This is a genomic window from Flagellimonas marinaquae (assembly GCF_003992675.1).
GTDB lineage: Bacteria > Bacteroidota > Bacteroidia > Flavobacteriales > Flavobacteriaceae > Flagellimonas > Flagellimonas marinaquae.
In genome coordinates, this window is record NZ_RZMZ01000002.1 from 117844 (window position 1) to 175514 (window position 57671).

The following is a 57671-nucleotide window of genomic DNA, read 5'->3' on the forward strand; positions in this document are numbered from 1 at the left end:
CGCCCCGATTCCTTCAAACTTACCGGACATTCCAATATCGAAACGTTCCTTTTCCTCTGGGGCAAAATAAAAGGTGTGTGGGTCAAATTCTTCAACAATAGTATTTAGGTATTGAACGAACCAGTCTTTACGTTCCAGGTCGTCCACGAAATCAAAGAATTCGTCCAGGGTATTTTTGGTGACCTCTCTGGCTTCTTTTTCAGTAGTCACTTTATCAATGGAGTTCGGTATGTCACTGAAGGCCATTACCGCATCCATATCCAAGTCCCCTTCAGCGCTGGCATCGGCAACCCTATTGTCAATTTTGTCATCAAAAACGTTGAGGGTATTGTATTTCAATTGTTTTCTCCAACGTTCTTTGAGTTCTTTTTTGGTCTTGGCAAACTCTTGCTTGTCATAATCGATTTCGATGGTTTCGTCGATACTGTAATCAAAAGGTTTGGCAAGGACTTCCTTGTAAATTTCCTTGGCTTCTTCCATACGGACCATCAGGCGTTGGTATACGGCATTGAAAAATTCGATATCCGTGTTCCTGATCTCGTCATCGATCATGAAACGGTATTTTTCAAATTCCCTGATATCGCTTTCCAGGAAGTAGCGTTTGGTTGGGTCGATGACTTCGATAAAGTCATCAAAAACATTGGAACTAAAGCTATCATTTACCTCTTTGGGCTCGTAATGGCCCCTTTCCAATACGTAGGAAATCAGTTCCAACAAAAATTTATCCTTGTCATCGTTATCAAAAGACTTGTTGGTAAAGCTGCAGGAGGCGACTGCGACAAGAATAACCAAAAGTGCCAAAATAAAGTTCTTTTTCATAATGTGATTTTTCTGGAACGAAACAATCTGACCTCATACTGTCAAATCTTCATTGCGTCTTCCTTCGTTTCTAGTTGTATGAATTCCCTAATATACAGAAAAAACCGTGCCAGTCCTTTCAGCTGGATTTAATTTTTTGTTAAACGCCAGGGCCTTCATATCCTTATGAAAAACGTATTTTTATAGCTTAAATTATCCATGATGGAAAAACCGCTTATTTTGGTCACCAATGATGATGGAATCACAGCTCCTGGCCTAAGGGCGCTCATACGCACCATGATGGAGATCGGGGAAGTCGTGGTGGTGGCCCCTGACAGCCCTCAAAGCGGCATGGGGCATGCCATTACCGTGGACAGCACGCTATTTTCCAAAAAAGTGGTCGTGGACCACAAAGAGGGGGCTCCCAGCGAATACAGTTGCAGCGGAACCCCCGCGGATTGCGTAAAATTGGCACTTCGGGTAATTTTGGACCGAAAGCCCGATATTTGCGTAAGCGGTATCAACCATGGTTCCAATTCGTCCATTAACGTTATTTATTCGGGTACCATGAGCGCTGCCATTGAAGCAGGAATCGAAGGGATTCCTGCCATCGGTTTTTCGCTCTGCGATTACTCGTGGGATGCCAATTTTGAACCAGCTTTGGGCGACATTAAAAAAATAGTTTTGGAGGCACTAACCCATGGCATTCCCAAAGGGACCGTGCTAAATGTGAACATTCCCAAAACCGAAAATGAGCCCAAAGGCATCAAAATATGCCGACAGGCACGCGGTAATTGGAAAGAGGAGTTCGACAAACGGACCAGTCCTTCCGGAAAGGATTACTACTGGCTCACGGGCGAGTTTGAATTGTTGGACAAAGGGGAAGATACTGACGAATGGGCCTTGGCCAATGGCTTTATTTCGGTGGTGCCCACACAATTTGACCTGACCGCGCACCACGCCATACCACAAATAAACAACTGGAACTTAAATGAACAATAGAAAAGAAATTGTCATAGGATTTATTGTAGGCATCATTGCCAATACCTTTGGAACCTTGCTATACATACTGATGTTCTCCGATTTGGGGATAGTCGCCACCTTTAATGCTGCTGTGGCACAAGGTCATATTGGCAGTTTGCTGGCCTTGGGTGCTATTTTAAATTTAGTGGCCTTTTTTGGCTTTTTACGCATCAAACGAGACCAACGTGCCAAAGGCGTTATGCTAGCTACTTTGGTCACAGCACTGATAATTCTGGCTTACAAAGTGATGGCTTAAATCTAGAAACAGACAGTTGAGCAAGTTCGAAGTTGTTGTGGCGTAACCCTTTTGACTTTTGAACTTGATGATTGAATTTTGAACTTGGACACTTACCCATGAAATATTACATCATCGCTGGTGAAGCATCGGGCGACCTGCACGGGTCCAATTTGATCAAGGCCCTCAAAAAAGAGGATAGCTCAGCACAGATTCGTTGTTGGGGCGGCGACCTGATGCAGCAAGCTGGGGCCGATTTGGCCAAACATTATAAGGATATGGCCTTTATGGGGTTCTTGGAGGTAATACTTAACATCCCAACGATTTTTAAGAACATTGCCTATTGCAAGGAAGACATCCAAAAGTTCCATCCAGATGTCGTCATTTTTATCGACTTCTCCGGTTTTAATCTAAGGATTGCCAAATGGGCCAAAGAAAACGGATTTAAAACCAACTACTACATTTCACCACAAATCTGGGCATCCCGTGAGGGGCGGATTTCCAAAATTAAACGGGATATCGACCAGATGTACGTTATCCTTCCCTTTGAAAAGGATTTTTATGAAAAAAAACATGGCTACCCTGTTCAGTTTGTTGGTCATCCCCTCATTGATGCCATCGAGAACACTCCCCTGCAAGACAATGACACCTTCAGAAAGGAGAACGGTCTAGACCCCAAAAAACCTATTATTGCCTTATTGCCAGGGAGCAGAAAACAGGAGGTTCAAAAAATGTTGGAGGTCATGCTCTCCGTAAAAAAAGACTTTTCGGAATATCAATTTGTGATTGCTGGCGCGCCAAGTCTTTCAGATGATTTTTACACACCTTTTTTGAAAGGTGACAAAGTGGAGTACGTTTCCAACAAAACCTACACCCTGCTCAAACACTCCCATGCTGCCATGGTCACGAGCGGCACGGCAACCTTGGAAACCGCCCTTTTTGGAGTGCCGCAGGTGGTCTGCTATAAGGGGAACTGGATTTCGTACCAGATTGCGAAGCGTATCATTACCTTGGATTACATTTCGCTGGTCAACCTGATCATGAAGCGCGAGGTGGTGAAAGAACTCATTCAAAATGACTTGACCACCAAACAACTCAAAGAAGAGCTTACCAAAATCGTGAGCGGTCCAGAGCGTGAACGAATGCTATCTGACTACGTCGAACTCAAGGAAAAATTGGGTGGAAAAGGAGCGAGTGAACTAGCTGCTCAATTAATTGTGAAAAATGTGTAGTTTTATCTTCCAAGAAAGTAAATCTATTCTTGGATGTTACGAAAAACCATAATCTTACTATTGTTTTTTGCCCTTATGGCCTGTGGCCCCGGTAAAAAACGACGCACCTACAGCAAGACCCGAACCGTATCGGTAGAGGGGTCCACACGAGACACTTCCCCTGAGCGTACACGCAAAAAAGAGGGGCGAAAAAATGCGAAGGCAGATGCCATTATTTCTACGGCGATGTCCTATTCCGGAACCCGGTACAAGTATGGGGGAACCACCAAAAGGGGCATGGATTGCTCTGGCTTGGTCTATGTTTCCCTTAAGGAAAACGAAATCATGTTCCCACGTACCTCCTATCAGATGGCCCTAGAGGGTCAAAAAATTGGGGTGGGTGATGTTGAAAAAGGCGATTTGCTCTTTTTTAAGACCAGTAAAACCGGAAAACGTATCAACCATGTTGGACTGGTCGTTGATGTCGACGGAAGGGACATTAAATTTATTCACGCCACAACCTCACGAGGCGTGCTGGTATCCTCATTACGGGAAGGATACTGGAACAGCGCTTTTGTAAAGGCCATGCGCATCTTGTAAAGTGCGTCAGCTTAATTTTGTGTCCATTAAACTCACGGTATGGGTGATTTTGGGCATTATTATCGGCTATTATGCGGAACTGGCTCCACTTTTGCTCTTGATTGTCATGGTCGTGTTGCTGCCCATATTATTCTGGGCCAGCAAAAAACAGTCAAGGTCAGGCTTCCCGTATGTTGAGTCACTTACCGCAACCATCACCATAATCTTGGGCGCCTTTGTGGTTGGTATGTCCACCTACAAGGGTATGCCCGATTATTATGGACAGTTAGATGTTCAGCAACCAATGGTTTGGCATCTTAAAGTGGGAGAAACTTTAAAACCCAATGCCTATTCCCATCGCTATGTAGCCAAAGTTATTTCTGCGGATAAGAGAAGAGCTTCAGGGAAATTACTACTGAGTCTGACTCCTGATTCCTTGTCAAAGCCATTGGAAGTTGATCATGAATTAGTGGTTTACGCCCCACTTGAAGGTATTCGGTCAACATTGAATCCTTACCAGTTTGATTATCAAAGTTACCTACAAAAGCAGGGCATCCATCATCAAATTAGGAACAACTATCCGTCCATCCTTAAAACGGAAAAAAAATCGACCACCTTGTTTGGGCACGCCTCCCGTTTTAGGGAACACGTTATCTCCAAACTAAAAGAAAGGGACTTTGGAAAAGACGAAATGGCGGTAATCCAAGCATTGTTATTGGGCAAACGCGACGACATTTCCCAAGACACCTACAACAACTATAAAAATGCCGGAGCAGTCCATATCTTGGCCGTGAGCGGGCTTCACGTAGGAATTATTCTTTTCCTTTTGGAGTTGCTGTTGATCCCGCTGGAACGTTTACCTAAAGGTAAAACCTTAAAGTTGGTGTTGGTGGTGCTATTGCTTTGGGCTTATGCCTTTGTGGCGGGACTTTCCCCTTCCATTGTCCGAGCAGTGACCATGTTTTCGTTTGTGGCCTATGCCCTCTACCTCAACCGTCCCACGAGTTCCTTCAACATTATTGCGCTCTCCATGCTCTTCATTTTGTTGATAAAGCCCTTGTTCTTGTTCCAAGTGGGGTTTCAAATGAGTTATGCTGCGGTATTCGCCATTGTTTGGATTTACCCAAAATTGCAACGATTCTGGTTTCCGGAAAACTTTCTTGTGCGCAAAACATGGCAATTGCTATCGGTGAGTGTTGCGGCACAGTTGGGTGTTTTGCCCATTAGTTTGTTCTACTTTCATCAGTTTCCAGCCTTATTTTTTATCTCCAACCTGCTCATTATTCCTTTTTTGGGATTGATTTTGGGTGTCGGCATTTTGGTCATTGCCCTGGCACTGTTGGAGCCCTTACCTCCATTTTTGGTGGATGGCTTTAATGGGGTTATCCACATCATGAATGCTATTGTAGGATGGGTAGCGCAGCAAGAAGGTTTTATTATTAAGGACATCCCCTTTGATTCAGTGCAGCTACTTTTGGGCTATGCTATCATTTTTGCATTAGTTACATTTCTGTCCCAACCCGTCAAAAAAACAGCTTTGCTTTTGTTCGCAGGAATTGTCCTGTTTCAAAGCTGGAGTATTTGGAGCCAGTTCCAAATGCAGCAAAAAGAGACCCTTATCCTTGCGCACCGTTCCAGCAACTCGGTTATACTGCATCAGTTGGGAGATTCGCTTTCCATCCTCACTTCAAACCCAACAAACATGGGAAACCTTGCCAACGATTACGCTGTGGCGGAACGCATCCGAACCGTGGACACCGCCATACTAAAAAACAGCTATATTTTGGGCGAAAAAAGGCTAGTAGTTGTAGATAGTATGGCTTTGTTTCCTTTGGAAAAGCAGCCCGATTATTTGTTGTTGACAGAATCACCAAGGTTCCATTTGGAGCGATTACTGGATTCGATACAACCTAAAACCGTTCTTGCCGATGGCAGTAACTACCCTAGTTTGGTGGCGAAGTGGAAAGCCACTTGTAGCGAAAAAGAAATCCCCTTTCACTACACAGGTGAAAAGGGATTTTATGTTTTTAAGTTTTAAAGAGTTTAATGGACGTTGCCCATCAACTTTTTGATCAATGGCGAGGCCAAAATCACCAAAAGTCCCGCTCCTAAAGAGTATTGTGCAATAAGCATAAATCCGTCGGTGTAAATGTTAAGGGTGCTAAATCCGCTGATATCGGCATCCGTGCTTTCAATGGCCAATTGCTTGCCGATAAAACCAACTACTTGGAAGGCAAATGCAGAGGATAGGAACCAAACCCCCATCATGAAAGCGACGATTCGTTTGGGAGATAAGTCAGTGATTTTTGACAATCCTACGGGAGACATGAACAATTCCCCCACTGATAATAAGAAATACATCAACAATAGGTAGGTGAACGGAACAAAACCATTTTCGTTCGCACTTGCACCACTTATCGCCAAGGCATAAAAACTGATACCGGCAAATAAAAGACCCATTCCAAATTTATAGGGAGTTCGTGGGTTGAGTTTCTTTTTGGATAACCACTGCCACATCAAAGAAATAGGGATAGCCAAAATGATGATCCACATGGAGTTCAACGAATTGGTCTGGGAGGCCGACATAATGCCTTCCAAATCCACATTTCGCGCCGCAAAGAGAGTAATCACACTACCCGATAGTTCATGAAAACCCCAAAAAATGGTCATAAAAAAGGTAATCAACACGGCAACAAAGAGTTTTTTGCGTTCTTCCAAAGTTGCCTTGTACATGATGTAACCTAAATACACCAAAATAGAAAATCCAATCAATTTGAAAATTACATTTACAATATTTTGGTCGTCAAAAAAAGTTCCTTCGGCTCCCAAAGCTTTGTATGCGGACAATAAATAGGCAATTACAGGCACGGATGCAAAGGCCAATACGGGAACAAGTACGCCTTGTTTTAGTCCAAATACCTTTTTATCAATGTTACCATTTTCCGGTGGAAGCCCTTTGTCTCCAAACACATTATTTTTGATACCGCTCCAAAAGACAATCAGACCGGTGAGCATTCCAATTCCCGCCAGTCCAAATCCGTAGTGCCAGCCATATTTGGCCGCCAAATATCCGCAAAGCAAGGGTGCTACCCATCCACCGATATTGATTCCCATATAAAAAATGGTAAAACCGGAATCTTTTTTGGGGTCACCATCTTTGTACAAGGAACCTACGAAAGTGGATATGTTGGGTTTGAAGAATCCATTTCCTGCAATAATCAGGGAGAGTGCGAGAAAAAAGGTAATGTTGTTTTCAATGGCAAGTACAAAGTGCCCCAAAGACATCAATATTCCACCCAAAAATATGGAACGGCGCATACCCAAAATACTATCGGAAATACGCCCACCGATGACCGTGGAAGCATACACCAAAGAACCGTAGGAAGAGTACACCGCTGCCGTGGCATAGTCGCGTTCCATCAATGCCGCAAATATGACCTCTACCATGTAGAGCGTGAGCAACGCCCGCATTCCATAAAAACTGAAACGTTCCCATAGCTCGGCAAAAAAGAGGTAGAACAGCCCCTTGGGGTGCCCAAACAATTGTTGTTCTTCTACTGGTTTGGATACTTCTGACATATCGAATTGGTATTGGTTAGATTTTTAAAGTTTTTCCTTAACGAAGTTGGTCATTTTGGTGTAGAGGTGCAGTCGTGTGTTACCTCCATAAATTCCGTGGTTTTTATCGGGATAAATGGCCCAATCAAATTGTTTGTTGGCCTGTACCAAAGCCTCGATCATGCGCATGGTGTTCTGCACATGCACGTTATCGTCCCCTGAACCATGAACCAATAAATAATCCCCTTTCAATAGTTCTGGATAATTGAATGGTGAGTTATCGTCGTAGCCCGTTGGGTTCTCTTGTGGCGTTTGCATGTAGCGTTCCGTATAAATGGTATCGTAAAAACGCCAAGAGGTTACCGGTGCCACGGCAATGGCCATTTCAAAGGTGTCGTTGCCCTTGAGCAAACAGTTGGTGGACATAAATCCGCCGTAGCTCCATCCCCATATTCCCGTTCTATTCTCATCAATATAGGGCAAGCTGCTTAATTGTTGGGCTGCCGCAATCTGGTCTTCCACCTCATATTTGCCCAACTCTTTTTGGGTCAATTTTTTAAAGTCTCGCCCTTTTAGACCGGTTCCACGACCATCCACACAGGCCACGATGTAACCTTCGGAAGCCAAGAGCTGGTGCCAGTAGTCGTTGCTGCCCATCCACGAATTGGATACCTGCTGTGAACCCGGACCACTGTATTGGAACATGAAAAGTGGATACTTTTTGTTCGGGTCAAAGTTAGCCGGTTTGATCATATACATATTCAGGTCGTACCCATTCACATTGATGGTGGAAAACTCCTTGGGTGAAATCTCGTATCCTTCCAATTTGTTCAACAAAGCTGAATTGTCCTTGATTTCCTTGACAAGTTTCCCGTCGGATGCATCGTGCAAGGTAAATCGATAAGGAGTCATGGCACTGGAATAGGTGTTGATGTAATAGGTAAAATCACTGCTGAAGGCTGCGGAATTGGTCCCAGCTTCGGTGGATAATGCTTTCTTTCGCTTTCCTTTGGTGGAAATGCTGTAAACCCCTCTGTTGATGGAACCATTTTCCACGGATTGATAGAAGATACGGTCATTCTTTTCGTCATATCCATAATAGCTCGTGACTTCCCAAGGCCCTTCCGTAATCCGGTTCTTCAATTTACCATCCTTCCCATAAAGGTATAGGTGATTGTATCCATCTGCCTCGCTGGTCCAAATAAAGCTATCATCATTCAAAAAAGTAAGATCATCATCGATATCCACGTAGGCTTTATCATTCTCTTCCAGCAAAACCGATGCGGAATTATCTTTTGCGTTCACGGCATACAGCTTTAATGTATTTTGATGCCTGTTCAACGTTTGAACGCTCAAATGATCTGGATTGTGCATCCATTTGATTCTCGGAATGTAGTAGGAATCATTCAAATCCACGTTAGAAATAGATTCAGATGCGACATCGTACATATGCAATGTGACGATGGAATTCTTCTCTCCCGCTTTGGGATACTTAAACTCATATTGATAAGGATACAGATCGGTTCCATAAAAATCCATTGAAAAATGGGGAACTTCGGTCTCATCAAACCGAAGAAAAGCAATTTTGGTGCCGTTGCTGTTCCATTCAAAAGCACGGACAAAGCCAAATTCTTCCTCGTATACCCAATCCGTTACCCCATTGATGATGGTTCCTTTGTTCTCATCTGTGGTCACTTGCTTGGTGGTGCGATCGGCCAAATCCATCACATATAGATTATTGTCCAACACATAGGCCACTTTGCTTCCGTTTGGGGAAAGTGTGGGTTCTTGTATTTTGGTTTCGGCTATTTTTACCAGTTCCTTGGAGGCGATATCATATATATAATAGATGCCCAATCGGGAACGCCTAAAAATAGGCTCTACCTCGGTTGCCAAGAGTACCTTTGACTCATCATCACTAAAAGTATAGGAAGAAAAATAGGGAATGGCTTCGGATGAGGCAACGATGGTCTCCACCTTTTCCAAGGTTTTGTAATCGTATTTGTCCAAACTGCTAGATCGTGGGGAACGTTCTGTATTCAATATGGTATACTGTGTACCGTTGTTCATGGATCGCAGGACATCCATATATTCTGTTCTAAATTCTCCTCCCCAAATCTCTTCGAGGGTTATTTTTTTCTTTTGTGCAGTGGAAAAAGTCAAACATCCTAAAAGAAACAGGAATAGAAAACTCGGTTTGTTCATGAAGTGAAAAATTGATTAAATCTTCTAAATGGTCAAAAAAGCATATTTGTCATCTTGGGCGCAGTCGAAAGGTTCAACAAAAATGTCGCGACTGTGCTCGACATCATATTTTTAATTCAAAATGTACGTTTTGTAATTAGGTTTTCCAATTCACACATTTGATTAAAAACTTCCAAGTTTACTAATATTTATCCAAAAAATAAACTTTGATGTTGTCTTTGCAACAATTTTAACCATTCTCCATTTTTTGGAATTTAAAAAAGACACATCACGTGCAAATGGTCAATATCCGTATATTTGGAGGCTTTAAGCCAGCTTTATGAAGACTCCCGTTGAAGGATTTTCCAAATTGTCCAAAACCCAAAAAATTGATTGGATAGCGACAAATTGCACCAAGGACCCCAAACAGACGAAAGCCCTATTGCAGCAGTACTGGAACTCGGACCCACGAGTACAGCAACTGCACGATGAGTTTATCGAAAATACCATTTCCAATTACTATCTGCCCTTTGCGGTCGCTCCCAATTTTCTGATTAATGATCAACTCTACACCATCCCCATGGCCATTGAGGAAAGTTCCGTGGTGGCCGCAGCAAGTAAGGCGGCCAAATTTTGGTTGGAGCGAGGCGGATTCAAAACGGAAGTCTTGGGGACAGAAAAAGTGGGACAGGTTCATTTTATCTATCGAGGTGACCAGGAGAAGCTCACCAATTTTTTCAACACCCTAAAACCGCTTTTGATCAAGAGTGTGGCCTCCATCACCCAAAACATGGAAAAACGGGGCGGTGGCATCAACGATATAGTGCTTAGAAATCTTACAGATAAAATTGAAGGTTACTATCAGCTCCATTGTACCTTTGAGACCTTGGATGCCATGGGCGCCAATTTTATCAACTCCTGCTTGGAACAGTTCGCCAAGACCCTGAAAGAAGAAGCTCAAGCCCACGATGCTTTTAATGATGGGGAGAAAAATATAGAGGTGGTGATGAGCATTCTCTCCAATTATGTACCCGATTGTTTGGTCCGGGCGGAGGTCAGTTGTCCGGTGACTGATTTGGCAAGTGCCGATATGCCAGCAGATGATTTCGCACAAAAGTTTGTACAGGCCGTTAGCATTGCCAAGGCGGAACCGTACCGAGCCGTAACGCACAACAAGGGCATTATGAACGGGATTGATGCCGTGGTGCTCGCTACCGGAAATGATTTTAGGGCTGTGGAAGCAGGCGTGCATGCCTATGCCGCAAAAGAGGGGCAGTATTCCAGTTTAACGCATGCCACCATAGAGGACGGTATTTTCAGGTTTTGGATAGAGGTCCCTTTGGCACTGGGTACCGTAGGCGGACTCACCACGTTACATCCCTTGGTTAAATTGGCATTGGAAATCTTGCAACATCCCACGGCAAAGCAGTTGATGCAGATCATGGCCGTAGCGGGATTGGCACAAAATTTTGCTGCCGTACGCAGTTTGGTCACTACGGGCATCCAAAAAGGGCATATGAAAATGCATTTGCTCAATATGCTCAACCAATTGGGTGCCACTGAAAGTGAAAAACAGGAATTGGTCACCTATTTTAAGGACAAGACCGTAACCAATGCATCGGTAAAAGAGGCATTGAATCGACTGAAATTAAATTGATGAAGAAAGAATTCTACAGCAACGGTAAACTATTGCTTTCCGGCGAATACGCTATTTTGGATGGTGCCTTGGGTCTGGCCATTCCCACCAGCTATGGGCAATCGTTGGAAGTGACCCCAACCTCATCGGGCCTGTTGGTGTGGACCAGTTTGGATGAAAATGGCAATAGCTGGTTTACCGTTACTTTTGATCTTTCCAATTTAAAAATCCTTTCCACTTCGGATGAAGCCATGTCCAAAACGTTGGCGAACCTTCTTTTGGAGGCCAACGCACAAAACCCATTATTGCTGACGGATAGCGACGGATTCGAGATTACGACCCAACTGACGTTCCCAAGATCTTGGGGATTGGGCACCTCCTCCACCTTGATCAACAATCTGGCCCAATGGGGCCGAGTGGATGCCTATCAATTGTTATGGAACGCTTTTGGCGGAAGTGGGTACGATATTGCCTGCGCACAGCACAATTCGCCCATTACCTACCAGCTTGTGAAGGGAAACCCAAAAGTTGAAACCATTGCTTTTGACCCCATTTTTAAAGATTCCCTCTACTTTGTGCACCTCAACCAAAAACAAAGCAGCAAGGAGGCCATTGCCAATTACAAAAATCGTCAGTTTGATAGGCCCCAACTCATCAAGGAAATTTCATCCATCACAAATAGAATGATGGAATCATCCACCCTAGCGGGCTTTGAGTCGCTTATGGCAGAGCACGAAAATCTGCTTGGCGAAGTACTGCAACAACAACCGGTAAAGCAACGCCTTTTTCCCGACTATTTTGGTGTAATCAAAAGCTTGGGAGCTTGGGGAGGCGATTTTGTTTTGGCCACTGGAGATGAAAAAACCATTTCCTATTTTAAGGACAAAGGGTACCCTACCATTATCCCCTATTCCAGGATGATTTTTTGATACCCTAAAAATGCATCCGTTGACTGGGAAGGGCCATCCGTCAGATCAAAAGGGGCATCCGTCAATTGGTACCCCGATAAAACTTTACTTTTTTGCAATTTGAATCCCGAAGACAAAAATGATAGCTTATGTCACTCTGGGATTACACACATTTCTTTCAGAAAAACAAAGTGGGCTTTTTTACCAAAAGTTTCATTTTGCTGTTCCTATTCCTATTTGCGTATACCCTCTTTTTGATCTTTTATAGTTGGTCCAACTTTGAGGATTCCTTTCTCCTATTTGTGGTACCACTCCCATTTTATGTGGTAGCCACTTGCCTACTGTTAAAATATCGCCATCTCCTGAACGCGAAAAACCAGCGTACCGCTCCCAGCAGTAAACAGGATAAATATGAAAAAACGGGATTGTCCGAAGCTTTTTCTCAAGAGCTAAAGGAAAAATTGGAGGATTTGATGGATACCCAAAAACTCTATCTGAACCACGAGCTCCGTCTTGATGATATCGCCAATATGCTCAATATCTCCAGACACCATGCCTCCCAAGTAATCAATGAAAATTTTAACATGAGCTTTTACGACTACATCAACACCTACCGGATTGAAGAGGCCAAAAACAAGCTCTGCAACAATTTTAAAAAATCCTCCGAATCCATTTCCGATATCGCGTACCAATGCGGATTTAACAATCGGGTATCGTTTTACAAGGCATTTAAAAAACGGACGAAGATTACACCCAAGGAGTTCATCCAAAACGCGGCCTAGCAAGGTTTATCCTCGAATTTGTAAACGTAAACCTTATTCGGGAAATAAGTAAAGGTTAATAAGCGCTAACAATCTCCCCCTCAACTTTCTTTTGTTTTACGCCTGCAATCACAGGGCGGAGGCTCTAGATCTTATCTTCTTTCCGATTTTTTAGTTTTCATTGTTTCGGAAGATTTTTTGAATTAGCCTACAAAAAAGATTCATCCTCCCCCTGCTCGATTGCAAAAACTAACTCTAAATCAATTTTATGATAATGAAAAATTATTGGATGATGTTGGTGTTGTTATGCTGTTCCATTACAGCAGCACTGGCTCAAGAAAAGAATGTTAGCGGTACGGTTACAGACCAAAATGGATTGCCCCTTCCGGGTGTTTCCATTACCATTGTGGGGACTAATACTGGAACCCAAACGGATTTTGATGGAAACTATTCCATCATGGCTGCTATGGGTCAAACACTCCGTTTTAGCTATATCGGCCAAAAAACAGTAGAACAGGCTGTTGGAGCATCGTCTACAATTAATGTACAGATGGAAGAAGATGCGCAGGCGCTGGAAGAGGTTATTGTAACCGGTCAAGGTTCTGGTATTGCCAGAAGAAAATTGTCCACAACGGTTGATGTTTTGGATGCCGAGGAAATCGACAAATTGCCTGCCAACCAGATTGATCAATTATTACAATCGACCACTCCTAGTGCGCAGATTCGCTTGAGTTCTGGTCAGCCTGGTACGGCGGCAATCATTAGGACCCGTGGTCCAATTTCCGCCGCTTCATCAGCCACACCAGTTGTAATTATAGATGGTGTACGGGTAGACAACCTAAACTCCAACCCGCAATTGGGTATTGGAACCGGTGGCGCCAACGTTTCTGCCCTTGCGGACATTCCCGTTGAATCCATCGAAAAAATCGAATATATTAAGGGTGGTGCCGCAACTACGTTGTACGGTGCTGACGCTGCGAACGGTGTCATCCAAATTATCACAAAAAAGGGTAAGGAAGGTAGGAGTTCTGCCTACTTTGAAACCAATGTTGGTGTTATAAAGGGCACTAGGGATTTTTTAAAGTATGAAAGAACTGCAGAGGCTCTGTTCGAGCCTGGGCTTTCACAGGAGTTTAAAGTGGGATTGAATGGCGGCAATGAAAAATTCACCTACAACTTTGCCGGTAACCTATACACTGACGATAGTTTCAATGATATCAACGAGCAGATTAGACGGTCCTTTTCATTTGGACTAACCGCAAAAGTAACCGACAGATTACAGTACCAAGGATCGTTATCCTTCGTAAATTTCCAATCCAACTTGGATTACAACGCCAACACTAGCTTATCTCGTTTCTCCAACTTGGAAGGATCGGCAAGAGGAGACACTGCAGAATTCACGGATGCTGAGTGGGAGGATGAGTTGGCTTACTACCAAAATGTTGGTGATTTGGTCGATATTACCAGTACCACCAATCGTGTTACCGCTTCCAACAAATTTATCTATGACATTAACGATAACCTACAGGTGAACGCCACCATAGGTATCGATAATAGGAATACAGTTCAGGAAGAACTGTTGAATAATGAGTTACAAATTGCATTTGGACTAATTGCCCCAGGAATTACTGACCAAGGTAGTCTAAGTAGAGTATTGCGTTCCGCTTTCACTTTGACCACTGATATCAACCTAACGCACAAAGCAGACCTAGACAACTTCTCTTTTGTAAGTATCCTTGGTGGACAGTTCTTTAGAACTTCTGACAGACAGAACAGATTGGACGGTTCCGGAGGTGTTGACGGAACCCGTTCCTTGAACAACTTCTCAGAGCAAGCGTTCTCCGATTTCGTACTGGAAAACGCCAACTACGGTCTTTATTTCTTGGAAAACATCGGTATCTACGATGTGGCTTTCTTGGAATTTGGTGGTAGATTGGATAGGAACACGGCTTCTGGTTCCAATACAGACCCTTTATTGTTGCCTAAAATTGGTCTCACCTATAATCTTAGTGACCATGATTTCTACAGGGATGCAGGAATAAGCAATATCCTTTCAACTGTGAAGTTGCGTGCCAACTACGGTGAGGCGACCAACTTTGCCCAGCCGTTTGAACAGGACAGGACCTTTGCACAGAACCCATTCTTGGGCGGACCATCCTTTACGTTTGACAACCCTGGTAACGACGAGTTGGTATCCGAGCGTGTAAAGACTACCGAATTCGGTTTGGAACTTGGCTTCTTTAGCAATAGGTTGTTCCTGAGCGGTACCCGATATATGGGTATCACTGAAGATGCACTGTTTACACCTCAGTCAGCACCCTCCACAGGTCAGTTGAACCAGATCCAGAACATTGGTGAGGTGGAGAACAAAGGTTACGAATTTGAGTTGAGGGCAACTCCGATTCAAACAAATAAGCACACCTTGAGCGTTAACCTATCCTACAACACCAACGAAAACTTGGTAACGGATTCCGGTGGTGCGCCTCCATTCGTTGTGGGTGGTTTCGCTGTGCTGGGCTCCGTTGTTGAAGAAGGACAGAGCTTGGGTTACCTAAGGGGCACTGTAGCAATTCTCCAAGAGGACGGCACCTATTCCTTTGAGCCCAATACCGCTTTGGGTGACACCTTCGCCCCGAACTTCGGTTCCGTGGGACTTAACTACACTTGGGGAGACTTCAACTTCTTTGCAACTGCCGATTATCAGTTTGGAGGTCAAATCACCGATTTGAGCTTCTTGTTGAGACATAACAGGGGGACTGATGACACTGGTATTCCTGAAGAATTAATAGGAACTACTTCTCCTTTCAATTACACCAACTTTTTTGTGTTCGATAACGACTTCCTGAAAGTAAGGAACATCGGTGCTTCTTACAACTTTGGGGATATCGCCAAGCCATTGTTCAGCAATATTCGTTTGGGTTTAACCGCGACCAACCCGTTCAACTGGACGGCAGGTAACTTTGACCCTGAGACCACAGGGGCAGGTATCGGTACTCAGAACGGTTTTGCCAGTGGTGGTTTTGCCTACGGTACGGAATCCGCACCAAGAACTTATGTAGCCTCGCTAAGGTTTGAATTTTAATAAAAAAAAGATAACGATGAAAAAACTGATCATATTCTCCCTATCCATACTGGCCATTAGCTGTACAGGTGACTTTGGCGAAGTAGTGGACTTTAAAGAGATTGAAAACCCCAACCTATCGGAAGCTTCCGTGGTAGGGCAGCCCAACTCGGCCTCTATCTGGCTTTCAGGACTTGAAAGACAGTTGGCAATTGTATTCAACGAAACCTTAGTACTTTCGGAGCTAGGCTCGGACAACTATGTAAACACGCAGACCTTCTTCAACCAATTCATGGACGAATTGGAAATTAAGATTACCGATCCCGATATGAGGGATACCCAGCGTCAAATTCAGCGCTTGCGGGAATTAGCAGTTTTTGGATTGGACAAAGTTGGCCCTGGTGATCCTAACTACGATGCTGCTACCGAGGCAGAGTTCAACTATTTCGAAGGTCTATCCTATTTGTTTTCTGCGATGTATTTTTCCGCATTGCCAGCAGAGCCTACAGGTGTTCCAATAACCGCAAATCAGCATTATCAAAATGCAATTGCTTCTTTTGATACGGCAATTGCGCTCAATCCTCAACCAGAATATCATTTGGCCAAGGCAAGGGCACACTACTACTTGGGGAACAAGAACCAAGCTGTTGCTGCCGCAACAAATGCGCTTACCTTAAGTGCTAATTTTGACCGATTCGTATTGTTCGATGCGGCAAATGGGCCTTCAAATACATTCGAGAGTGCTCTTTACCAAAGAGCAACCTTCGATGATTTACAGCCACTTCCAACCTTGGACTTTTTAGATCCAAAGTATTCGTTTTTGAATACTTCACAAGATGCCCCAGTGCATTATTTGAAAGCAGAGGAAGCTCATCTAATTCTAGCAGAGGCTAATCTTGCCGACAATAACATCGAAGCCGCAAAGGATAATTTGATCAAATTACTGGATTTGATTGGAACAAGAGAGGTAAGAACCATCGATGATTCCATTGAGCAAAGAACTGAAGTTGTTGAGGGTTCACGACCTGATAGTACCATTGTTGTAGTCAATGGAAGAGAAGGACTCGTATTGAATAGACAATCTGGACCTATAGACATCCCATCAGTTTCCGGAACATCTTTGACCGCTAATGACGTGGCTGCCATGCAGGACGACGATGCTGGATTGGTGCTATTGTACCGCACAAGACAAGAGGTGTTCATCGCCGAGGGTCTCCGATTTGTGGACATGGGTGTTAAATTGGTCATCGATGAGAACGAGATTTTGTTGAATGAGAACATCAACGAAGGTGACTCAGGAACTATTGCTGTAATCCCTCCGTTTATCGCCTCGGTTACAGGTGATTTGGATGCTATAGTATATGTACCAGGTTCGGAGGTTGCAACAACAGTCATAGACCTTAATGAGATTCTGGTAGCAAACAAAAGCTCTAATTTTGTAGTTCCTTTCGAGTAGCATTTAATTTTAATAACGATTTTTAATCATAAAAAGCCCTTGGATAAATCCAAGGGCTTTTTTATTTGTCATTGGATAAAAGATGTTTTTATAAAATTACTTGTTAAATCTTATTCAAAAAAACTGCTGCCATTATTCACTTCATTGCAACACGCAATTGACTACCAGTTAATCTCAAAATCATTCTCTTCAAAGTCAATTAATCATCCCCTTTTCCTATTCATATATGAAATTAATTCTAGGTAATTCTGCTCAGTTAAATCCGTGATACTAATTTTTAACGCCTATGCTCAGCATCAATTTAAATGTACACTTAGAATGTAAAGAAATACAAGGCAAATTTGCATTCATCATTTACTGTTAACATTTATCGGCACGTGTAAAGGTTTTTAAACCTTAACACTTTCTTAAGATTCTTTTAGTTGTTTTGGGCTCATTCCGTATAAATGGGGGATTGGTCTTCGGTGTTCCGAACAACAAACTTAGCAGAGGGTGCCAAGGCCAAATCAACCTCTTACCTCAAGGCTACGGGCTGAAAAACTAACTCTAAATTAATGTTTATGACAATGAGAAATTATTGGATGATGTTAGTGTTCTTATGCTGTTCCATTACAGCGGCACTGGCTCAAGTAAGTAATGTTAAAGGTACGGTAACTGACTCCGAAGGGGTGCCTTTACCCGGTGTTTCAATCTTGGTTGTTGGTACCACCAATGGTACGCAAACCGATTTTGATGGAAACTATTCCATCATGGCTGCTACGGGCCAAACACTCCGTTTTAGCTATATCGGTCAAAAAACAATTCAAAAGACCGTCGGCACATCGTCTACCATAGATGTTCAAATGACCGAGGACACCCAAGCCTTGGAAGAAATCATTCTAACGGGTGTGGCCCAAGGAACTTCCCAAAGAAAACTTGCTTTTAAGGTAGAAACCGTAAATCCCTCTGGCGTTCAGACAGTTCCTACTCCCGACGCAGCTTCTGCGCTTATCGGAAAAGTGGCTGGTGCTCAAATTGTTCAAGGAGGTGGTAACCCACTACGGCAATCCGCTGTTATACTAAGGGGCGCAAGTGCCATCGAAGGCAGTACAAATCCACTTATCATTGTGGATGGGATTATTACCGAAGGAGGACTCAATCAAATCAGTACCCAAGACATCGCCTCAATTGAGGTTGTTAAAGGTGCGGCTGCCTCATCCCTTTATGGGTCGTTGGCTGGAAACGGGGTTATTCAAATCATTACCAAAAGGGGTAAAACGGACAAACCACAGGTCAAAATACGTTTCGAAAATGGATTTTCGGAAACTCAAAATGACTACCCTTTAGCCAGAAGACATGATCGACTTTTGGATGAGAATGGCAATTTTGACGTTTCTAGCGGGTCTATTGTCGCCGACCCTGACGGATTGTTCGATAATCCTTGGCCAGGACAGTTAATAAATAACGTGGAAGAGTTCATCACCTCTCAGCCATATAGCCAAATGGGGATTAGCGTTTCCCAAAATATGGATAAAGCCAACTATTTTATTTCCGCAGAGCAGACAGAAGTGCAAGGAATCTTAGAGGGTCTAAATCCATTTAGAAGACAAAACGCAAGGCTGAACTTAGATCTAAACCTTACCAACAAATTTAAGTTGGAATTGACCAACTATATTGTTCGTCAGACAGGAAACGAAGTAACCCAACAAGGGCAAGGTGACAACGTATTCTTTAATTTATTGACTTCAGATCCCACTATTCGATTGGATCAAAAAGATGCTAATGGAAACTTTATTCCCTTTTATGATGGAAACGGTTTTATCAATGAATACCAAAACCCACTTTACGTGGTATCCAATCAAAGGTTCGACAATGTTAACACTCGTATGATATCATCAGCCACAGGAAAATACAGTATATCGGACAAGTTCCTTTTTGAAGCCCATGTATCCACCGATCGAGGTAGAACCAAAGTTTTAAACTTTTTTCCAAAAGGCTACGTTTCCGGTTCCCAATTTAATCCTAATACCGATAACGGTTTCATTTTTGATTTAGATAGCGACTTTGCCAGAAATAATGCCTATGCACAGCTCAATTACAACACAGCAATAGGGGATTTTAACTTTAAAAGCTCACTTCGATATCTCTTCGAAGATGTCAAAAACTCTTTCAAAAGAGCTCAAAGCTCCAACTTTCTAACTGAAGGTGTAGTTAATCTACAACAGGGCACGGAAAATATACAGGTTGGCTCAGGAGCTTTTAGGGAAAAAACACAAAACATTTTCCTCACTGCTGATTTGGATTGGAAAGAAAAAGTAATCCTTGGAGGATTTGTTCGTCAAGATAGAAGTTCCTTGTTTGGTGAGGACAATAGGGATCAAATTTTCTGGAGAGGCTCCTTTGCCTATCGATTGGGAGAGGATTTAAAAGTTGACTGGTTGGACGAACTTAAGTTCAGAGGTTCCTATGGTACGGCCGGTCTACGACCTGATTTTGGTGATATCTTTGAAACCTTCAATGTAAGCCAAACTGGTATCACACCGCTTCAGATTGGAAACCCCGATCTTCAGTCTCCTACGATTAGTGAACTTGAAGTTGGTATTGATGTAGGAATTAACAACAATTATCTCTTAAGCGTTACCTACGCGGATTCCAAAACAGAAGATGCCCTGCTCACAGTACCTTTATCTGGGGCTGTACCAGGAGCTGTACAGGTGCAAAACGTAGCAGAAACGGCATACAAAGCATGGGAGGCCTCCTTTAGCGGTACACCAATCAAAACTAAAAACACAACTTGGGATTTTGGTGTTACGTTCGCTACCGTTGAAAACACTGTTGAAAGTTTAGGTAATGTAGCTCCATTTAACAGGGTTATCCAAGGATTTGCAGCAACAGGAAGTGATGTGCAACTGGATGCCGACCCAGCGGTAAACGTTTTCCGCGTGGAGCCAGGACAACCCTATGGTGCTATGTATGGTAATCAATTAGTAAGGTCTTTAGATGAATTGACCGTACAAGATGGAGTAGTTATAAACGAAGGTTTGAACCTTCCGTTGTCTGCATTTTCTGTCAATGAATTTGGGCACGTTATAGTGACAGCCAATGAAAACCAATCAGGTCTTGTCAATGCTGGCGGGGAACAGGCAATCCGTAAATGGGATGCTGAAACCAATCAATTGGCGGTTGGTCTCATTGGTGATACGAACCCTGATTTTATCATGGGTTTTCGTAATACTTTCACTTATAAAAACTTGAGGTTATATACGTTGATAGATACCCAAATTGGTGGTGACGTGTATAACTACACCAGACAATATCTGTATTTTAACGATAGACATGCCGATTTGGACGCCTTTGGGGCTGCTGGACAACAATCCTCTTATGCCAACGCCAGTTCAACCATTTATAATGGCGGTGGACCAATCAATTACTTCGTAGAGGATGCGAGCTTCACCAAACTTAGAGAGGTTTCTTTGACCTATACTTTGGACAAAAAGGTATTGGGTCCTAAAATACCCATCGAAGATGTCCAGTTCACGCTTTCTGGAAGAAACTTGTATACCTGGACCAATTATACTGGATACGATCCAGAAGTGGCACTAAGTGGCAGCCCTATTTTTAGATTGGATGAGTTTTCCTTTCCAAACTTTAGGACGTATGCCATGTCAGTTCAAATAACTTTTTAAAAAACTATCATGAAAAAATTAGCATATATTGTGATGGCTTTGACGATTCTGTCATGCTCACAAGAAGAGTTTAACATCCCCAATAGTAATCAAGCCGATGCCCAAAGGGTATTGGCCAATGGAAATGACTTTCAAAATTTTAATATTTCCAATCATTCGGCTCTTTTTACAAGTCAAATAGGGTTTTCCGGAATATATTTTAGAGGCTTGTCCGATCAGTTTACCACTACCAATGCCTTTGCCGGATTTTGGGATTACTGTGATCAACCCCGAAGACAAATTATCAATTCAACTGCCAACGACAACCTCTCCGATCAAGCAGGAGGGCCGTGGAATAATTTCAACTCCGTAATCAACAATGCCAATATTGTAATCAATAATATTGAGAATGAAGGAGGAGAAGTAATTGTTTCCGAGGCAGATTTCACCCAGCAGGAGCTTGCTGGGGCTTATTTTGATAAAGGAGTCGCTCAAGGCTATCTTTCTTTGATCTACGACAAAGCCTACATCGTAAATCCAGAAACTGACCCTAATACATTGGAGTTTTCTAATTATCAAGAGATGTTTGAAACTGCTGTGGTGAACATTTCCAAAGCTGTTCAATTAGCCCAAGCGGTTTCAGGTTTCGAATACTCGGTATATCCAGGGGGGCAGGTTTTGGATTTTAACTATTTTGAGCAATTGGCCAACGGTTATTTGGCGCGCCTATCCATTGGTCTTCCAAGAACAGCTAGTGAAGCACAATCCTTGGATTACAATGCCATTTTAAACTATGCCAATAAAGGTATAACCTCGGATTTTAGCCCTCCTGCCACAGAGGCTGTTTTCTTTAATAACCTGCAGGATTGGTCACTTTTTACAGTAGGAGATGGTTCTGGCTACATGCCAACCGATCAAAAAATACTTCATTTGATTGACCCGACTTATCCTACCGATTACCCGACGGACGAAAGCATTATTTTAGACCCTGCCATTAGTAATGGCGATCCCAGATTTGGTGATTATTATGAATATATGGGAGAGCTTTTTGGATTTTTAAGAGCTTCTCGAGGCCGACATCTGTTTTCAAGTTATAGAACGAAAAAGTTTTATAATGACAATGATCAAAATCAAACTGGTTTGCCAACAAATATAATGGCAGCAGCCGAAATGCAGTACATTAAAGCAGAATGTCATTATAGACTTGGCAACTACGATGCAGCGGTTCAGGCTTTGAATGAATCTCCAAGGATGATGGTTGGTGGTCTTTCCACAACTCCAGAAGCTGCCAATGTGCTAAATGCACTACTATATGAGGTATCCATTGAGTTGGATTTAGCTTCTGGTATGTGTGTTGAGTGGTGGTTTATGAGAAGACATGATATGTTACAGGCTGGGTCACCCACCATGTACCCAGTACCTGCTTCTGAACTGGAAATATCACAAGATGATATTTACACTTTTGGAGGTCCAGCGGCTGCAGGACAAACAGGGACAGCATCTGGCTCAAATGATTGGAGAAACATTGATTTGGTTTACTAAAATAGATTCTTTTAAAAAAATGATAAGCCGCTATATGAATAGCGGCTTATTCAATTTATTTTTCATACATATCTTACTAATAAGCGGCCTAATCCAATTAGCATGTCAATCCAAGAAAGATTATACAAAAACCTGTATGGAAGGCACCCAAGTTGAGATACGATTTTTATACCCCTTTTCCTTTCATAAAAAGGATAGTCTATTCCTAGACGAACTTGTTTTTACGCATGTTGATTATCTGGATAGTATTTCGCTGGGAAATTATCTGCCAAACCAAAATCCAGTGGTATTCCATAGGAATGGCAAACAGCTAAGAGAAAAATCAAATCAAATTAGTATAGCCAGAGTATTGGGAAAACAATTATCAGAAACAGGTAATTATAAAATTATCAATGGTCCTGAACTACTAACGTCAGGTACACTTAAAATTTCCAAAACCAATGGCGAGACCATACAAATATGCCATACTCCCGACTATTTAGCTGCCATTTCCGTTGTTGTAAAATGAATAAAGTAGGCCCTTTCTAACACTCAAAGACCAAATCCATCAACCCAAACCCCTCATCCGTCAGATCAAAAGGGGCATCCGTCAATTGGCACCCTAAAAATCCATCCGTAGCCCTTATGTTTGGGATATATTCATCAAAGTATAGTGTATTATGATCCCAATCTTTAAAACACCGATGACCTACGTTTTGACAAGTGCCTTGTTGTTCTCAATGACTACCGCATTTGGTCAAGAGAATTCAGCTGCACCCCTAAGGCTTGACAATTTTATTAACCGAAGTTGCACCACTAACTACAAGAAGATTACTTCGGAGACGGTGCAAAACATCCTCAAACACGATGTGTACTATATTACCCAAGAAATCAAAAACATCTATGGTGAGAAAGAGACCGAAATCCATGAATTTATTGTGGTAGACAATGGACGAGAGGTGCAGCCTTTCGAAAAAATCCAAATGAACACCCCACTTCCCAAGTTAACGAGTTATATCCGTGAGGACTTTGTATTAAATCCAGAATCCGCTCCCCATTTTCAAGCACTGTTGGACTACATCTATCCCATTGCCGAATGGAAACCGGACAAACGGGAGTTCTTTTTTACAAAAGGTAAATGGTACTTTCTTCGCGATGGCTATTTCCGCTCCAAACAGGGTTTTGAGATAACCGTGGACTCCAAAGGCAAGATCACCTATATCTGCTATAAAATGAAATGGGACGAAACGGAAAGCAAATAAACAAAAATGCCTCCCAATGGGAGGCATTTTTTATCCTTTAAAGATGAATTCTTAGTAGAAAGTAGCTCTCTTATCGTCGATTTCCGCTTTGTCTTTTAAAGCATTATAAACCGCTCCATTCACCCTTGCCGAAGTGCTCGATTGCAAGCTTTGAGCATAAGTGCTATAGTTCTCCACATCAGGAGCTTCTGTTTTGTTGGTCACTGTCAATTTGTAGACCCCTGTTTCTCCCTTAATGAGTTCGGAAGTCTGGTCTTTGTCCAACGCAAATGCAGTTCCCACAACCATAGGCTCTCTACCGGCTCCAGGCAAGGTAGGTGCCTTTAGCGTTACTGCTGATGCAGTACTGATGCTCACATTATTATCCGACGCCATGGCATCCAAGCTTTTTCCTTGGTTGGCAGCGATAATCTGTTGTGCCTTGCGTTCTTTTCTTATAGCTGGCAATGCCGTTGCAGAAGCATCTTCTGGTGCCATAAGGCCTTTTCTGTATTTTTTGGTGAGCTGTACCACGGCATATCCGTTGTTTACATCAAAACGTCTCACGTCACCTACATTGGTATCCTCGTTAAACGCCCATTGCACCACACTGCGCTGTGAACCCAAACCGGGCAGATTCTCTTCCATTTCCTTTATTTTGTTCACAGGACGAACGGTGTAGCTGCTTTCTCTGGCAATATCCCCAAAATTTTCGGGCTCATCATCTATAACCGCCATTTCAAACTTGGTGGCATCAGTAAATAGAGTATTGATGGTCTGCTCGGAAGGTTCTACTTCACGGGCCAAAGTAGCCACTTGAATTACATCCTGCTTATCATCTACCTTGATGACATGGTATCCAAATTGGGTTTCTACCAATCCGATGGTTCCTACTGGATTCCCAAAACAGAAATCATTGAACTCATCGGCCATTAGACCTTCTTGGAAGTAACCAAGGTCTCCACCACGAGGTGCAGAAGGTCCATCGGAATTTTCCCTGGCCAAGGTAGTGAACATCACATCCTCTTTTTTGGCTTCGGCCAACAATCTTTTGGCTTCCGCTTCAGCTTCTTCTTTGGTCCTTGTAACCGCTGGATTAGCCCTTTCGGCACCTTCCCAGGCAATAAGGATATGGCTGGCCTTTACAGTACCATTTGCCTTTCGGCCCATGATTTTTGAGACCTTGTAGAAGTCACCATCCTTGTACGGACCATATACTTCTCCAACTTCCATCGCCATTAAAGTATCGGCCACTACGGAAGGAAGGTCTTTTTTGGCCTTGTAGATAGTGTCGAATTTTTCATCCGAATGTCTGTCCAAAAAGGCAGCCATATCGGTTGTATTCCTAAATCCGGCAATGGTATCGTTGGCATCTTTGGCCTCCGAGTACTCCACTGAATCATCCAATAAGGCCGTAATGGCTTCCTTTACACTGGCGTCATCTTCTGCGGATGGCTTTTCTTCGAAATACACAAATCGGATATCCCTGGCATTTTCTTGTTGAAACTTGGCTTTGTGTTCTTTAATGTACGCCTCTATCTCACTTTTGGAAACTGTGATGGTACTGTCTGGAATGGTAGTGTACGGGATACGGACATACTTGATATCGACCTTATCGTTGGCCATTGTGTAATCCAATTCTCCTTCGGCCAAGGTAGCAGTCACCCCACCTTTCACCAAATTGAAGTACATACGTTCTTTAGCAGCTTGGATAATGGCCTTTTCGTCTTGCAACCAAGCATCGTAACGCAAAGGGTCGTTGGCTTTCCAATCGGCAATCGTGCTTTTGAACACCTGTTCGTTGAAAATTCCATTCTCATCTTGAAAATCTGGAATTTGAGCGTAACCGGAGGTTCTAACAAAATCAACAATCTGATCGCTCTCCACTTCAATGCCCAAATCCTCGAACTGCTGGTTTAGGATAGTCCTTCGCACCTCTTGGTCGTATACCATGTTGACCAATTGGGTTCCCGTAACACTTGGTCCATATCTTCTTGAAGCATTCTCTACCTGAGCCCTAAACTCATCAATGGGAATATTTTCTCCATTTACCTCTGCGACCGTGGAGCCAACTTTGCCACCGGCAAAATTATCGCTGCTGAACACTCCAGATATTACAAATGCGAACAACGCCAAACCAATGATAAGAATAAGAACTGTTGTCCGTTTTCTAATATTCTCTAATATTGCCATTTTACTGCTTGTTTTCTTTAATTTCAGTGGGCGAAAATACCACTTTCTTTTCAAATAGGAAAGCCAAAAAAGGGACCGAAATTATTAATCTTCAGTGTGAACGGTGACCTTCACCAAATCGATTTTGGTGTTTGACACCTCCAAAATCTTGAAGCTGAATCGATCTAAGGTCACTTCGGTATCCTGTTCGGGTATTTCCCCCGTCTGATGCACGATCAAACCGCCCAAGGTTTCATATTCTTCGCCTTCCGGCAGCTCCAGTTTGTAGTTCTCGTTAATGTAATCCACCTCCAATCGGGCAGAGAACTTGTATTCGTTTTCCCCAATTTGCTCCTCGTGCAGGTCCGTGGAATCGTGCTCGTCCTCTATTTCGCCAAAAAGCTCCTCAATGATGTCCTCAACGGTCAAAATTCCCGAAGTACCCCCGTATTCGTCCAAAACCACGGCCATACTCTTTCGTTTTTTGGTCAATACGTTCAAAATATCCTGAATGAGCATGGTCTCTGGAACAAATTCCACCGGCAACAAGATACTTTTGATGGTTTTGGGTTTTTTGAACAGCTCGTAGGAATGCACATAACCTATAATCTCATCGATACTGTCCTTGTACACCAAGATTTTTGAATATCCGGTTTCTGAAAAGAGTTTAGTAAGGTTTTTTGGTGTTTCGCCGATTTCTACGGCCGTAATCTCGGTCCGCGGTACCATCACTTCCCTTGCCTTTACGGTTGAAAATTCCAACGCATTCTGGAAAATCTGGATTTCGGAATCCACATCGTCCTCCTCTTCCACGGTCTCCATTTGCTCATTGATATAATCTCCCAGCTCCAATTTGGTGAAAGTAAGTTGCACCTCGTCCCCTTCGGTCTTGAAAAGGGTTCTGAGGACAAAATCGGACACCTTGATGACAAAGGATGAAATCACCGAAAACAACAGGTAAAAAACGTAGGCCGGGACGGCGAATACCTTGATCAGCACATTGGCATAGATTTGAAAGAACACTTTGGGCAGGAACTCTGCCGTTAACAATATGAGCAGCGTTGAAATTACGGTTTGGGAAAGCAGACTAAAATCCGTCAATAGGACATTGACAAACTCATATTTGGCGGGCAACAAGCTTTGGAACCACTCCATGAGTACATCACCCATAAAAAGACCATAGATCACCAAGGCAATATTATTGCCAATAAGCATGGTGGCAATAAACTTGGATGGTTTGTCGGTGAGCAGGGTAAGTACCTTGGCCAGAAAGCCTTCTTGCTTTTTCTCTATTTCAATATGAATCTTGTTGGCGGAAACGAAGGCGATTTCCATGCCGGAGAAAAATGCCGATAACAGCAGGGAAACAATGATAATGATTAGGGAGGAGTCCAAGGTTATTGTTGATTATCCTTTTTTCGCTGTTCAAAACGTTTCCGATATCTTCTTCTAAAGACAAACATAGCAACCGATATTACGGCGAAAAAGATAAAGATATAGGTTTCCTTTGGGTCTACGCTCCAAAGTGTCGCAATCTTATAAATGGATATGGCGGCTACGGCCAAGTATAGGTATTCTGTATATCGTAAAATCTTAATCATCCTGTTCTTCTTCTTTAATCGTCATCATCCCATAGGTTTTATGGGCCTTGAAAAATGTAAAATCCTTATTAAAATCCATCCCCTCCCCGTCCATTACGGTTCTGTCTTCCGGATTGGTATAGGTAAATGAGGCCTCTGTAAAAATCCAATTATTTTTTCTGTCAAAATATAACTGATCGGTCTCCAATTTTTTGCCATCGTGACTTTCCAGCACCACATTCCCCCGCAAATCTATCAAATTGGTTTGGGAATATACGATACCATAATCGGCTATGATCACACTTTTTTGATTCTTTTCATTGAAAAAATCCACCCGTAGTCCTTCTGGGAAGGTACGGAACTTAAACCGCTGATTATCGAAATCCTCGGATAAAGGACTGGTGAGCACAGCTATGACCCTTGTATTGGCAGAATCCTGGGTGCTCATGGCTTCCACAGTTTCGGTATAGGTCAAGGTAAAGTTTTGGGCAACACCTTGGGGGAAAAGTGGCTTTACGGCCTCCTCGCCCACTCTTTCATAGTCGTCACCACAGGACATAAAAAGGATTGCCACGGTGAAAACCGTGGCAAAGCTCTTTAAGATATGTTGTAATTTCTGTTTCACCTTATAGATTAGGCACGGTAACGCTACCTCCTACCCAACAGCTGAAGGAAATGGTCTTTCCGGCCATTCCGGAACTAAAGATCATCTCTTTGGATGGGGCCTTAGCTTCGTAGCTTGCGGCTGCTTGACTTGCACGCCCGCTCAAAGCAGGGTCCACGGTGGCAGCTTTTCTTGCCATACTTGCAGCTTTCCAATAGATAGCTCTTTTCTCGAACGGAGTGCTTCCACAATCGTTGGCACTGTTTCCATAGAGGTTGGCAATCAACAAATAGGCTTTACCGTTTGCTGGATTGGCATCAATGGATTTCAAAGCATAGCTTCTTGCTTGTGAAGAACTGCTTCTCCTAACAGTGGTCGCAATCTTATATAGAATCTCCGATTTTTTGTATGAATCGGTCTCCAACTCTACCGCCTTGTTAAAGTCGGCAAGGGCTCCGTTCATATCACCGGATTTCTGTTTCAATACACCACCGTACATGTAGGCGTCTGCAGAAGGATCTAAAGCCAATTGGGCCTCGAATAATTTTCTAAACATGGGGTCATCCGTACATTCTTTGGAGAACATTCTTCCCACGGCACGTTTTACCCACTTTACATCACCTTTCTTTTCATCAAAGCTTTTTTCGTATAGTGGAATCAGGTTATCACAATCTGCAAGTGCACCCAATTTGGAATCTACACTGCTGGCCACTTTACCGTAAGATTCTGAGTTCACGGTAGCCGCTCTTAGCATTTTCTTTTCCTTGGAGGTCAAGGTTCCCAAAGAATCCTTGGGAAGAAGCTTGGTCACCACATCGGTCAACTGCTTGTTCTCTTCCTCAATTTTACCGGTTACATCATCATAAGTGTTGAAGACATCCTGAAGATCTTTCTTACCTGCATCGTGCAGGTCCACCAAACTTGAGAAGTATAGGTACAATGCCCTTGGATTCTTAAAGTTGGCTTGATCTTCTTGGAATGCCTTGTCCAACATATTGAACAATTCCTCATCGGAAGCCATTTTGTTTTCGTACATCAACAATACCTTATCAATGGCAACTCCCGCTTTGGTGTAGTTGGTTGGGAAGTACTTAAGACTGTTGTCATACAATGTCAACAAATCTTGGATGTAGGTATCCTTCTCGGCTCCAGTGGAGCTTTCGATCTTAGATTTTAGGATTCTTTCCCCATAGGAAAAGTTTGCCTTGTTGATATCTGGACAGCTTTCATACACCATTTTCCATGGTTCGTAAGCTGCATCATAATTTTTCACCTTTACGTGTTCTGCATAAATCGACAGATTGGTCATACACTCAGGGTTCTGTGCTTGGGCCATACTTAATCCCGTCAACATCGTGACCATTATCATTGTTAAGTAGTGTCTCTTTTTCATCTTTCTAATTTTAAAGCTGTTAAAGTACAAATTTTCATTAAAAAATCCTTTTTCGGGATCTTTTATGGGTGGTTATTTATTAATTCTTCAAAAAAACGGCCTATCAATCTATTTTTCTTCGCAAGAACCATCTATCATTTAACGATAAGCCCAGATTGATTTTGAAATAACTTTCTTCCACCAGGTTCTGATCCGTGGTGCCTCGTCTACCCAGCTCAAACCCAAGGTTCAAGTTGGAGAAACTTCCACCCAACGGTAAACCAAATCCAAAAGTTATGCCAAAATTGTTTATCTCTTTGTTATTGACGGTCATCCCGGTCACATCATACCGAAGTCCGGCACGGTAGGTCACCCGATTAAAGTAACCGTTGAGCGCCCTGTATTCGGGAATCCAGTATCCGCCCAAGGCGTAGCTGTTCGCATCATTATAGGTTACGTTATCCAAACCCAAGAAGGCATTCTCAAACTTGCTCATCTGCTGAAAACTGTATTCGGCCCCTACAAACCATCTTTTATCCTCTCCATATCCCAATCCCAAGGTGGTTCGGGTTGGCACTTTTATTTCGGTATTTCTAAGGTTGGATGCATCCAGATTTACATCGACCACCTCTATGTTATTTCCATTTGCCACGGAGAACGAGCCCAGTGTTTCCGAGTTCTTCGATACCAAATTTCCTTGGGTATTGATGAGAACGGAAGTATATAAGGTGTATTTGTCCTTGATGGTCGGGGTATAGTTAATGGCGTATTTAAAATCGTAGCCGTTAATCCTCGACTCCCTATCGTCCAAGGTACCAAACTGTACTCCTTCCACACTTTGGATCCTTTGGTATTCCAGCGTTCCAAAGTTGTAGTTAACCGTGGCGCCCAAGCTTACATTTTTGATCGGCTCAAAACCAATGGAGGCATACAGACGGTTCAACCCGCCGGAACCTTCAAAAAAACTGGCGACTTCTGCCCCACTGTTGTTCTGGGTTATCGAGTTTAAACTATATCCTACGGAAGAGTAGGGCATAATCCCGAAACCGAAGCCTGCATTTTTCGCTATGGGAAACCCTATGGCCAAATAATCCAAATTGGTCACGGAGGTGTTCTGCTCATCGGTAAAGGTTTTAAGACGGAATTCTTTGTGGGAAAGTCCTGCGGTATAGGCTGTCAACCGTAATTTGGAATAGGCTGCCGGATTGCCCAAATTGATATGGATACTGTCCCCGTACATGCTCAATCCGCCCATCATCTGGGTATCCACTGCCCCGTTGTCGCGTTGGTCGCCAATACCGAAGTATGAATAGGGCGAAATGGTTCCATTTTGTGCGAACAGACCATGGGCCACTACGCAGAAAAAAGCGATCAGAATTTTTTTAATCATTCAGTTTGTATTGTATTCCAGTAGGCAGTTGAGCCCCTCCAAGAGAAATTTGGAGTTGGCAAATATGGTGTTTTTTAGTCTTTTGGCAAAAAAATGGTAGTCCCCGCCTGTTAAAATAACTGTTAAATCTTGAAAACGAGACCGATATTGTTCGATTACACCGTCCACTTCCTGTGCTACCCCATTGATGACCCCACTGTGCATGCAAGATTCGGTGGAGTTGCCCACAAAGTCCAACAGCTCATCGGGCTGGAGCAGCGGTAGGCCGGCAGTTTGGTTGTGCATGGCATTGTAGCGCATCCGGATACCGGGCGAAATGGCTCCGCCCACATATTCCCCGGCATTGTTCACCATATCGTAGGTGATGCAGGTGCCGGCATCGATGACCAAGGTGTTGCCGCGCGGGTTTTGATGATAGGCGGCCGCGGCCAGGGCCAATCGGTCTACGCCTAGGGTTTGCGGGGTTGCGTAGCTATTTTTAAAGGGAACCTTGGAGGCACTGGTAAGCACGTGCACTTTGCAAAAAAGGGCCACCACATCGCGCTCTTTGCGGTCCATTTTGCCCACCGACGAGAGAATGGTCTTGCTGATACGGGGATACTGCTCGAACAGTTCCTTGATCTTGGAAAGGAACAGCCCCGACTCCGAAGATTGATCATGCACGATTTTGCCTTTATCGAAAACCGCGTATTTAATCAAGGTGTTGCCTATGTCGATGACCAAATTCATATCGCAAAGATCGGGAATTGGAAAAAATCAGCACCTTTTTTTCGGGATTTTGTTTGTATATCCTAATTTTGAAATTATATTTGCACCCGCTTAATACAGCATGGTACCTTAGCTCAGTTGGTAGAGCAACGGACTGAAAATCCGTGTGTCCCTGGTTCGATTCCTGGAGGTACCACAAAGTGGAAGCTACGAAAAGCCCGTCCTATTTGGATGGGCTTTTGTTTTGGAACAAAACGGAATCGAAGTTTATACTGAGCAAAAACAATATGTTTTGGCCGAGGTGCTGCCCAATGGGGAGTTATGGCCTAAACCGACTTGTTTTTTAACCTGTTCTTTGTCGCCTGCTGTTATTTTGTTAGAAATCCCTTGTTTGTTTCGTTCGGTTCAATCAAGTCCCACATATTTCCATATAAGTCTTCAAATACTGCCACTGTTCCGTATTCAAACTCCGTGGGCCGTCTCACAAAACATATTTCTCTTTCTGTCATTTTGTTATAGTCTCTCCAAAAATCATCTGTGAACAGAAAAAATCCTACTCGCCCTCCAGTTTGGTTTCCAATACTTTCCCTTTGTTGTTCATTGGCAGCTTTGGCAAGTAATAGACAACATTCCTTTGCTCCAGGTGGCGCAATCATCACCCACCTTTTCTTATCATCTATTTTGGTGTCTTCAAGAATGGTAAAATCCAGTTTTTTGGTATAGAAGTCAATCGCTTCATCATAATCCTCAACTACTAATGTTATATGTGCTATTCTTTGATACATTCCTTATTCATCCATGTTAATTGTAAGGGTCAAGCCCAAGACTTCGTTACATAAATTTCAAATTGGCTGAGCGTAGCGGAAGCCAGTGCTGCCCTATGGGGAGTTATGGGGTAAACCGACTTGCTTTTTAACTCAGTTCTTTACTGGGCCAAGTATTCTTAATACACTGTCCCCATAAACTGTATTAAAACCTTGTCCTTCTTTATTTCACAAATTACTTTTCTATCCAATGACCCACCATTGGTATAATATCCACCGCCTGTTTGTTCCTTTTTGCCATTTTCTCGCTCAAAAATTAATTCATAGGAGCCATCGCCTTTCTGATTGTTCGTCATATCCAGAAATTCTTCTACGGATTCGTTGGGTTTGATTTTTTCGATTTCCAGTTTCGTTTTTCTGTCAGAAGAGAAAGTTACGTTATGGATGGTTTCGTTGGAGGTGTTTTTGATTTCAACAAGTATTCCGTTTTTACCAAAATGGCAGGAACTCATAATCAGCAATACTAGTATGGTAATCAGTCTTTTCATCGTGTGTACAAAGGTCTAGATATAATTTCGTCACCTCATTTTCTTCTTCAATCAGCATAGCTGAAGCCAAGAACATCTAGGCTTGGGGTCAAACCTAACTACCAGCAGGCAGGAATCATTGGTTATGGAGCGTATTACAAAACGGCTCTTTTAGATTTCAATTGATATTTTCACCTTTCCACCTAGTCCTTTTTCCACAATATCGTAGAGTGTTTTTAGCGTAAGATTGCTTCCGTTATTTTCCACACGCGAAATGTAAGTCCGTTTTTTGTCCACAAGTTCGCCCAATTGCTCTTGGGTAAGGTTTTTTTCCTCACGTGCCTTACGCAACAAAAGTCCGATTTTAAAGGACTCGAAGTCCCTTTCCAGTTCATCTCTACGTTCAGTTCCCCTTTCTCCGTAAACGGCATCCTTTATATCCTTCCAACTTTTTGTATCCATTTTATTTTCTTTTGTCTTCATAGTATGAGTGCATTAGTCCTACTGCTTTGTCGATTTCCTTTTGCGGGGTTTTCTGCGACTTTTTGGCAAATCCGTTTAAGAGGATTACCAATTTTCCTTTGTCAAAAAAGCAGAATACTCTCCAAATATTCGAGCCGAGTTTAATTCGGGCTTCGTACAGTCCTTTAGTGCCCGCTATGGCTTTCAGGTAATTGGAGGGAACCCTTTCATAGGTTTCAATTATTTCGATGACCTTGAATATTTTGTCCTGCACCTTGTTTGGCTGCTGTAAAAGGAACTCCTCGAAATAGTTTTTGTACTGGATTACCTCCCGGACCTTTTCCATAAAACAAATGTAACTTAAAAGTTACATATTATAAAATTTTCTTCGGATTTGGTGGTTGCAAGGGTATAGATTAAAAAGGCCTCGAAAATAATTTCGTCACCTCATTTTCTTCTTCGTTTAGCGCGGACGAAGCCAGTGCTGCCCAATGAGAGTTATGGGGTAAACCGACTTGCTTTTTAAGTCAATTCTTTGTTGGCTCCGTTGTTTTTATTCGTTTTCCAAATAAGCAATTAAATTCATTAAGGTCTTTTCATTAGCAGGAATAAAATAGTCCATTAATGACAGATATTTCGGGTTGTTTTTATATCCAATTCCAAATGATTTAATATTGGTATTTCCGTTTTCTAATTCGTCAAAATATATCACATTGTAAAAACCCTTTGCATCATCTTTCATAAATTCAGGAAAATTATCCGTTATTTCCGCTTGTAGCGTCAACAGTCTTTTTGGCACGTAATTGATAATGTGTGTAACAATGGTCGTGCTATCGCCAATTTTTCCTTGTGCGTTGTAATTTGTTTTGATATATCCGCCAACTTTTAGATCAACTTCTGCATGGGGTACAGCCCAATTTTCCCATCCTCTTTTAGTTGTGTATGCATTCCACACCGAATCGATTGGTGCCTTTACAGTCAATTCTTGTATAAGCACCAATTCAGGTGTTTTTGTTGAATCAATTTTCGATATCACTCTTTTCTCTTGTCCAAACGTGAGTGTGGTCAGAGATAACAAGCAAAGGATGAACAACATTTTTTTCATATCAGTCAATTTAGTTAGTAGGTGTTTTCGAAATTGAGGGCAACGGTTTGACTATGCGCAGTATTCCGAAGGGTATTGCGTATAGGTTTTATTGGCATTAGTTATTTATTTTTTCCTGTACTTCTTTAAACGTCATTCCTTTTTCATTTACCCATTCAGTAAAGCCATTTGAATTCCTTCCTAGAACCATGTTTGATGCCGCACTTGGACTATTAAAGACAGCATCTTCTGCGAAAATGAGTTTGTCTCCGCTTTCTACCATAATTTTTGTCTCGACAAGTTTCCTCCTCATGTTTATATAAGTCTCAGTGCAAGAATTCGAAAGACTCTTTTTTGCTTCACTTCCTTTAGCTACTATGTAGCCTTGGTCAGTTTCGGTCATTGTGGCTTTAAATGTCCTCGTTTTTATGAAGTACGTTTCATGTACTTTACTTTCTTCATTAGTTTCGACTGGTTTTTGATCAGCAGTTGAGGAGATAAGGAATTTAAATCCCATTACAGGCAAAATCAGTTTAATCTGCTCAAGGAAATACTCCATATCAGAGATATCTGCTTCATGAAGTGTTGGCAGGCTGGGAGAGTTCCCATTGTCAATTTGAGCAGTTTTCGCAGCTAGGGCAAGTTGAACTAATCTTGATTCTAAGTATCTAATTTGGGTTTTTGTCAGTAGTTCGTCTTTGCTAACGAAGAATATGAGTTCCTTAAAATCCTTATTCGGGTCACTTAAATGCTGCTTTAGACGGGACTTTATGTTTTCGGCTTCTCCGATGTAAATCTTTTCATCAAAAGCATCGTCAGTAGGGTCGCCTTTTAAGCAATAAATGCCTGGGTTATCAAATTCTGTTCGATTCATGATTTTGTTAACCGCTGCTCTTGGTGCATATATGGCTTTACCTACCCAATTACCGATTTCGCTTAACCTCGGTCCATAAGCAGTTCCGTCAATCATGTATACTGTCAGTTTTTTTCCCATTCAGTTTTTTGTTTCTAATTAATGTCAACTTGTTTATATGGATGTAAAATACATCCATACACCCCCAAATTAAGCATAAAATCGATGATTGGCAGTTGGATTTACGTTTAAAAATCAATCCCTAAACTCAAAAAGCTGTGCTATTTCAACATCAAGTGCCTTGGCAAGTAATTTCAAATTGGAAATCGTAGTGTTCACTTCGCCGTTTTCAATACGCCATACTTGGTTTTTAGACAATCCGGCAATGGCCTCCAATTTGGTCTGCGATAAATTCCGTTCTTCACGTAAAGCCTTGAGATGCATCCCAAAATCTCGTATAAATAATTTCTCTTCAAGGCTTAATTTATTTCGCATGTTGCCAAGTTGCACTATATATAGAGATAAATCTTCCCTATATATAGTGGTAATTCTTAAAATTTGGCTATCTTTAAGTCCCTGCTTAACCTATTTCAATGCGAAAACAACCAAATCCCAACCCCTTACAAGCCATCATGGATTTCCTCCACCACAGCACCCACACCCAATTGCAGATTACCTTTGCCCGTTTGGACATCTGCAATTCGCAAAACGGAAGAGTGCTGCAACGCCTGCCAAGCCGGCAGGGCCGTATCGGTTTTCAAAAATTGTCTCCGCATCTGCTCCAATTGGATATTATGGACAGTCTGGTGTTCCGGTTTTCCATTCAGTGCCCCATTCCCCAACCCGTTAACCTCAACAAAATGGAACCGCTATCCCTGCCCCGCCCCTTGGACCAGGGCAGCTTGCACGTAAATGAAGAAAAATTGGTACTATCCTTTAGGATAGATGCCCCCGACCCTTCGCACCGGATACAGGTAACGCATACCTACCAAGGCATATACCGCCTAGAGGAATACTGCACCCCGCTTTGCGGGCAAAGCTGCTAGCCTGCCCCTTCCAACGTCCGATCAACTTACGGTCTGGGCGCTTTTTTTACTGTTCTTGAATTCGCTCGGGCTCAGTCCAAACTTTTCCTTAAAGATCTTGGAAAAATAGCTCCTGCTGGTAAACCCAATGGAATAGACCACCTCGGAGATGTTCATTTCGGTGGTGGCAATGTAGTCGCGGGCCAGCTCCAACCGCGCATGGCGGATGTACTCCGTCACCGTTTTGTTGTACAGCAACTTAAAGCCTTCTTGCAGTTTGGCTTGCGTAAGTCCCGTTTCCGCGGAGATATCCTCCAACGAAAAATCTTGGGAAATGTTCTTTTCTATCTTTTTTACGTAGTTGCGGATGGTCTTCAGTTCCCTTTTTAGCAGACTGGTCTGCGGTCGTTTGTTGAGCATTTCCTTGTTGTGCTGTATCATGTGCATGGACAAGATCTGGTACACATAGCCCTCGATCATCATAATACGGATCATGCCCTTGGCTTTAATGTTCCTCATTTTGGTGACCACCTCCGCCATTTTTAGGTTGTACGATCCGTAGTAGGCAAACACCTTTTCGTGGTCGGTGTCCAAAAACACCTTGTACAACTGCTGGTTGAGCTCCTCGCCCTGGTTGAGGCGTTTGCGCAAAAAGGGCTTTCGGCGCACTTGTATCACGGTCTGGGAAATTTTGATATCCTTTGGGAAATATCTGTCGGTGATGCCGCCATCCCTATTGGTCAAGATCACGGACTGGAACTGTTCCATTATTTTGATCTCATCATCGGGCTGGTAGCCAAACTTATGTCCGCAATAACCCTCCAAACAATAATAGAAACTGATGGGATTGAAGTTGGACGTATCCACCTCAATGATAACTTCCTCGGCAAAAGTGATGTCGAGTTCCAACAGGCTCACTCCCCAATCAAAGGTGATAAAACGGATGCTTCCTTCCGCCTTTTCGTTGGAAACGTTCAAAACATATTGCCCCCAGCGTTCCTTGATTTCGCCGCCGATTACATCTTTTATTTGCTCCACCGATTCTGCGGTATCCTGAGCATCCACTTTGATTTTGATCATTAAAAATCTCCCTACTATTTTGTTTATCTATTGGTCTTAAAATATAAATATAGCGTTTGTTAACGGTTGGGCAACCATGCCCGCTTGCCTTTATCATAGTTTTAATAAAAATATCAAAAGCAACACAATTAATTCTTTTTGAGTTAACCATTCGCTGATTTTTAGGTTTACTTACCCCTATATTCAAGGAGACTATGATTTACAAACTTTCAAATGACGCAGGGAAAGATGAGATAGAGCAGGAGTTTGGAATTCCCTTCCGATATCCCAAATTGTACAGGCCAAACCCCATAATCAACGGATTTCACGAAATCAACCTCAGTGTGGTGACCATGGAGGAGCCCAAACGCATCTCTTTAGCCATTTGGGGGCTCATGCCACAGGATTTTAAAGAAGATTGGCATATTTTCCAGGACAATACCAATACTCTTAATGTTAAGATCGAGGAACTGGAAGATATTGACTGGATGCGGGAATCCTTCAAGGAGCGCCGTTGTTTGATCATTGTTACCGGTTTTTTTACCCACCTATTGGAAAACGGAAATACCTGTAGCTTTTACATCCATCAGGCCAACAACAAACCTTTTTACCTTGCCGGTACCTATAATAGGCTCAACGATGGATTTTTGTGCACTGCGCTACTGGTGGACAAGACGGATACCTTTCTCACCAAATACCACAATATCAGTAACCTTTGCCCCGTCATAATCCCCAAACCCATGGCGATGGATTGGCTGAACAAGGACGCCTCCCTTTCGAGCTTGGAGGAAATGGTAAAACAGCCCAAACAATTGGAGCTCAAGGCCAAACGGCTGTCCAATGCGTATTTTTTGCAGAACATGACCACCGACACCCAGAAGTTCCCTTTGATTCTGGAATCCCAAGATTGAATGGTGGATTTTCATCGCCAGCACCCCCATCTTCCCAGCTTTTATTCAAGGAATTTGCTATTGAGTTAACATAAACACGGAAAACGACAAGCCACGGGCAAAAAGTAAGTGATATTTGTAATGTACTGATTAAGAGCTAATAAGACTTTAATTTAAACACTACTATTATGTTACGTTGGACAGTAACCTTTATTATTTTGGCCATCATCGCCGGTATTTTCGGATTTGGTGGAATTGCCGCTGGAGCTGCAAGCATAGCCAAAATATTATTTTTCATTTTTATTGTACTGTTTATCATTTCACTGATAACCGGAAGAAAAAAACTATAGAAATACCTATAAAATCATTAACCTTAAAAACAGAGAACCCATGAGAAAGACAATAAGTGTATTTGCCCTGATGCTAGCGACCGTGCTCACCTTGAGTATGACCAGCTGTAGGGAAACCAAAGAAGATAAGGCCGAAGAGGCCGTAGAAGATGTGAAAGAAGGCGTTGAGGATGCTGCCGAAGAGGTAGAGGATGCAGCGGAAGATGTTGGAGATGACATAGAAGATGCCGCCGAAAAGGTGGAAGACTCCATCGCAGAGGCAACCGACGATTCTCCATAAATTTCACATGAAAAAGATAAAAACTCTGGCAAAATTTGCCGGAGTTTTTTATTTACGCCCATTTTTAACGTACGGAAGATGTAACATTACCACAAATCGTTGCTACCTTAGAAGACCTAAACACTACCTTTTTTTTTGAAGACCGCCCTCATCATACTATACCTTGCAACGTCCATTTGGGCCATAGGCGCCATCATCTACCACGGACGAAGGCCTTCGCGTTCCATAAGTTGGGCACTGGCCATTATCACATTGCCCTTTCTTGGGGCCGTGCTCTACTACCTTTTTGGCATGAACCGCAGAAAGTTCCGCTTTTTTAATCCCAAGGAATTTGAAAAACGCAAAAAATACGGATTGCCAGAATCCCCGCTAAAAGAGGACCTTAAGACCCATTTTGATGGTGACATTGGAAAACAACGCCTAAGCCACCTTATCCATTCCAGTTGCAATACCACGGCCACATCGGGGAACAAGGTGGTTGTGCTTCAGGACGGCGGGGAGACCTTCAACATGCTGTTCCAGGCCATGGAGAAAGCCAAACGGTTCATCCACATCCAATATTATATTTTGGAACGGGGCCAGCTCTTGGACAAAATGTTGGAACTATTGAAACGGAAAATCGAGCGAGGGGTAGAGGTACGCATTATTTACGACTCCTTGGGAAGTTATCAATTGCGGGGACGGCCCAGAAAAAAATTTCAGGATATCGGGGTCAAAATTTATCCCATCATGCCCATCCGCCTAAAAAACCTGCTCTTTTCCCTCAATTTTAGAAACCATAGAAAAATTGTCATAATCGACAACCAAGTGGCCTTTACGGGCGGGGTGAATGTTTCGGACAAATACATTAAGCGGGAGAATGGACTGGGTAAATGGAAAGACACCCATTTAAAATTGGAAGGCCCCATAGTGAACGACCTACATATGGTCTTCCTCAAGGATTACTTTTTTGCCAGCAACAAGGAAAATTTACATATCTCCGATTATCTGTTTGAACAGGAAAAAATGGACGGGGTGGATGCCCAAGTGGTGGCCGGTGGACCAGATTCTCGGCATCCCACCATTATGCACCAGTACATCGGCATGATGAACCAGGCCAAGAAAACCATTTGCATTGCCAACCCCTACTTTGTCCCAGGTGAGGCTTTTTTGGAAAGTTTAAAGATTGTGGCAATGGAAGGCGTAAAAATCAGTTTACTGGTGCCCAAAAAGTCGGATTCCCAAGCTGCCAAATTCGCCATGTTCTCCCATTTTGAGGAACTGCTGCAAGTGGGCATCGATATTTATTTGCGAAGCGACTTCTCGCATAGCAAGATTATGATCGTGGACGACGACCTCGTTTCCATAGGCTCCGGAAACTTTGATATTCGAAGTTTTGAGCTCAACTATGAAACCAATATACTGCTCTACAATAAGCGCATTGCCGACGAAATGACCCAAGAATTCCAAAAATTATGCGATAAAGCTGAATTGCTCACCTTGGAACGATTTAAAAACAGGGGGATTTGGTTGCGATTCCTCGAAGGACTCTTCAAATTTTTCAAACCACTCATTTAAGAGAATCCGAATGTGTATTTGAAGCAAACATTAAATGGTTTACGGCAAGCCATAATAGGGTCTGCACCTATTTTTGTTTCAAAATAAACAATGATGAAAAAATTAATCTTACTTGTATTTTTAGCTGGAGCAACGACCCTTAGCGCCCAGAGTATTTCCAAGAATGCCTTGGGAGTCAGGTTGGGTGATAACGACGGATTTGGAGGTGAAATCTCCTATCAACGTTACCTTAAAGAAAACAACAGGTTAGAATTTGACCTTGGATGGAGGGACTCCAATAATGTGGAAGCCTTTAAACTGGTAGGACTCTACCAATGGGTAATGCCCATAGACGGAGGTTTTAACTGGTACGTTGGTGCCGGTGGAGGTATCGGTTCCTTTGATGCCGGTGAAAACGACGGAACTTTCGCCCTTGTGGCCGGTGACCTTGGTATCGAATACAATTTTGAAATCCCGCTGCTCATTTCATTGGACATGAGACCGGAACTTGGTTTTAACGACAATTATTCGGACGATCTTGACCTTGATATTGCGTTAGGGCTCCGATACCAGTTTTAGATAAAAAAAAGAACCTATTCAGAAAAGCTGTCTAAAAAGCGGTATTATTTGAACATAGTCAGATTGAGCGCAGTCGAAAACCAATGACTTTCAATGGTTGTTAAGTTCTCGACTGCGCTCGAATTGACAGATTACCCGCTTTTTAGACGGTCTTTTTTTTAAGCCCGATCCATTTTGAAAAGAAAGCCCATCACCCTTTTTCTTATAATCGTAGCCCTATTATTCGTAATCATTATTTTGAAAGAACCCAAAAGCAACATTCCGGACCGTATCAAAAATGAAGTGGACATTGCACTTGGTCACTTTCCTGAGCTTGATGGCATCCCCATATCCTTCAAGTTTAAAGAGAACATCAAAAAATCGGTGATGCTCGCACAGCCCACCTGGAGCGGACTTGTTAAACCCAGAAACAAGCGAAGCTACGTGATTTTGATCAGTGAACGGTTTAAGATTTCTGGTGAAGAGTTTAAAACGGTGGATGTCCCAAAGGAGGTTTTGATCGGTTGGTTGGGGCATGAACTTGGCCATGTGATGGACTATCAACAACGCGGCAATCTCAACCTCATTGGTTTTGGCATTCGGTATGTGCTGCTGAAAGAGTTTGTGAAGCAAGCGGAACGTGCCGCAGATTCCTTTGCGGTAGCCCGGGGAATGTCCGAATATATACTAAAAACGAAACGCTTTATCCTGAACAATTCGGCCATCGACGACACTTACAAGGCTCGAATCAAACAATACTATCTATCCCCTGATGAAATTATGGAAATGGTAAAACAACAGGATTCCATGAAAAATGATGGAATCTTATAAGCGGTCCTCCACAAAATCCTCCCATTCCTTAAAACGTTCCTCGCCCATTACACGTTCCATTTTTACTTGACCGCCCTTCTTTTTGTTGGCGCCGTTCCAATCGGCAAACATTTGTTGTGGAACAAAGGTGACCTTAACACCTTCCAAAGCCTTGCTTCGGGCTACCTTATAGTTTTTGTTGGCTTCTTTTAAGTAATCGTCCAAAACGGCCGCGGTCTTCTCTTCGTCCAGATTTTTATCGGACCCTAAATACCAGGAATGATAAAAGCCGTCGTCAAAACGTTTGGCACAAAGCGTATATTCCGGGACTTTGATATTGAGTTCCCCTTCCAAGTGTTTTACAGCATCGTTCAACTTGTTCACCGAAAGTTGGGAGCCTACGGTATTCAGAAAGAATTTAGTACGACCCGTAATCTTGATTTCGGCCCTTTCCACATCCGTAAAGGCAATGGTATCTCCAATAATATAACGCCAAGCTCCAGATACCGTTGAAATGATCAACACATAGTCTTTATCCTTTTCAACTTCCTCAAGTGTTATGGATGGAGCATCATCCGTTAACGAACCATCCTGATTCACATATTCCGGTGCAAATGGGACAAATTCAAAATAGATCCCATTATCCGTAATCAATTTCATGGCTGTAGTCTCCGGCCTGGTCTGGCAGGCAAAAAAACCTTCAGAAGCCAAATAAGTATCAATAATCTGAATAGGATGACCTAGAAGGGCATTGAAACTTTTTTCGTAGGGCTCAAAAGCGACACCTCCCGAGGTAAAGGCCCGCAAATTGGGCCAAATCTCATGAATATGCTCCGCATTGTGGTAATCGATGACCTTTTTGAGCATCAATTCCATCCAAGAGGGGATTCCACTAAGTGCCCCGATATCCCAATTTTTGGCATTCTTGGCTATGGAAAGCACCCGCTCGTCCCAATCATCGATTTGGGCAATCTCATCTCCGGGCTTGTAGTACTTTTTAAACCAAAAAGGGATGTTACTGGCGCTTATTCCGCTGATTTCCCCTTCTTTTTTACCATTCCGTTCCTGCAAATTGGTGGAGCTGCCCAACATCATGATTTCTTTCTCAAAAAAATCGGCTGGCATATCAAAATTGCTCATGGCAAAAACCTGTTGCCGACCTGCACGGGTAATCGAGTCCAACATATCTTTGGTGACCGGAATTCTTTTGGAAGTCTTACCCGTTGTGCCAGAGGATAATGCAAAAAAGTCGGGACTTCCGGGCCAAGTCACATTGGGCTCTCCCTCAATGGTCTTGCTCCACCATTCCTCAGTGATTTTAGTGTAGTCGTGGTAAGGAATTTTCTCGGAAAAGGTCTTTTGGACGTCATCGGAATTTAAAATGGTTGCAAAATCATACCGCTTTCCAAATTGGGTGTCTTTTGCTTTCTCCAATAAATCCTTGAGTACTTTTTGCTGTTCATCAACTGGGTTGGATTCCCTGCTGAGGGCATCCTTGGCCTCAATAACGCCTTTGATGATGTTTCCTATGATTGCCATATGGGTAATTTCTTTTGGTAAAATTACCGATATACCAACGTCGGCCTGTACTCAATCCATTTTTTGATTGACTTGAACGATCCTAAAAATGGGCTGTTTCCAAAATGGAAGGAATGGACTTGGGAAATTTGGGCTCTTTGGACTGAACCAAATTGACCGCTATTTTGGAATAAAGGGGCTCAGGGGTTTCTGGGTGAACGGAAATTTGTCCATTGGAAGCATCAATCTGTATACCGACCAAGGAAATATAATTCATCAGGTGCTCTGCCTCTTTAATGAGTATCTTTACCACCTGAAGCCGAACCGCATATTCCAAGTCGATCTTACTTTCGTGGTTTAGGCCAATACTGTCCCCTGTATGTTTCCAAATGATTTCCAAAGTGGCTTTTTATGCAAAAATAGCCTAAATAACATCAATTTTACAATTACGAAACGTTAAATTAACATATGAGCATATTGCAGCAACCAAAACTTGGACTTTCACCTTCCGTGGTCGTCCTATTTTAAAGGGCAACAGCTTACCATCAGAGCCCTTTTTAGAATTTTTCAACAGTTCCCCATCCATCTTCTTAATGTTTTCATAAATATGAAAATCAAATGGTTGCATAGGCAAAAAGTATAAAACTAACTCTTATATTTAGCCGATTGCGAATAATTTTAAAAACAAAAAATGACCCAGGATTTATTACAACAGGCGGAAGAATTTGAGAAAAGGCCCATGAGCCACATGTCCACCAGCGATAGGGTTAAGGCCTCAAGGGAAGCGAAAAGCTTGATTCTTTCCATTAACGAGATCTACAAAAAGACAAAGGATTCCAAATTAATGGAAATCATGAAGAATATTACGGTCAAGAAGCGTAAAATCGAAAAACGACTTAAAGGTTCGCCCTTGGTTTAAAAATACATTAATAATACTGTGGAAGGATGCTTATCCATTCTGCGATAGACGTCCTTCCCCAGATTCCCGTTTTTCTCTTTCAATTTTTTCTAAAATATTGTTTTTCAGCCAACAAAACCTTGTTGCTGGGTCAATAGTTCTATATCCAAAATCCTGGCTTTTCCATTTACATAACTTTTCCCACCAGTTATGTTCCAATTACGGCAACCGATAAAATTGTGCATTGCAGTTGGTGTTGTTTTGAATACTTTAGAGGTGTAGTTTTAACTCAACTAAAAAAACAAACACACTGAAAAATGAACACTATAGAAGCAAAGTTGGGATACCTTTTTTGGTACGCCGTAATTGCACTATCCGTCTACTCCCTTTTAAGAAGTATCTACTTTTACATTAGTTAGCTATACTAAACACTAACACATCCCTTTAATTCATCTGTAGTTAGTTAGTAATGTGTCTCGGGGCTCCTGTTCAGGTGCCCTTTTTTATTTCCATTCCATTTTGGGGAGCATTACCTCTTTCTTGTCATGGGAGCCTTCCATAGTTTCCATGACCTCATTCAAAAACGATATCGCCTCAATGATGTGAGGGCCTTTGTTCAGCATAACACATTCTGCTTGAACGGAAGAGGCAATGTCGGTAATCTCGGATCTGGAGGGTATTCCCTTTTTGGCCAAGCCCTCCAATACCTGTGTGGCCCAAACCACAGGGATATGCGCTGCGCTACAAAACGACAGAATGCCCTCCTGTACGGCGACCATATTTTTCCAACCCACTTCAAGGGCGAGATCGCCGCGGGCTATCATAATACCCAGATGTTTTCGCCGCATTGCGGTAAGTAAGATGTTGATGAGATTTTTATAGGCCAAATGGGTCTCAATTTTTAGGATTACACCCAAATTCTCATCAGCACCCAAATTTTTGAGTTCCATTAGTAGGTCGTTCACATCCTTTTCATCGTTCACGTAGGAATAGTTGACCATATCCGCATGTTGCACCACAAACTTTAAATCTTCCCGGTCCTTTTCCGTTAGGCCAGAAATACCCAAATCCAAAGTAGGCAGATTGATTCCCTTCTCTCCTTTAAGTTTTGCGCCTCCTGGCTTGGTACGTGTAATTTTTACTGCAAAGAAATCCGTGAGTTTTTCGATAATTTCACCTTCAATTTTCCCATCATCGAACAAAATAGGAGCTCCTTTTTCCACCCGATCCACAATCAAAGAGGGAATGCATCCGATTCTTGCCGGTAGCAGCAGTTTTCCATTTCCGTCGAACTTGGGTTGGGCAGCATCAGTTTCATTTGCAGTAAGAATGAGTTCATCCCCCACATGCAAACGGATATATGCGCCCTTAGAGCTGATGCCGGGATTGGACTCTTCGCGAACAGCTATCGGCCCAGTCCTTATTTTAGGCCCGGCCAAATCCATGGCTATCTTTACATTGCTGGAACATTCTTTTGCGGCCCTTCGTACATGATCAACAATCGCCTTCCACACTTCGGGTCCATCATGGGCACAATTTATCCGGGCACAATCCATCCCACTTTGGACCATTTGGAGCACCAAATTGTAGTCACTCGCCGATTCGGTGGGTTGGGTCACCATAATTCTAACCCTTCGTCGCCCATTGCCAACACCAAATAGGTTTTCGGTATGCTTTTGAAGCAACAATGCGCCATCCCCGATGTTCAAAAATTGATTTTTAGCAAGGTCAGGACTCTTGCCCAATAAACTGTTGAGAATGATCTTTAAGTTAAGAAGACTACCCAATATGTTTCCCTCGGCATTGGCAAGACGTGTCAAACCCAATTGTTTCAGTCCCTTTTGCATTTTTCGGGCATCAAAACTGCGAAAGGCGGTGTAATGCATCAGGTTTATGGCGCTATCTTTATAAAAAGAGGACACCTCCTTGGCCAACACACGGCCATCCACCACTTGCTGTCGGATTCTGTCAATGACCGCATCAATCTGCCGTGCGATTTTTTCAAGCTGTTCCCGAGTTATGCCCATGTTTGTTTGATTGGACACAAAGATCATCGAGAAACTTCTCAAAAAAGCTGATATCTGTCAGCCAGGCCAACTTTTACCAAACAGATTCCATCCTCTTGATGGACTCAACAAGGATTGGATGTTGGCTGTCTTCATTCACAATAATCAATGTATGATACGGTTCCGTTGGGAACACTTGTTCCGTAAAGACCAACAATCCTTGGTCCACGAATAGCTCCATGGAGGATCGATCCATTAAAATTCTAAAATCCCGCTGTTCTTCTTTTGGTGGAAATAGAGGTGCCTTATGGATACGTGCACCAAAATTTTCCTGAAAATCAACCTGCCCTGATAATCTTCTGTCCACTCCCAATGTGTCATTAGCTACCTGAACCTCTAGCACTTCATTCTTATCATTTTTGAACAAGAGTTTCATCTGTTTTGAAGCTGTTTTCAATCGTATTTCAGATTGATGCAGCCCTTGAACGTACAACGTATCCGAAGTGGCCACAGGGACTTCCGTTGAAGGCAACAACGTATCGGAGGTCAATTCTCCTACGGAGGCTATGGGATAATTTGCCAAGGCATACTCACCTTCAACCTGATGCAAAACAAGCTTTCTCGGAACGGTCATGGCGCTTCTCCATTTCTCGGTAGGGGTGTTCCGTGCATAGTCCCAATTGCTCATCCATCCGATAAAAATTCGGTCCTGATTCGGCACATTATTGTAGGTGACCCCGGCATAATTATCAGTACCATAATCCAGCCATTTGGGTTCTTGTTGATTGGAAGTAAAGGTTGTACCATCAAATTCTCCTACAAAATATTGGGTTCCGCTACCACCATTTGGAGCTCCGGGATTGATACTGATGAGCAGCACCCATTTCTCCTCTCCAGTCTCCTCGACAGGCAATGGAAATAAATCGGGACATTCCCAAACACCTCCATGGGCACCCTGTGTTTTGCCAAAATCGCTCATGTAGCTCCAATCTTTTAGGTTTTTGGAGGAATAAAACTGGGCATGGTCGCCCGCCACCATAGTCAAGACCCAAGAAGAACTAGGTTCGTGCCAAAACACCTTGGGGTCCCTAAAATCTTTGAGGCCTTTATTCGGAATCACAGGATTGCCCTCATACTTGGTCCAGGTGACCCCATTGTCCAAACTGTAGGCGATACCCTGTGTTTGGTAGTCTGCCCTACCTTCTTTTTCACCCTCCATGGAATGGTAGGTGAATATGGCCACCAAAGGTGTTTCCCCATTTTTACCGAAACCCGTCGTGTTATTTTTGTCCACCACAGCGCTGCCCGAAAAAATAAGTCCATGCTCGTCGGGATATAGCGCAATCGGTTTATGTTCCCAATGCACCAAATCCTTGCTCATCGCATGCCCCCAATGCATGGGTCCCCACACGATATCATCTGGGTAATATTGATAAAATAGATGGTACCAGCCGTCGTTGTATACCAACCCATTGGGATCGTTCATCCATTTTTCCGATGGCGTAAAGTGAAACTGTGGCCTATATTTTTCTTGGTAAAGCGCCTCTTTGTCCATAGGATTAGATGCCTCCTTTTGCTCCTGCTTGCATGCAGCCATGGTAAGTACCAAAAAGCAACTTATGACTTGTCTGTACATTTTCTCTAATAAATTAACCCGCTCAAGTTAAACAAATTTTAGCGCTCATTGTATGGGTTTTGTCCCCATTGTGGCGGAGCACTTGGACGGAAAACCAACTGTAACCAAAAAAATATTTCCCATTTTCCGAAAGGAACGAACCCAAAAATCTACCTATCTTTAAACAGTGTTTTGCAAACCCCTCCAAATCCAGTAAAGTTGAGCAAAAACCTTCTTTTGATTCTTACCCGAAACCCTGAACTCGGCAAGTGCAAGACCCGATTGGCGGCCAAGGTGGGCGATAAAACAGCTTTGGATATCTACAAGTTTTTGCTGGACAAAACAGTCTCCTTTACCAAAAATTTGGGAGTGGAGAAATGGGTGTACTATTCTGAACAAATTTGGGCAGATGACATCTGGGACAGTTCCATCTACCAAAAAAAACTCCAAGTTGGAAAGGACTTGGGCGAACGCATGATGCATGCCTTTGAAGATGGATTCCGAGCTGGCTTTGGGAACATCATCATTATTGGGAGTGATATGTACCACCTGGATCAAAAGGATCTGGAAGAAGCCTTTTCCAAGCTTGACCAACATGATTTCGTTGTAGGCCCTGCTGAAGATGGCGGCTATTACCTATTGGGTATGAAATCCTTGCAAAGGGAGCTGTTCCAAAACAAGACGTGGGGCACAAATACCGTATTGTCCGACACGCTTTCCGATATCAAAGACGCCGACGTACATCTATTGGAAGAAAAAAATGATGTCGATTATTACGAAGACATTAAAGATATTGAGGCCTTTGCGCCATTTTTAAAACATATACAAGAATGACACAGAAACAAATTGACGAATCCGTTGACTACTTGAAAAAACGTGGTTTCGAAACCCCAGAAATTGGGATTGTGCTCGGCACCGGACTTGGGCAGCTCATTGAGAGCATAGAGCATCCCATCGAGGCCCATTACAACCATATCCCGTATTTTCCGTTGGCTACCGTGGAATTTCATACGGGAAAACTCATCTATGGCACTATCGAGGGCAAAAAAGCAGTGGTGATGCAAGGTCGCTTTCATTTGTACGAAGGATATGATTTCTTGGACATTACCTATCCCATTCGGGTAATGCACAGTCTTGGTATCCAACAATTGTTTGTGTCCAATGCTGCAGGAGCCATCAACCTCAACTTTAAAAAAGGGGATATCATGCTCATCGAAGATCATATCAACCTACAGGGAGGGTCGCCATTGGCCTTTAAAAACGTATCCGAATTCGGGAACCGTTTTGTGGACATGAGCGAACCTTACGATTTGGATATGCGCCGAAAAGTGGAGGCCATAGCCAAGCGCGAAAACATCTCGTTGCAGAAAGGAGTATATGCTTCCGTAGTGGGGCCACAACTGGAAACCAAGGCCGAATATCGCATGCTTAAAACCTTAGGCGCCGATGCCGTTGGAATGAGCACCGTTCCCGAGGTAATTGTAGCGAATCATTTACGACTACCCATTGTAGCGGTCTCCGTTTTGACCGATGAATGTGATCCCGATAATTTACAACCTGTTGAAGTACAGGAAATTTTAAAGGTCGCTGGACAAACGGAACCCAAAATGATCAAACTATTCAAAGAACTAATCAAAGAACTATGAGCTATTTAGATGCCACCCAGGATTTATATAAGGAAGCAGCTTTGACCCCTGATGTTGGACTTTGCTGCACCACCAACCCCATTTGGCAATTTCCGGGGCTTTCCATTCCCAAAATCATGCAGGAGATGAACTACGGCTGCGGAAGTACCGTTTCTGCACAGGATTTGGTCAACAACCCCAAAGTTTTGTACGTAGGTGTAGGCGGCGGTATGGAACTGCTTCAATTCGCTTACTTCTCTCGACAACAAGGAGGGGTTACCGGGGTAGATTCTGTCGAAGAAATGCTAGAAGCTTCCCGAAAAAATTTCAAAATAGCCGAAGAGGAAAACGATTGGTTCAGAAGTGAATATATCAATTTAGTGAAAGGAGATGCTCTGCATTTGCCCGTTGAAGATAAGAGTATGGACGTGGCCGCACAGAACTGCTTGTTCAATATCTTTAAAATCGAAGATTTGAAAAAAGCCGTTTCCGAAATGTACCGTGTCCTGAAACCACACGGCAGATTGGTCATGAGCGACCCCATTTGCGAGCAGCCCATGAGCGATGAACTCCGTAATGATGACCGATTGAGGGCACAATGCCTAAGCGGAAGCATCCCTTTAAAGGATTACATAAAAGTGTTGACCGATGCAGGCTTTGGCACCATCGAAATCCGTGGTAAGCGGTCGTACAGGGTTTTATCGCCCAACCACTACCCCACTGATGAACTCATCCACATCGAATCCATAGAAATAGCAGCGATCAAAGACCCAATGCCTGAGGACGGACCATGTGTTTTTACCGGAAAAACAGCGATTTATTTTGGCAACGAAGCCTATTTTGACGACCAAAAGGGACACGTATTGCAACAAAACCAACCTTTGGCAGTTTGTGATAAAACGGCTGCCGCCTTGGCCAATACATCGGATGAAATTTTTATCAGTGAGAGCACCTACCACTATAATGGAGGGGGTTGTTGCTAATAAAATTTGATTATGCCTACCCTCAATTCTCAAATTCAAGGTCCGCGTAGTCGTTCATGATACCATTACTGATCATGTTGGCGAACTTTGTTTTGTCGGTCTTGAGTGAAATTCTGCTCTGTGATGTCTTCGATGAACTTTCCAATGACAATAAACTTATGGCCGGGAGTAAGTTCTTGGCCAGATAAAGACTGTTTTTATCTTCAAAAACTAACCTGGCCTCGTCCACATTGGTATTGGATATGCTATGCTGCTTGAAAACATTTTGGATATTTTGGGCAAACCGTTGTCCTTGCTCACTTTTATTATAATGGTAAACGGCCACCTCCAAATTACGGTCTTGTGAAAGATTTTCCGCACGCATAAAAAGTACACGCTGGTATTTGCCCATATGTTGCAGATACCGCTTGTTGATCACCTTTACATAATCACCCATAGTGCCAGTGGAAGCCTCCATTTCTGTATGTTCCCCCATCACATATACCTGGGCGCCATGTTCCATTAATTCAGCAGCCAACCGTTTAGCGATGTCCTTTGTAAAGTTGACATCGGTCCCTACCGTATTTTCAGCGATCAAATAATACACCGCATCTTTGAGTTTATCACTTTTCAGTGACATTTGGGAAAGTTCCTTATCGAAAATAGGGGCTTCGGCATCAACGTCAGTTTCCACCAAAACACCTTTCTTCTTAAAAGAATCATCGGCATAAGGCACCTTGTATTGTTCACCCAGTTTGAGGGCGCTCCCTTCTTTTATCTTGTCGGAATTGAGGTCCAAAAATTCACCATAGTGTTTGACGGGATCTAAGCCTTGTTTGCGTAGCAAGGAAAAAATTCCATCACCTTGTTCCGCCACTACCTGATAAAAATTGTTCTCTTGTGCAAAAATGAGTGTGCTAGCCCCTACCCAAAACAGAAGGGATAATCTTGATTTCATTATAGAATGTTTTTGGGTGGGATGTGTTACAAATATGGCGAAAATTATGAGACAACAGGTTGGAATTGCGCTAAAAATTTTGGGCAGTCAAATTTCCGATCTCAACGACGGGATGTATTCCCTTGAGCGTATTGTTGTCGAATCACCAATTCTGCAGGTTTGTTCTGGGGTGTAAACCGATTGTCGTCGGCTCCGCCCACTTGTTCATGCTGCATAAACCATTTCCATACAAAGCCCCCAGCGAACCAATCTTGTTCCCAAAATTCATCAAAAAGCACTTGAGTGGCCCTAGCCTGGGCCTCAAGGTTCACCCGTTCCTGGTTGCGGTCCACCAACCATGGCTTTTTGCCTGTAAAATCCATGCTCCGATACCCAAACTCTGTAAACAAAATAGGCTTATCCACATGTTTGGACAGTTGCTTCATCTTGTCTTTCCAAGGCTTCCAACCTTTGGTCAGTGTTTCAACAGTAGGATTTTGTTTCTCGCACAATGGAAAATAGGCATTTACCCCAATATAATCCAATTCGGACCAAAAGGGAGTTTTGGCATATTCGTCCCAGTTAGCAGCGTAGGTGAGTTTACCGTGATATACCTGTTTTACCTTTTGGATAAGATTTCCCCAAAACTCGGGTCGCTCATCAACAAAAGTTTTCAACTCGGTTCCAATGCAATAAATATCGCTCTGGGTCTCCTCCGCCAATTCGGCATAAAGCAAAATAAATTTTTCGTAGGATGCTTCGAGCTTCTCCCAATCCTCTTCGGTTGGCATTTTCATGTTCCCAGTAAATTTACCGTCCCAAATCCAAATTTGGGGCTTTAGCATCACACTCACCCCATTTTGATGCATCCCTTCAATGTATTGCCTGACCCCTTCCCTGCGCTCACCATACCATTGTCGGTCCGAATCAAAAATCAGTTGGGGCGAATCCAGGTCCTGAATAAACCCAAAAGGCATAATGGCCGCGTAATTGGCATGGACGTCCAAAACAGGGGCGATATGCCGGTCCGAAACCTCCTCTCGTGAAGCCACAAAACTTACACCGTTCACCTTGTCAAACTTGCTGCTGGCGCAAGAGGCAAAAACAAGGACCCATAAAAAAATAGTTTCTTCATAACGACCAAAAACCCTCTAAAATAATCATTTTAAAAACACCATTAAGCTCCGTAATTCTTATTAAATTTCCTCTTGCTGTTAAGTTCTTTACAAAAAACTCGACACATCAAACAATCAAACCCAACCCATGGAGCATATTGTCATCATCGGAAATGGAATCGCAGGGGTCACTGCTGCAAGGCATATCCGCAAACTTTCCTATAAGAAAATCACCATCATTTCCGCCGAATCCGAATATTTTTTTTCGAGGACAGCCTTAATGTACGTGTACATGGGCCATATGAAATTTGAGCACACCCAGCCCTACGAAAATCATTTTTGGAAAAAGAACAACATTGAATTGGTGCACGGATATGTTACCAAGGTAGACTCCCAAAACAAATTGCTTCAGATTGATGGTGCACCCAATCTTACATACGACAAGTTGATCATTGCTACGGGATCCAAACCCAACAAGTTTGGTTGGCCCGGGCAGGATTTGGATGGTGTGCAAGGACTTTATTCCAAACAGGATTTAGAACTCTTGGAAGAAAATGCGCCAAATAATAAGATCTGTAAACGTGCTGTAATCGTGGGCGGTGGGCTTATCGGTATCGAATTGGCCGAGATGTTACGAACACGGGACATTCCAGCGACCTTTTTGGTACGGGAAAAAAGTTTCTGGAACAGTGTTTTGCCCTCTGGGGAATCCGAAATGATCAACGAACACATTAGGGAGCACCATATTGATCTGCGATTGGGTGTATCGCTTCAAGAAATCAACCCTGACAAAAACGGAAGGGTAAAATCCGTGACCTTGGCCGAAACGGGCGAAGAAATTGAATGTAATCTGGTAGGATTGACAGCAGGCGTTACACCGAATATCGATTTTCTGAAAAATTCAGGGGTCGAATTGGGTCGCGGGGTGAAGGTGAACCGTTATTTGGAAACCAACGTGAAAGATGTGTACGCCATTGGCGACTGTGCGGAACAGCACGAGGCCATTGGAAATCGCAGACCAATTGAAGCCGTTTGGTACACAGGGCGAATGATGGGCGAGGCCCTTGCCCAAACCATTTGCGGCAATCGGATGGCATACAACCCCGGGCATTGGTTCAACTCGGCCAAATTCTTGGATATTGAGTACCAAACCTATGGTTGGGTGTTTTCGGAAAGAAACAAAAAAGAAAACGAGCTCCACTTTCATTGGAGGCATCCCGAAGAAAAAATCTGTATCACCTTAGCGTTTGACAAGGATTCCGGAATACTGTTGGGCATCAACACCTTCGGCATTCGACTAAGGCATCAGATTTTTGATCGATGGCTCAGCGAAAAACGAACGGCTGATTTTGTAATGGAGCATCTGGTGGACGCCAATTTTGACCCTGAATTCTACAAAAACTTCGAAGCGCAGATCGTGTCAAAATACAATGCTGATTTCGGAAAATCCATCAACCTGAAAAAGAGAAACCTAAAACGCATCTTCCAATTGCGTTGATTGGTTAATATCCGATTGGAAAATGTAAAACAAAGAAACAACAAACAATGAACAACCAAACACATAGTCCGAGCATGGCCCTCACAGGGGAACCGCCAAAGAGTTTGAGCATCGGTCAAAAATTGGCCGTTTTCCTAGGAATATCAGGATTGGGCATTCTACTTTTGTCCGTTTTCAATGTCCGTTTTCCAAATAAGACGCTTTGGCTCACGATATCCCTTTTGGCCATCACCATCGGGGTTATCTGGTTTTCATGGGATGCCTACTCCAAAAAACTCCCTGGCATTAAAAATGACGGGGTCTGGTTCAAATCCATTTCCAGTCGTGGGCTTTGGGGATGGATTGCTGGCTTGGCTTTGACAGGCTTTTATATTGTACTCTATTTTTATCCGGAATATCTCGGTTTGGTGAGCGATGGTGAAAACAAGGGTGTTATCGCCCTTTTTGATCCACTTAGCCAATTGTTGAACGGCAACCCGGCGAGTCAATGGTTTGTTTATGGGACCCTTTATACCGTGGCCATTTTGGCCTTTGGCATTAAGTTCCTTTGGAAATACCGCCATAACCGGTATGAAAGGCTGCGTACTATTAGCGTGATGTTCTTTCAAACCGCCTTTGCGTTCATTATCCCAGAATTGATGGCACGCTTGAACGGGGACAAAATTTTGAATGGGGGCAGCTTACCTTACTATGATTTGAAAAACATTTGGCCCCTGAACTATTACAATTTTGAAGGATATCGCATCAAAATGTTCTTGAGCTCGGGCGAAATCGGTTTTGCCCTGTTGATTTTTGGTATCCTTTCCATTTTTGTAATCACACCCATCCTAACCTATAAATATGGTAAAAGATGGTACTGCTCATGGGTGTGCGGTTGCGGGGGATTGGCCGAAACAGCAGGCGATTCCTTCAGGCAGTTGAGCGACAAATCCACCTTTGCCTGGAAAGTGGAGCGTTGGGTGGTGCACAGCGTCGTGGTTTTTGTAACCTTGATGACCACCGCTGTCATCTATTCTTATCTGGGAACGGACAGCAGTAAATATTGGTTGACCAAAAGTACTTTTCTGATTGGGGTGGCGGTGTTGCTGACCTTGGTATTTGGTTGGGCCATGATTTTTAAACGGGACCAACTTCAAAAAGATGCCCAATATGGGGCTATCGGTTACTTCGTGATTATTTTGGCCTTGATCGGGTTTCACTTTTTCAGTGGTGATGGGGAAGTCTTTTTGTTCAAATCTGGGACCCTACGTAAATCGTATTCTTTTTTGATCGGCAGTATTTTCTCTGGTGTCATTGGTACGGGTTTTTATCCCATTTTTGGCAGTAGGGTTTGGTGCAGGTTTGGATGTCCCATGGCGGCCATTCTAGGCTTTCAACAAAAACTATTCTCCCGTTTCAGGATTACCACCAATGGCGGTCAGTGCATCTCTTGCGGCAATTGTTCGGTGTACTGCGAAATGGGAATTGATGTGCGTGCCTATGCCCAAAAAGGCGAGAACATCGTCCGGTCGAGCTGTGTGGGATGCGGAATCTGTTCGGCGGTCTGTCCGCGCGGCGTGCTCAAACTGGAAAACGGTCCCTTGGAGGGAAGAATCGATAGTAATCAAGTTTTGTTGGGCAACGATGTGGACCTCATGACCTTGGTGAACCAAAAGTAAGATCACTTTCTTTTTGAAAGTTTCCCATCGGTTATCCGAGGAAAATTTTAGTTTTGGCAACTGCTAACACTAACTAAATTATTCCCAGCCAATGGCGGATATCAAAGTCATTATCCCAGCAATCAACGAAGGAGATTCCATTGGTTTGGTCGTCTCGGAAATCCCTGAACACGTATCCGAAATCGTGGTGGTTGACAACGGTTCCGAAGACGATACCATGGCAAATGCAAAAAAAGCCGGGGCCACTGTTATCACCGAAAACCGCAAGGGCTACGGCTTTGCCTGTTTAAAGGGATTAAATTATATCTCCGAACAATCCAAAACACCCGACATTATCGTATTTATCGACGGAGACTATTCAGATTATCCAGCGGAATTGGATAAGATTGTCGCCCCAATATTGGAAAATGACATCGATTTTGTGGTCGGGGCGCGAAAAAAATCACTTCGCGAACCGGGTTCCATGACCCCACAGCAGGTTTTTGGGAACCAATTGGCCACATTCTTAATGCGATTGTTTTTCAGGTCAAAATTTACGGATTTGGGACCTTTTAGGGCGATAAAGTATGAAAAGCTCAAAGAATTGAACATGCAAGACACCACTTATGGCTGGACAGTGGAAATGCAGTTAAAAATTTTAAGAAAAAAAATGTCATATATCGAAGTGCCAGTGCGTTACAAAAGAAGAATTGGCGTCTCAAAAGTTTCTGGTACGGTAAAAGGTACTATATTTGCTGGCATAAAAATTTTGGGTTGGATCTTTAAATACAGTTTAAAATAATGGGACTCGCTATTACTTACATCATCATTGCTATTTATAGTACGGCCTTACTTTTGATTTTCTTCTACAGTCTTGCCCAGTTGAATCTTTTGATCAACTATCTCGGCTATAAAAAGCGAAACGAGGAAGCCCCAAAATTCAACCTTCTCGACCCCAAAGAGATTCCATTCGTTACCATTCAGCTTCCCATCTACAACGAGGAATATGTAATGGAGCGTTTGTTGGACAACATCGCCAAAATAGAATACCCCAAAAGCAAATTGGAAATCCAAGTCTTGGACGACTCTACCGATGATTCTGTGGCCGAAACGGCCCGAAGGGTACAAGAGCTTCAGGAAACAGGTTTGGACATCCAACATATCCGCCGCGAAAACCGAAAAGGTTTTAAGGCCGGTGCCCTTAAAGAAGGCTTGGAAATCGCCAAAGGTGACTTTATTGCCATTTTTGATGCCGACTTTCTACCAGAAGCCGATTGGTTGAAAAAAACCGTTCCTTACTTTAAGGATGAAGAAATTGGTGTGGTGCAGACCCGCTGGGGACACATTAACAGAGACTACTCTACCCTTACCCGTATCCAGGCCTTTGCTCTGGATGCCCACTTTACCTTGGAGCAGGTAGGACGAAACTCCAAAGGCCACTTTATCAACTTTAACGGTACCGCAGGTATCTGGAGAAAGCAATGTATCCTTGATGCCGGAAACTGGGAAGGCGATACCTTGACCGAAGATTTGGATTTGAGCTACCGTGCCCAGTTGAAAAACTGGAAGTTCAAATATTTGGAAGATGTGGAAACCCCTGCAGAGCTTCCAGTAGTAATCAGTGCCGCCCGTTCCCAACAGTTCCGTTGGAACAAAGGTGGGGCCGAGAACTTTAGAAAAACGGTACTAAGCGTTATCACAGCCAAAAACATCCCGTTCAAAACAAAATTCCATGGCGTAATGCACTTGTTGAACAGTTCCATGTTCCTCTGCGTGTTCACCGTGGCGTTGTTGAGCATTCCCATGCTGTATATCAAAAACACCTACGGCCACTTAGGATGGGTGTTCGAGGTGACCAGCTTCTTTATTTTGAGCACCATTATCCTTTTTGTGTGCTATTGGTTCACTTATAAAAGTATACAGGGAAGCAGTTTTGATAATTTCGTGGACTACATCAAGCTCTTTTTTACCTTTTTCTCCGTAGCGTTGGGCTTCTCTTTACACAACTCGGTGGCGGTTT

53 protein-coding genes and 1 tRNA gene (2 of these 54 only partly in view) are annotated in these 57671 nt (G+C 43.0%); 30 read left to right on the top strand and 24 right to left on the bottom strand.

Annotation, left to right across the window (positions count from 1 at the left end):
- A protein-coding gene (locus EO130_RS00500; RefSeq protein WP_127139580.1) for a carboxy terminal-processing peptidase crosses the window boundary here: on the bottom strand, positions 1-819 show its 5' portion. 1356 nt of this gene lie to the left of the window's left edge; 819 of the gene's 2175 nt are visible here — the first part of the coding sequence; its start codon is at positions 817-819; the stop codon falls past the left edge of the window.
- Between the two features lie 201 nt (positions 820-1020).
- Here EO130_RS00500 and surE point away from each other — a divergent pair, with 201 nt between their 5' ends.
- The 5 genes from surE (at position 1021) to EO130_RS00525 (ending at position 5884) form a co-directional block, all read left to right on the top strand.
- Entirely contained in the window at positions 1021-1800 is a 780-nt protein-coding gene (surE, locus tag EO130_RS00505; protein ID WP_127139692.1) for a 5'/3'-nucleotidase SurE, read from the top strand.
- Positions 1790-2077 carry a hypothetical protein gene (locus EO130_RS00510; protein ID WP_127139581.1) on the top strand — a complete coding sequence of 96 codons (288 nt, stop codon included), beginning with the start codon at positions 1790-1792 and terminating at the stop codon, positions 2075-2077. The genes surE and EO130_RS00510 overlap by 11 nt, the downstream gene beginning before the upstream one ends.
- Positions 2078-2175: 98 nt before the next feature.
- Positions 2176-3288: a lipid-A-disaccharide synthase gene (gene lpxB, locus EO130_RS00515; protein ID WP_127139582.1), complete on the top strand. Its 1113-nt coding sequence runs from the start codon at positions 2176-2178 to the stop codon at positions 3286-3288.
- A gap of 33 nt (positions 3289-3321) precedes the next feature.
- Entirely contained in the window at positions 3322-3867 is a 546-nt protein-coding gene (locus EO130_RS00520) for a C40 family peptidase (protein ID WP_127139583.1), read from the top strand.
- Between the two features lie 19 nt (positions 3868-3886).
- Entirely contained in the window at positions 3887-5884 is a 1998-nt protein-coding gene (locus EO130_RS00525; RefSeq protein ID WP_127139584.1) for a ComEC/Rec2 family competence protein, read from the top strand.
- Between the two features lie 5 nt (positions 5885-5889).
- On the opposite strand, the gene EO130_RS00530 is transcribed toward EO130_RS00525, so the two are convergent.
- Together EO130_RS00530 and EO130_RS00535 are read right to left on the bottom strand one after the other, a co-directional pair.
- Positions 5890-7425 (bottom strand): peptide MFS transporter, encoded by a 1536-nt coding sequence (locus tag EO130_RS00530; RefSeq protein ID WP_127139585.1) that lies wholly within the window; start codon positions 7423-7425, stop codon positions 5890-5892.
- Positions 7426-7449: 24 nt separating this feature from the next.
- Complete coding sequence (locus EO130_RS00535) at positions 7450-9609, bottom strand: S9 family peptidase (protein ID WP_127139586.1); 2160 nt, start codon at positions 9607-9609, stop codon at positions 7450-7452.
- A gap of 319 nt (positions 9610-9928) precedes the next feature.
- On the opposite strand from EO130_RS00535, the gene EO130_RS00540 reads away from it, so the two are divergent.
- The 9 genes from EO130_RS00540 to EO130_RS00580 all read left to right on the top strand — a co-directional run bounded on the left by EO130_RS00540 (position 9929) and on the right by EO130_RS00580 (position 23837).
- On the top strand, positions 9929-11245 hold the full coding sequence (locus EO130_RS00540) for a hydroxymethylglutaryl-CoA reductase, degradative (protein ID WP_127139587.1): 1317 nt from the start codon (positions 9929-9931) through the stop codon (positions 11243-11245).
- Positions 11245-12153, top strand: coding sequence for a GYDIA family GHMP kinase (locus EO130_RS00545; protein WP_127139588.1), 909 nt, complete (start codon positions 11245-11247; stop codon positions 12151-12153). The genes EO130_RS00540 and EO130_RS00545 overlap by 1 nt, the downstream gene beginning before the upstream one ends.
- Positions 12154-12281: 128 nt before the next feature.
- Positions 12282-12914 (top strand): helix-turn-helix domain-containing protein, encoded by a 633-nt coding sequence (locus EO130_RS00550; RefSeq protein ID WP_127139589.1) that lies wholly within the window; start codon positions 12282-12284, stop codon positions 12912-12914.
- 247 nt (positions 12915-13161) lie between these two features.
- Positions 13162-15975 (top strand): TonB-dependent receptor domain-containing protein, encoded by a 2814-nt coding sequence (locus tag EO130_RS00555; RefSeq protein ID WP_127139590.1) that lies wholly within the window; start codon positions 13162-13164, stop codon positions 15973-15975.
- A gap of 16 nt (positions 15976-15991) precedes the next feature.
- Positions 15992-17410 (top strand): RagB/SusD family nutrient uptake outer membrane protein, encoded by a 1419-nt coding sequence (locus tag EO130_RS00560; RefSeq protein WP_127139591.1) that lies wholly within the window; start codon positions 15992-15994, stop codon positions 17408-17410.
- A 560-nt stretch (positions 17411-17970) separates the two neighbouring features.
- A complete protein-coding gene (locus EO130_RS00565) occupies positions 17971-21075 on the top strand; it encodes a SusC/RagA family TonB-linked outer membrane protein (RefSeq protein WP_164732850.1) in 3105 nt (1034 codons plus the stop codon).
- A 9-nt stretch (positions 21076-21084) separates the two neighbouring features.
- Positions 21085-22596 carry a RagB/SusD family nutrient uptake outer membrane protein gene (locus EO130_RS00570; protein WP_127139593.1) on the top strand — a complete coding sequence of 504 codons (1512 nt, stop codon included), beginning with the start codon at positions 21085-21087 and terminating at the stop codon, positions 22594-22596.
- A gap of 136 nt (positions 22597-22732) precedes the next feature.
- A complete protein-coding gene (locus tag EO130_RS00575; protein ID WP_206513098.1) occupies positions 22733-23104 on the top strand; it encodes a hypothetical protein in 372 nt (123 codons plus the stop codon).
- A gap of 151 nt (positions 23105-23255) precedes the next feature.
- Entirely contained in the window at positions 23256-23837 is a 582-nt protein-coding gene (locus tag EO130_RS00580) for a hypothetical protein (protein WP_127139595.1), read from the top strand.
- 51 nt (positions 23838-23888) lie between these two features.
- Here the strand turns inward: EO130_RS00580 and EO130_RS00585 are convergent, their stop codons facing one another.
- The 7 genes from EO130_RS00585 to EO130_RS00615 all read right to left on the bottom strand — a co-directional run bounded on the left by EO130_RS00585 (position 23889) and on the right by EO130_RS00615 (position 31663).
- Entirely contained in the window at positions 23889-26009 is a 2121-nt protein-coding gene (locus tag EO130_RS00585) for a peptidylprolyl isomerase (protein ID WP_127139596.1), read from the bottom strand.
- Between the two features lie 84 nt (positions 26010-26093).
- The gene (locus tag EO130_RS00590; RefSeq protein ID WP_127139597.1) at positions 26094-27383 is read right to left on the bottom strand and encodes a hemolysin family protein; all 1290 of its coding nucleotides are present in this window, start codon (positions 27381-27383) and stop codon (positions 26094-26096) included.
- A gap of 2 nt (positions 27384-27385) precedes the next feature.
- Positions 27386-27589, bottom strand: coding sequence for a hypothetical protein (locus tag EO130_RS00595; protein ID WP_127139598.1), 204 nt, complete (start codon positions 27587-27589; stop codon positions 27386-27388).
- Entirely contained in the window at positions 27582-28193 is a 612-nt protein-coding gene (gene lptC / locus EO130_RS00600) for an LPS export ABC transporter periplasmic protein LptC (RefSeq protein WP_127139599.1), read from the bottom strand. The genes EO130_RS00595 and lptC overlap by 8 nt, the downstream gene beginning before the upstream one ends.
- Position 28194: 1 nt before the next feature.
- On the bottom strand, positions 28195-29565 hold the full coding sequence (locus EO130_RS00605) for a hypothetical protein (RefSeq protein ID WP_127139600.1): 1371 nt from the start codon (positions 29563-29565) through the stop codon (positions 28195-28197).
- A gap of 103 nt (positions 29566-29668) precedes the next feature.
- The gene (locus tag EO130_RS00610; protein WP_127139601.1) at positions 29669-30934 is read right to left on the bottom strand and encodes a BamG family beta-barrel-assembly machinery protein; all 1266 of its coding nucleotides are present in this window, start codon (positions 30932-30934) and stop codon (positions 29669-29671) included.
- Entirely contained in the window at positions 30935-31663 is a 729-nt protein-coding gene (locus tag EO130_RS00615; RefSeq protein WP_127139602.1) for a type III pantothenate kinase, read from the bottom strand.
- A 102-nt stretch (positions 31664-31765) separates the two neighbouring features.
- Between EO130_RS00615 and EO130_RS00620 the strand changes: the two genes are divergently transcribed.
- Positions 31766-31838: transfer RNA gene (locus EO130_RS00620), tRNA-Phe, on the top strand.
- Between the two features lie 172 nt (positions 31839-32010).
- Here the strand turns inward: EO130_RS00620 and EO130_RS00625 are convergent.
- From EO130_RS00625 to EO130_RS00655, 7 genes are all read right to left on the bottom strand, one after another.
- Positions 32011-32427, bottom strand: coding sequence for a VOC family protein (locus EO130_RS00625; RefSeq protein WP_127139603.1), 417 nt, complete (start codon positions 32425-32427; stop codon positions 32011-32013).
- Positions 32428-32585: 158 nt separating this feature from the next.
- A complete protein-coding gene (locus EO130_RS00630) occupies positions 32586-32954 on the bottom strand; it encodes a hypothetical protein (protein ID WP_127139604.1) in 369 nt (122 codons plus the stop codon).
- A 150-nt stretch (positions 32955-33104) separates the two neighbouring features.
- Positions 33105-33395: a helix-turn-helix domain-containing protein gene (locus EO130_RS00635; protein ID WP_127139605.1), complete on the bottom strand. Its 291-nt coding sequence runs from the start codon at positions 33393-33395 to the stop codon at positions 33105-33107.
- Position 33396: 1 nt separating this feature from the next.
- Positions 33397-33741 (bottom strand): type II toxin-antitoxin system RelE/ParE family toxin, encoded by a 345-nt coding sequence (locus EO130_RS00640; protein WP_127139606.1) that lies wholly within the window; start codon positions 33739-33741, stop codon positions 33397-33399.
- A gap of 207 nt (positions 33742-33948) precedes the next feature.
- Positions 33949-34500 carry an SRPBCC family protein gene (locus EO130_RS00645; protein ID WP_127139607.1) on the bottom strand — a complete coding sequence of 184 codons (552 nt, stop codon included), beginning with the start codon at positions 34498-34500 and terminating at the stop codon, positions 33949-33951.
- A 97-nt stretch (positions 34501-34597) separates the two neighbouring features.
- Positions 34598-35473: a GIY-YIG nuclease family protein gene (locus EO130_RS00650; RefSeq protein ID WP_127139608.1), complete on the bottom strand. Its 876-nt coding sequence runs from the start codon at positions 35471-35473 to the stop codon at positions 34598-34600.
- Between the two features lie 114 nt (positions 35474-35587).
- Complete coding sequence (locus EO130_RS00655) at positions 35588-35827, bottom strand: helix-turn-helix domain-containing protein (RefSeq protein WP_127139609.1); 240 nt, start codon at positions 35825-35827, stop codon at positions 35588-35590.
- A gap of 98 nt (positions 35828-35925) precedes the next feature.
- On the opposite strand from EO130_RS00655, the gene EO130_RS00660 reads away from it, so the two are divergent.
- Complete coding sequence (locus EO130_RS00660; RefSeq protein ID WP_127139610.1) at positions 35926-36378, top strand: hypothetical protein; 453 nt, start codon at positions 35926-35928, stop codon at positions 36376-36378.
- A 21-nt stretch (positions 36379-36399) separates the two neighbouring features.
- Here EO130_RS00660 and EO130_RS00665 read toward each other — a convergent pair whose 3' ends face one another.
- Positions 36400-37437 (bottom strand): helix-turn-helix domain-containing protein, encoded by a 1038-nt coding sequence (locus EO130_RS00665; RefSeq protein WP_127139611.1) that lies wholly within the window; start codon positions 37435-37437, stop codon positions 36400-36402.
- A gap of 194 nt (positions 37438-37631) precedes the next feature.
- Here EO130_RS00665 and EO130_RS00670 point away from each other — a divergent pair, with 194 nt between their 5' ends.
- The 6 genes from EO130_RS00670 to EO130_RS00695 all read left to right on the top strand — a co-directional run bounded on the left by EO130_RS00670 (position 37632) and on the right by EO130_RS00695 (position 41861).
- Positions 37632-38327, top strand: coding sequence for an SOS response-associated peptidase (locus EO130_RS00670; RefSeq protein WP_127139612.1), 696 nt, complete (start codon positions 37632-37634; stop codon positions 38325-38327).
- Positions 38328-38494: 167 nt separating this feature from the next.
- Positions 38495-38656 (top strand): DUF1328 family protein, encoded by a 162-nt coding sequence (locus EO130_RS00675; protein WP_014032233.1) that lies wholly within the window; start codon positions 38495-38497, stop codon positions 38654-38656.
- 40 nt (positions 38657-38696) lie between these two features.
- On the top strand, positions 38697-38936 hold the full coding sequence (locus tag EO130_RS00680; RefSeq protein WP_127139613.1) for a hypothetical protein: 240 nt from the start codon (positions 38697-38699) through the stop codon (positions 38934-38936).
- Positions 38937-39071: 135 nt separating this feature from the next.
- Positions 39072-40493, top strand: coding sequence for a cardiolipin synthase (gene cls, locus EO130_RS00685; protein WP_127139614.1), 1422 nt, complete (start codon positions 39072-39074; stop codon positions 40491-40493).
- Positions 40494-40586: 93 nt separating this feature from the next.
- Positions 40587-41051 (top strand): hypothetical protein, encoded by a 465-nt coding sequence (locus EO130_RS00690; protein WP_127139615.1) that lies wholly within the window; start codon positions 40587-40589, stop codon positions 41049-41051.
- A gap of 174 nt (positions 41052-41225) precedes the next feature.
- Positions 41226-41861, top strand: coding sequence for a hypothetical protein (locus tag EO130_RS00695; RefSeq protein ID WP_127139616.1), 636 nt, complete (start codon positions 41226-41228; stop codon positions 41859-41861).
- Here the strand turns inward: EO130_RS00695 and EO130_RS00700 are convergent.
- Both EO130_RS00700 and EO130_RS00705 read right to left on the bottom strand, forming a co-directional pair.
- Positions 41856-43379 (bottom strand): GH3 family acyl-acid amido synthetase, encoded by a 1524-nt coding sequence (locus EO130_RS00700; protein ID WP_127139617.1) that lies wholly within the window; start codon positions 43377-43379, stop codon positions 41856-41858. The two genes, EO130_RS00695 and EO130_RS00700, sit on opposite strands and share 6 nt — an antisense overlap.
- Before the next feature lie 82 nt (positions 43380-43461).
- Positions 43462-43758 (bottom strand): hypothetical protein, encoded by a 297-nt coding sequence (locus EO130_RS00705; protein ID WP_127139618.1) that lies wholly within the window; start codon positions 43756-43758, stop codon positions 43462-43464.
- Between the two features lie 291 nt (positions 43759-44049).
- Between EO130_RS00705 and EO130_RS00710 the strand changes: the two genes are divergently transcribed.
- Entirely contained in the window at positions 44050-44277 is a 228-nt protein-coding gene (locus EO130_RS00710) for a hypothetical protein (RefSeq protein ID WP_127139619.1), read from the top strand.
- Positions 44278-44759: 482 nt separating this feature from the next.
- Here the strand turns inward: EO130_RS00710 and EO130_RS00715 are convergent, their stop codons facing one another.
- Positions 44760-46283 (bottom strand): pyruvate kinase, encoded by a 1524-nt coding sequence (locus tag EO130_RS00715; protein ID WP_164732851.1) that lies wholly within the window; start codon positions 46281-46283, stop codon positions 44760-44762.
- Between the two features lie 73 nt (positions 46284-46356).
- Positions 46357-47898 carry a glycoside hydrolase family 32 protein gene (locus EO130_RS00720; RefSeq protein WP_127139621.1) on the bottom strand — a complete coding sequence of 514 codons (1542 nt, stop codon included), beginning with the start codon at positions 47896-47898 and terminating at the stop codon, positions 46357-46359.
- A 198-nt stretch (positions 47899-48096) separates the two neighbouring features.
- Between EO130_RS00720 and EO130_RS00725 the strand changes: the two genes are divergently transcribed.
- Genes EO130_RS00725 through arsM form a run of 3 tightly spaced genes read left to right on the top strand, consistent with a single transcriptional unit; the run spans position 48097 to position 50485 of the window.
- Positions 48097-48711 carry a TIGR04282 family arsenosugar biosynthesis glycosyltransferase gene (locus tag EO130_RS00725; protein ID WP_127139622.1) on the top strand — a complete coding sequence of 205 codons (615 nt, stop codon included), beginning with the start codon at positions 48097-48099 and terminating at the stop codon, positions 48709-48711.
- Positions 48708-49523 carry a purine-nucleoside phosphorylase gene (locus EO130_RS00730; protein ID WP_127139623.1) on the top strand — a complete coding sequence of 272 codons (816 nt, stop codon included), beginning with the start codon at positions 48708-48710 and terminating at the stop codon, positions 49521-49523. The genes EO130_RS00725 and EO130_RS00730 overlap by 4 nt, the downstream gene beginning before the upstream one ends.
- On the top strand, positions 49520-50485 hold the full coding sequence (gene arsM, locus EO130_RS00735; protein ID WP_127139624.1) for an arsenosugar biosynthesis arsenite methyltransferase ArsM: 966 nt from the start codon (positions 49520-49522) through the stop codon (positions 50483-50485). Before EO130_RS00730 ends, arsM begins: the two co-directional genes overlap by 4 nt.
- Positions 50486-50507: 22 nt before the next feature.
- Here the strand turns inward: arsM and EO130_RS00740 are convergent, their stop codons facing one another.
- Together EO130_RS00740 and EO130_RS00745 are read right to left on the bottom strand one after the other, a co-directional pair.
- On the bottom strand, positions 50508-51422 hold the full coding sequence (locus EO130_RS00740; RefSeq protein ID WP_127139625.1) for an N-acetylmuramoyl-L-alanine amidase: 915 nt from the start codon (positions 51420-51422) through the stop codon (positions 50508-50510).
- A 101-nt stretch (positions 51423-51523) separates the two neighbouring features.
- Positions 51524-52471, bottom strand: coding sequence for a glycoside hydrolase family 113 (locus EO130_RS00745; RefSeq protein WP_313781241.1), 948 nt, complete (start codon positions 52469-52471; stop codon positions 51524-51526).
- A gap of 193 nt (positions 52472-52664) precedes the next feature.
- On the opposite strand from EO130_RS00745, the gene EO130_RS00750 reads away from it, so the two are divergent.
- The 4 genes from EO130_RS00750 to EO130_RS00765 form a co-directional block, all read left to right on the top strand.
- Entirely contained in the window at positions 52665-54014 is a 1350-nt protein-coding gene (locus tag EO130_RS00750; RefSeq protein ID WP_127139627.1) for an NAD(P)/FAD-dependent oxidoreductase, read from the top strand.
- 47 nt (positions 54015-54061) lie between these two features.
- Entirely contained in the window at positions 54062-55672 is a 1611-nt protein-coding gene (locus EO130_RS00755) for a 4Fe-4S binding protein (protein ID WP_127139628.1), read from the top strand.
- 91 nt (positions 55673-55763) lie between these two features.
- Complete coding sequence (locus EO130_RS00760) at positions 55764-56453, top strand: glycosyltransferase family 2 protein (protein ID WP_127139629.1); 690 nt, start codon at positions 55764-55766, stop codon at positions 56451-56453.
- Positions 56453-57671, top strand: partial view of a cellulose synthase family protein gene (locus tag EO130_RS00765; RefSeq protein ID WP_127139630.1) — the 5' portion only. It continues 266 nt past the right edge of the window; 1219 of the gene's 1485 nt are visible here — the first part of the coding sequence; it begins with the start codon at positions 56453-56455; the stop codon falls past the right edge of the window. The genes EO130_RS00760 and EO130_RS00765 overlap by 1 nt, the downstream gene beginning before the upstream one ends.

Coding starts and splice junctions, on each gene's coding strand:
- surE (WP_127139692.1), top strand. CDS start 1,021: ATGGAAAAACCGCTTATTTTGGTCACCAATGATGATGGAATCACAGCT.
- EO130_RS00510 (WP_127139581.1), top strand. CDS start 1,790: ATGAACAATAGAAAAGAAATTGTCATAGGATTTATTGTAGGCATCATT.
- lpxB (WP_127139582.1), top strand. CDS start 2,176: ATGAAATATTACATCATCGCTGGTGAAGCATCGGGCGACCTGCACGGG.
- EO130_RS00520 (WP_127139583.1), top strand. CDS start 3,322: ATGTTACGAAAAACCATAATCTTACTATTGTTTTTTGCCCTTATGGCC.
- EO130_RS00530 (WP_127139585.1), bottom strand. CDS start 7,425: ATGTCAGAAGTATCCAAACCAGTAGAAGAACAACAATTGTTTGGGCAC.
- EO130_RS00535 (WP_127139586.1), bottom strand. CDS start 9,609: ATGAACAAACCGAGTTTTCTATTCCTGTTTCTTTTAGGATGTTTGACT.
- EO130_RS00540 (WP_127139587.1), top strand. CDS start 9,929: ATGAAGACTCCCGTTGAAGGATTTTCCAAATTGTCCAAAACCCAAAAA.
- EO130_RS00545 (WP_127139588.1), top strand. CDS start 11,245: ATGAAGAAAGAATTCTACAGCAACGGTAAACTATTGCTTTCCGGCGAA.
- EO130_RS00550 (WP_127139589.1), top strand. CDS start 12,282: ATGTCACTCTGGGATTACACACATTTCTTTCAGAAAAACAAAGTGGGC.
- EO130_RS00555 (WP_127139590.1), top strand. CDS start 13,162: ATGATAATGAAAAATTATTGGATGATGTTGGTGTTGTTATGCTGTTCC.
- EO130_RS00560 (WP_127139591.1), top strand. CDS start 15,992: ATGAAAAAACTGATCATATTCTCCCTATCCATACTGGCCATTAGCTGT.
- EO130_RS00565 (WP_164732850.1), top strand. CDS start 17,971: ATGACAATGAGAAATTATTGGATGATGTTAGTGTTCTTATGCTGTTCC.
- EO130_RS00570 (WP_127139593.1), top strand. CDS start 21,085: ATGAAAAAATTAGCATATATTGTGATGGCTTTGACGATTCTGTCATGC.
- EO130_RS00575 (WP_206513098.1), top strand. CDS start 22,733: ATGGAAGGCACCCAAGTTGAGATACGATTTTTATACCCCTTTTCCTTT.
- EO130_RS00580 (WP_127139595.1), top strand. CDS start 23,256: ATGATCCCAATCTTTAAAACACCGATGACCTACGTTTTGACAAGTGCC.
- EO130_RS00585 (WP_127139596.1), bottom strand. CDS start 26,009: ATGGCAATATTAGAGAATATTAGAAAACGGACAACAGTTCTTATTCTT.
- EO130_RS00595 (WP_127139598.1), bottom strand. CDS start 27,589: ATGATTAAGATTTTACGATATACAGAATACCTATACTTGGCCGTAGCC.
- EO130_RS00605 (WP_127139600.1), bottom strand. CDS start 29,565: ATGAAAAAGAGACACTACTTAACAATGATAATGGTCACGATGTTGACG.
- EO130_RS00610 (WP_127139601.1), bottom strand. CDS start 30,934: ATGATTAAAAAAATTCTGATCGCTTTTTTCTGCGTAGTGGCCCATGGT.
- EO130_RS00615 (WP_127139602.1), bottom strand. CDS start 31,663: ATGAATTTGGTCATCGACATAGGCAACACCTTGATTAAATACGCGGTT.
- EO130_RS00625 (WP_127139603.1), bottom strand. CDS start 32,427: ATGTATCAAAGAATAGCACATATAACATTAGTAGTTGAGGATTATGAT.
- EO130_RS00630 (WP_127139604.1), bottom strand. CDS start 32,954: ATGAAAAGACTGATTACCATACTAGTATTGCTGATTATGAGTTCCTGC.
- EO130_RS00635 (WP_127139605.1), bottom strand. CDS start 33,395: ATGGATACAAAAAGTTGGAAGGATATAAAGGATGCCGTTTACGGAGAA.
- EO130_RS00640 (WP_127139606.1), bottom strand. CDS start 33,741: ATGGAAAAGGTCCGGGAGGTAATCCAGTACAAAAACTATTTCGAGGAG.
- EO130_RS00645 (WP_127139607.1), bottom strand. CDS start 34,500: ATGAAAAAAATGTTGTTCATCCTTTGCTTGTTATCTCTGACCACACTC.
- EO130_RS00650 (WP_127139608.1), bottom strand. CDS start 35,473: ATGGGAAAAAAACTGACAGTATACATGATTGACGGAACTGCTTATGGA.
- EO130_RS00655 (WP_127139609.1), bottom strand. CDS start 35,827: ATGCGAAATAAATTAAGCCTTGAAGAGAAATTATTTATACGAGATTTT.
- EO130_RS00660 (WP_127139610.1), top strand. CDS start 35,926: ATGCGAAAACAACCAAATCCCAACCCCTTACAAGCCATCATGGATTTC.
- EO130_RS00665 (WP_127139611.1), bottom strand. CDS start 37,437: ATGATCAAAATCAAAGTGGATGCTCAGGATACCGCAGAATCGGTGGAG.
- EO130_RS00670 (WP_127139612.1), top strand. CDS start 37,632: ATGATTTACAAACTTTCAAATGACGCAGGGAAAGATGAGATAGAGCAG.
- EO130_RS00675 (WP_014032233.1), top strand. CDS start 38,495: ATGTTACGTTGGACAGTAACCTTTATTATTTTGGCCATCATCGCCGGT.
- EO130_RS00680 (WP_127139613.1), top strand. CDS start 38,697: ATGAGAAAGACAATAAGTGTATTTGCCCTGATGCTAGCGACCGTGCTC.
- EO130_RS00690 (WP_127139615.1), top strand. CDS start 40,587: ATGAAAAAATTAATCTTACTTGTATTTTTAGCTGGAGCAACGACCCTT.
- EO130_RS00700 (WP_127139617.1), bottom strand. CDS start 43,379: ATGGCAATCATAGGAAACATCATCAAAGGCGTTATTGAGGCCAAGGAT.
- EO130_RS00710 (WP_127139619.1), top strand. CDS start 44,050: ATGACCCAGGATTTATTACAACAGGCGGAAGAATTTGAGAAAAGGCCC.
- EO130_RS00715 (WP_164732851.1), bottom strand. CDS start 46,283: ATGGGCATAACTCGGGAACAGCTTGAAAAAATCGCACGGCAGATTGAT.
- EO130_RS00720 (WP_127139621.1), bottom strand. CDS start 47,898: ATGTACAGACAAGTCATAAGTTGCTTTTTGGTACTTACCATGGCTGCA.
- EO130_RS00730 (WP_127139623.1), top strand. CDS start 48,708: ATGACACAGAAACAAATTGACGAATCCGTTGACTACTTGAAAAAACGT.
- arsM (WP_127139624.1), top strand. CDS start 49,520: ATGAGCTATTTAGATGCCACCCAGGATTTATATAAGGAAGCAGCTTTG.
- EO130_RS00740 (WP_127139625.1), bottom strand. CDS start 51,422: ATGAAATCAAGATTATCCCTTCTGTTTTGGGTAGGGGCTAGCACACTC.
- EO130_RS00750 (WP_127139627.1), top strand. CDS start 52,665: ATGGAGCATATTGTCATCATCGGAAATGGAATCGCAGGGGTCACTGCT.
- EO130_RS00755 (WP_127139628.1), top strand. CDS start 54,062: ATGAACAACCAAACACATAGTCCGAGCATGGCCCTCACAGGGGAACCG.
- EO130_RS00760 (WP_127139629.1), top strand. CDS start 55,764: ATGGCGGATATCAAAGTCATTATCCCAGCAATCAACGAAGGAGATTCC.